The sequence below is a fragment of the Arthrobacter senegalensis genome (genome assembly GCF_059091765.1).
This window is the reverse complement of the sequence record NZ_JBNHGZ010000006.1, coordinates 110239-166396: the sequence shown is the minus strand read 5'-3', so window position 1 is coordinate 166396 and position 56158 is coordinate 110239. Positions and strand designations below refer to the sequence as shown.

53 protein-coding genes, 1 tRNA gene and 3 riboswitches (2 of these 57 running past the window's edge) are annotated in these 56158 nt (G+C 68.6%); of the genes, 31 read left to right on the top strand and 23 right to left on the bottom strand.

Features of this window, described 5'->3' with window-relative positions; all coding sequences use genetic code 11:
• Nucleotides 1-209 carry the start of a MarR family winged helix-turn-helix transcriptional regulator gene (locus tag AC5RVG_RS16510; protein WP_494014706.1) on the bottom strand. It extends 328 nt beyond the left edge of the window, so only the first 209 of its 537 coding nucleotides appear in the window; its start codon is at nt 207-209; its stop codon lies beyond the left edge, outside the window.
• Nucleotides 210-305: 96 nt separating this feature from the next.
• Here AC5RVG_RS16510 and AC5RVG_RS16505 point away from each other — a divergent pair, with 96 nt between their 5' ends.
• On the top strand, nt 306-791 hold the full coding sequence (locus AC5RVG_RS16505; RefSeq protein ID WP_494014705.1) for a general stress protein: 486 nt from the start codon (nt 306-308) through the stop codon (nt 789-791).
• Between the two features lie 124 nt (nt 792-915).
• Here AC5RVG_RS16505 and AC5RVG_RS16500 read toward each other — a convergent pair whose 3' ends face one another.
• Nucleotides 916-1518 carry an NADPH-dependent FMN reductase gene (locus AC5RVG_RS16500; protein ID WP_494014704.1) on the bottom strand — a complete coding sequence of 201 codons (603 nt, stop codon included), beginning with the start codon at nt 1516-1518 and terminating at the stop codon, nt 916-918.
• Nucleotides 1519-1827: 309 nt separating this feature from the next.
• Between AC5RVG_RS16500 and AC5RVG_RS16495 the strand changes: the two genes are divergently transcribed.
• Both AC5RVG_RS16495 and AC5RVG_RS16490 read left to right on the top strand, forming a co-directional pair.
• Nucleotides 1828-2346, top strand: a complete 519-nt coding sequence (locus AC5RVG_RS16495) for a hemerythrin domain-containing protein (RefSeq protein WP_494014703.1) — start codon at nt 1828-1830, stop codon at nt 2344-2346.
• 56 nt (nt 2347-2402) lie between these two features.
• Nucleotides 2403-2567: a hypothetical protein gene (locus tag AC5RVG_RS16490; protein ID WP_494014702.1), complete on the top strand. Its 165-nt coding sequence runs from the start codon at nt 2403-2405 to the stop codon at nt 2565-2567.
• Nucleotides 2568-2673: 106 nt separating this feature from the next.
• Here the strand turns inward: AC5RVG_RS16490 and AC5RVG_RS16485 are convergent, their stop codons facing one another.
• From AC5RVG_RS16485 to AC5RVG_RS16465, 5 genes are all read right to left on the bottom strand, one after another.
• Nucleotides 2674-3939, bottom strand: coding sequence for a CAP domain-containing protein (locus AC5RVG_RS16485; protein WP_494014701.1), 1266 nt, complete (start codon nt 3937-3939; stop codon nt 2674-2676).
• A 203-nt stretch (nt 3940-4142) separates the two neighbouring features.
• A complete protein-coding gene (locus AC5RVG_RS16480) occupies nt 4143-5180 on the bottom strand; it encodes an LLM class flavin-dependent oxidoreductase (RefSeq protein WP_494014700.1) in 1038 nt (345 codons plus the stop codon).
• A gap of 78 nt (nt 5181-5258) precedes the next feature.
• A complete protein-coding gene (locus AC5RVG_RS16475; RefSeq protein ID WP_494014699.1) occupies nt 5259-6677 on the bottom strand; it encodes a lipase maturation factor family protein in 1419 nt (472 codons plus the stop codon).
• A gap of 150 nt (nt 6678-6827) precedes the next feature.
• On the bottom strand, nt 6828-6929 hold the full coding sequence (locus tag AC5RVG_RS16470; protein ID WP_493968694.1) for an MFS transporter small subunit: 102 nt from the start codon (nt 6927-6929) through the stop codon (nt 6828-6830).
• 1 nt (nt 6930) lies between these two features.
• Nucleotides 6931-8331 carry an OFA family MFS transporter gene (locus tag AC5RVG_RS16465; RefSeq protein ID WP_494014698.1) on the bottom strand — a complete coding sequence of 467 codons (1401 nt, stop codon included), beginning with the start codon at nt 8329-8331 and terminating at the stop codon, nt 6931-6933.
• Between the two features lie 151 nt (nt 8332-8482).
• Between AC5RVG_RS16465 and AC5RVG_RS16460 the strand changes: the two genes are divergently transcribed.
• Together AC5RVG_RS16460 and AC5RVG_RS16455 are read left to right on the top strand one after the other, a co-directional pair.
• The gene (locus AC5RVG_RS16460) at nt 8483-10012 is read left to right on the top strand and encodes a sialidase family protein (protein ID WP_494014697.1); all 1530 of its coding nucleotides are present in this window, start codon (nt 8483-8485) and stop codon (nt 10010-10012) included.
• Nucleotides 10013-10150: 138 nt separating this feature from the next.
• The gene (locus AC5RVG_RS16455; RefSeq protein WP_494014696.1) at nt 10151-11779 is read left to right on the top strand and encodes a threonine/serine exporter family protein; all 1629 of its coding nucleotides are present in this window, start codon (nt 10151-10153) and stop codon (nt 11777-11779) included.
• Nucleotides 11780-11902: 123 nt separating this feature from the next.
• Here the strand turns inward: AC5RVG_RS16455 and AC5RVG_RS16450 are convergent, their stop codons facing one another.
• Both AC5RVG_RS16450 and AC5RVG_RS16445 read right to left on the bottom strand, forming a co-directional pair.
• On the bottom strand, nt 11903-12790 hold the full coding sequence (locus AC5RVG_RS16450; RefSeq protein ID WP_494014695.1) for a siderophore-interacting protein: 888 nt from the start codon (nt 12788-12790) through the stop codon (nt 11903-11905).
• Between the two features lie 332 nt (nt 12791-13122).
• The gene (locus tag AC5RVG_RS16445) at nt 13123-13878 is read right to left on the bottom strand and encodes a uracil-DNA glycosylase (RefSeq protein WP_494014694.1); all 756 of its coding nucleotides are present in this window, start codon (nt 13876-13878) and stop codon (nt 13123-13125) included.
• A gap of 166 nt (nt 13879-14044) precedes the next feature.
• On the opposite strand from AC5RVG_RS16445, the gene AC5RVG_RS16440 reads away from it, so the two are divergent.
• The 3 genes from AC5RVG_RS16440 to AC5RVG_RS16430 all read left to right on the top strand — a co-directional run bounded on the left by AC5RVG_RS16440 (nt 14045) and on the right by AC5RVG_RS16430 (nt 15679).
• On the top strand, nt 14045-14353 hold the full coding sequence (locus tag AC5RVG_RS16440; protein ID WP_127515197.1) for a DUF3263 domain-containing protein: 309 nt from the start codon (nt 14045-14047) through the stop codon (nt 14351-14353).
• A gap of 60 nt (nt 14354-14413) precedes the next feature.
• A complete protein-coding gene (locus tag AC5RVG_RS16435) occupies nt 14414-15073 on the top strand; it encodes a LytR C-terminal domain-containing protein (RefSeq protein WP_494014693.1) in 660 nt (219 codons plus the stop codon).
• 399 nt (nt 15074-15472) lie between these two features.
• Nucleotides 15473-15679 carry a cold-shock protein gene (locus AC5RVG_RS16430; RefSeq protein ID WP_127515201.1) on the top strand — a complete coding sequence of 69 codons (207 nt, stop codon included), beginning with the start codon at nt 15473-15475 and terminating at the stop codon, nt 15677-15679.
• A gap of 82 nt (nt 15680-15761) precedes the next feature.
• On the opposite strand, the gene AC5RVG_RS16425 is transcribed toward AC5RVG_RS16430, so the two are convergent.
• Nucleotides 15762-16292 (bottom strand): TM2 domain-containing protein, encoded by a 531-nt coding sequence (locus AC5RVG_RS16425; protein WP_494014692.1) that lies wholly within the window; start codon nt 16290-16292, stop codon nt 15762-15764.
• Nucleotides 16293-16686: 394 nt separating this feature from the next.
• Here AC5RVG_RS16425 and groL point away from each other — a divergent pair, with 394 nt between their 5' ends.
• Nucleotides 16687-18315 (top strand): chaperonin GroEL, encoded by a 1629-nt coding sequence (gene groL, locus AC5RVG_RS16420; protein ID WP_494014691.1) that lies wholly within the window; start codon nt 16687-16689, stop codon nt 18313-18315.
• 85 nt (nt 18316-18400) lie between these two features.
• Here groL and AC5RVG_RS16415 read toward each other — a convergent pair whose 3' ends face one another.
• Entirely contained in the window at nt 18401-19321 is a 921-nt protein-coding gene (locus AC5RVG_RS16415; RefSeq protein WP_494014690.1) for a DUF4031 domain-containing protein, read from the bottom strand.
• An 83-nt stretch (nt 19322-19404) separates the two neighbouring features.
• Between AC5RVG_RS16415 and AC5RVG_RS16410 the strand changes: the two genes are divergently transcribed.
• Entirely contained in the window at nt 19405-20400 is a 996-nt protein-coding gene (locus AC5RVG_RS16410; RefSeq protein WP_494014689.1) for an RNase H family protein, read from the top strand.
• A 73-nt stretch (nt 20401-20473) separates the two neighbouring features.
• Here AC5RVG_RS16410 and AC5RVG_RS16405 read toward each other — a convergent pair whose 3' ends face one another.
• The 3 genes from AC5RVG_RS16405 to AC5RVG_RS16395 form a co-directional block, all read right to left on the bottom strand.
• A complete protein-coding gene (locus tag AC5RVG_RS16405) occupies nt 20474-20764 on the bottom strand; it encodes a WXG100 family type VII secretion target (RefSeq protein ID WP_494001778.1) in 291 nt (96 codons plus the stop codon).
• Between the two features lie 119 nt (nt 20765-20883).
• The gene (locus tag AC5RVG_RS16400; protein ID WP_494014688.1) at nt 20884-22341 is read right to left on the bottom strand and encodes a sensor histidine kinase; all 1458 of its coding nucleotides are present in this window, start codon (nt 22339-22341) and stop codon (nt 20884-20886) included.
• A 3-nt stretch (nt 22342-22344) separates the two neighbouring features.
• Nucleotides 22345-23055: a response regulator transcription factor gene (locus AC5RVG_RS16395; protein WP_494001776.1), complete on the bottom strand. Its 711-nt coding sequence runs from the start codon at nt 23053-23055 to the stop codon at nt 22345-22347.
• 178 nt (nt 23056-23233) lie between these two features.
• Between AC5RVG_RS16395 and AC5RVG_RS16390 the strand changes: the two genes are divergently transcribed.
• On the top strand, nt 23234-23497 hold the full coding sequence (locus AC5RVG_RS16390) for a hypothetical protein (RefSeq protein WP_494001775.1): 264 nt from the start codon (nt 23234-23236) through the stop codon (nt 23495-23497).
• 30 nt (nt 23498-23527) lie between these two features.
• Here the strand turns inward: AC5RVG_RS16390 and AC5RVG_RS16385 are convergent, their stop codons facing one another.
• The 3 genes from AC5RVG_RS16385 to AC5RVG_RS16375 all read right to left on the bottom strand — a co-directional run bounded on the left by AC5RVG_RS16385 (nt 23528) and on the right by AC5RVG_RS16375 (nt 28146).
• Nucleotides 23528-25183, bottom strand: coding sequence for a DNA repair helicase XPB (locus tag AC5RVG_RS16385; RefSeq protein ID WP_494014687.1), 1656 nt, complete (start codon nt 25181-25183; stop codon nt 23528-23530).
• Nucleotides 25184-27805: a helicase-associated domain-containing protein gene (locus AC5RVG_RS16380; RefSeq protein ID WP_494014686.1), complete on the bottom strand. Its 2622-nt coding sequence runs from the start codon at nt 27803-27805 to the stop codon at nt 25184-25186.
• Between the two features lie 86 nt (nt 27806-27891).
• Nucleotides 27892-28146 carry a hypothetical protein gene (locus tag AC5RVG_RS16375; protein WP_494014685.1) on the bottom strand — a complete coding sequence of 85 codons (255 nt, stop codon included), beginning with the start codon at nt 28144-28146 and terminating at the stop codon, nt 27892-27894.
• 230 nt (nt 28147-28376) lie between these two features.
• Here AC5RVG_RS16375 and AC5RVG_RS16370 point away from each other — a divergent pair, with 230 nt between their 5' ends.
• From AC5RVG_RS16370 to AC5RVG_RS16360, 3 genes are read left to right on the top strand one after another with little or no spacing between them, the layout of a single operon-like run.
• Nucleotides 28377-28760 carry a cold-shock protein gene (locus tag AC5RVG_RS16370; protein WP_494014722.1) on the top strand — a complete coding sequence of 128 codons (384 nt, stop codon included), beginning with the start codon at nt 28377-28379 and terminating at the stop codon, nt 28758-28760.
• 10 nt (nt 28761-28770) lie between these two features.
• Nucleotides 28771-29478 carry a DUF3027 domain-containing protein gene (locus AC5RVG_RS16365; RefSeq protein ID WP_494014684.1) on the top strand — a complete coding sequence of 236 codons (708 nt, stop codon included), beginning with the start codon at nt 28771-28773 and terminating at the stop codon, nt 29476-29478.
• Between the two features lie 47 nt (nt 29479-29525).
• Nucleotides 29526-30791 carry an MFS transporter gene (locus tag AC5RVG_RS16360; protein WP_494014683.1) on the top strand — a complete coding sequence of 422 codons (1266 nt, stop codon included), beginning with the start codon at nt 29526-29528 and terminating at the stop codon, nt 30789-30791.
• A gap of 104 nt (nt 30792-30895) precedes the next feature.
• Here AC5RVG_RS16360 and AC5RVG_RS16355 read toward each other — a convergent pair whose 3' ends face one another.
• The 4 genes from AC5RVG_RS16355 to serC form a co-directional block, all read right to left on the bottom strand.
• Entirely contained in the window at nt 30896-31366 is a 471-nt protein-coding gene (locus tag AC5RVG_RS16355; protein ID WP_494014721.1) for an HNH endonuclease signature motif containing protein, read from the bottom strand.
• Nucleotides 31366-32106 carry a hypothetical protein gene (locus AC5RVG_RS16350; RefSeq protein ID WP_494014682.1) on the bottom strand — a complete coding sequence of 247 codons (741 nt, stop codon included), beginning with the start codon at nt 32104-32106 and terminating at the stop codon, nt 31366-31368. Before AC5RVG_RS16350 ends, AC5RVG_RS16355 begins: the two co-directional genes overlap by 1 nt.
• A gap of 64 nt (nt 32107-32170) precedes the next feature.
• Nucleotides 32171-32977, bottom strand: coding sequence for a hypothetical protein (locus AC5RVG_RS16345; protein ID WP_494014681.1), 807 nt, complete (start codon nt 32975-32977; stop codon nt 32171-32173).
• A gap of 367 nt (nt 32978-33344) precedes the next feature.
• Nucleotides 33345-34478, bottom strand: a complete 1134-nt coding sequence (serC, locus tag AC5RVG_RS16340; RefSeq protein WP_494014680.1) for a phosphoserine transaminase — start codon at nt 34476-34478, stop codon at nt 33345-33347.
• Between the two features lie 248 nt (nt 34479-34726).
• On the opposite strand from serC, the gene AC5RVG_RS16335 reads away from it, so the two are divergent.
• The 12 genes from AC5RVG_RS16335 to AC5RVG_RS16280 all read left to right on the top strand — a co-directional run bounded on the left by AC5RVG_RS16335 (nt 34727) and on the right by AC5RVG_RS16280 (nt 48765).
• Nucleotides 34727-35422 carry an iron-dependent transcriptional repressor DtxR gene (locus AC5RVG_RS16335; RefSeq protein WP_494001767.1) on the top strand — a complete coding sequence of 232 codons (696 nt, stop codon included), beginning with the start codon at nt 34727-34729 and terminating at the stop codon, nt 35420-35422.
• A 99-nt stretch (nt 35423-35521) separates the two neighbouring features.
• Nucleotides 35522-35735: riboswitch (cyclic di-AMP (ydaO/yuaA leader) on the top strand.
• Nucleotides 35736-35912: 177 nt separating this feature from the next.
• Entirely contained in the window at nt 35913-36509 is a 597-nt protein-coding gene (locus tag AC5RVG_RS16330) for a M23 family metallopeptidase (protein WP_494014679.1), read from the top strand.
• 117 nt (nt 36510-36626) lie between these two features.
• Nucleotides 36627-36799, top strand: a riboswitch (cyclic di-AMP (ydaO/yuaA leader).
• 103 nt (nt 36800-36902) lie between these two features.
• Nucleotides 36903-37526: an NlpC/P60 family protein gene (locus tag AC5RVG_RS16325; protein WP_494014678.1), complete on the top strand. Its 624-nt coding sequence runs from the start codon at nt 36903-36905 to the stop codon at nt 37524-37526.
• A 442-nt stretch (nt 37527-37968) separates the two neighbouring features.
• Nucleotides 37969-38137, top strand: a riboswitch (cyclic di-AMP (ydaO/yuaA leader).
• A gap of 4 nt (nt 38138-38141) precedes the next feature.
• The gene (locus tag AC5RVG_RS16320; RefSeq protein ID WP_494014677.1) at nt 38142-38936 is read left to right on the top strand and encodes an NlpC/P60 family protein; all 795 of its coding nucleotides are present in this window, start codon (nt 38142-38144) and stop codon (nt 38934-38936) included.
• Between the two features lie 361 nt (nt 38937-39297).
• Nucleotides 39298-39798, top strand: a complete 501-nt coding sequence (locus tag AC5RVG_RS16315) for an HNH endonuclease (RefSeq protein WP_494014676.1) — start codon at nt 39298-39300, stop codon at nt 39796-39798.
• Entirely contained in the window at nt 39795-40529 is a 735-nt protein-coding gene (gene mobA, locus AC5RVG_RS16310; RefSeq protein WP_494014675.1) for a molybdenum cofactor guanylyltransferase, read from the top strand. Before AC5RVG_RS16315 ends, mobA begins: the two co-directional genes overlap by 4 nt.
• A 49-nt stretch (nt 40530-40578) precedes the next feature.
• Nucleotides 40579-40857, top strand: a complete 279-nt coding sequence (locus AC5RVG_RS16305) for a DUF6457 domain-containing protein (RefSeq protein WP_494014674.1) — start codon at nt 40579-40581, stop codon at nt 40855-40857.
• The gene (locus tag AC5RVG_RS16300; RefSeq protein ID WP_494014673.1) at nt 40854-42023 is read left to right on the top strand and encodes a molybdopterin molybdotransferase MoeA; all 1170 of its coding nucleotides are present in this window, start codon (nt 40854-40856) and stop codon (nt 42021-42023) included. The genes AC5RVG_RS16305 and AC5RVG_RS16300 overlap by 4 nt, the downstream gene beginning before the upstream one ends.
• 94 nt (nt 42024-42117) lie before the next feature.
• Entirely contained in the window at nt 42118-43002 is an 885-nt protein-coding gene (gene fdhD, locus AC5RVG_RS16295; protein ID WP_494014672.1) for a formate dehydrogenase accessory sulfurtransferase FdhD, read from the top strand.
• Between the two features lie 51 nt (nt 43003-43053).
• Nucleotides 43054-45363 (top strand): FdhF/YdeP family oxidoreductase, encoded by a 2310-nt coding sequence (locus tag AC5RVG_RS16290; protein ID WP_494014671.1) that lies wholly within the window; start codon nt 43054-43056, stop codon nt 45361-45363.
• Nucleotides 45364-45540: 177 nt separating this feature from the next.
• Complete coding sequence (locus tag AC5RVG_RS16285; RefSeq protein ID WP_494014670.1) at nt 45541-47421, top strand: ABC transporter ATP-binding protein; 1881 nt, start codon at nt 45541-45543, stop codon at nt 47419-47421.
• A gap of 114 nt (nt 47422-47535) precedes the next feature.
• Nucleotides 47536-48765 (top strand): ROK family transcriptional regulator, encoded by a 1230-nt coding sequence (locus AC5RVG_RS16280; RefSeq protein WP_494014669.1) that lies wholly within the window; start codon nt 47536-47538, stop codon nt 48763-48765.
• 420 nt (nt 48766-49185) lie between these two features.
• On the opposite strand, the gene AC5RVG_RS16275 is transcribed toward AC5RVG_RS16280, so the two are convergent.
• Both AC5RVG_RS16275 and AC5RVG_RS16270 read right to left on the bottom strand, forming a co-directional pair.
• Nucleotides 49186-49258, bottom strand: a tRNA-Arg gene (locus tag AC5RVG_RS16275).
• Nucleotides 49259-49275: 17 nt separating this feature from the next.
• Complete coding sequence (locus tag AC5RVG_RS16270) at nt 49276-49932, bottom strand: hypothetical protein (RefSeq protein ID WP_494014668.1); 657 nt, start codon at nt 49930-49932, stop codon at nt 49276-49278.
• A gap of 95 nt (nt 49933-50027) precedes the next feature.
• On the opposite strand from AC5RVG_RS16270, the gene pcrA reads away from it, so the two are divergent.
• From pcrA to AC5RVG_RS16245, 5 genes are all read left to right on the top strand, one after another.
• On the top strand, nt 50028-52424 hold the full coding sequence (gene pcrA / locus AC5RVG_RS16265) for a DNA helicase PcrA (protein ID WP_494014667.1): 2397 nt from the start codon (nt 50028-50030) through the stop codon (nt 52422-52424).
• 75 nt (nt 52425-52499) lie between these two features.
• A complete protein-coding gene (locus tag AC5RVG_RS16260) occupies nt 52500-53546 on the top strand; it encodes a mechanosensitive ion channel family protein (protein ID WP_494014666.1) in 1047 nt (348 codons plus the stop codon).
• Between the two features lie 221 nt (nt 53547-53767).
• Entirely contained in the window at nt 53768-54931 is a 1164-nt protein-coding gene (sucC, locus tag AC5RVG_RS16255) for an ADP-forming succinate--CoA ligase subunit beta (RefSeq protein WP_494001753.1), read from the top strand.
• Between the two features lie 18 nt (nt 54932-54949).
• Nucleotides 54950-55870 (top strand): succinate--CoA ligase subunit alpha, encoded by a 921-nt coding sequence (gene sucD, locus AC5RVG_RS16250; RefSeq protein WP_494014665.1) that lies wholly within the window; start codon nt 54950-54952, stop codon nt 55868-55870.
• 117 nt (nt 55871-55987) lie between these two features.
• Nucleotides 55988-56158: the 5' end (the start) of a zinc-dependent alcohol dehydrogenase family protein gene (locus AC5RVG_RS16245; RefSeq protein ID WP_494014664.1), read on the top strand. Its footprint extends 885 nt past the window's final position; the window shows 171 of its 1056 coding nt (coding positions 1-171); it begins with the start codon at nt 55988-55990; the stop codon falls past the right edge of the window.

Genomic DNA, 56158 nt, shown 5'->3' with positions numbered 1-56158 from the left:
AGGTCCGAAAGGCGCATCGGGCCGTTCCCGGTGAGGTATTCCAGCAGCGCCGTATCGGTTGGTGAGAGGTCAGCGGCTGCCGGGCCGAAGACGAAGTCTCGGATTTTTTTCCTGCTGGCCCACTGGAGCATCAGGGCGAAGCCGTGACGGACCTGCACTCCTGATGTCGGCCTGTCGCCGTCGCCCGCTTGTGTCGCTGTATCGGTCATGGGAGAAGCCTATCCAGAAAGATTCGGTTCGGCTAACCTAACTAAATTTGCTAAACTTGATGCGTCCACAAAGACAACACCATTGGAGGTAGGAACATGACCACCACATCATTCCAGCATCAGTCGACTGTTTCCGGTCCGGCGGCTCAGGGAACCTCAGCCGTGCTCGCCGAGTTCAAGGACTACCTGCAGGCGCAGCGCCTGGTGGACCGCCTCTCGGATGAGAAGTTCCCGGTGGAGCACGTGCGCATTGTCGGCCTCGGCATCAGCAGCGTGGAGCAGGTTACGGGCCGGATGACCAAGGGCAAGGCTGCGCTGGCCGGAGCTGCGGGCGGCGCCTGGTTCGGCCTGCTCATCGGACTTCTGTTCGGGCTCTTCGTCCCCGGCATTGTCTGGCTGAGCGTACTGCTGGGAAGCGTCGTCATCGCAGCCGTATGGGGGGCCGTTTTCGGTTTTATCGGGCATTGGAGCACCGGCGGACGCCGGGACTTCAAGTCGGTCAAGTCCCTCGAAGCCGAGCGCTACGCCGTCATGGTCGACGCCGACTACTTCGCCACGGCGGCTGCCATCGCCAACCGGTAGCCTGCCCGAGGGGCGGGCGTCCCCTCCGGTAAACCGCGGGAGAGCCCCGGGAGCGGTTCACCCTCGTCGGGCCCACCTCTGACCCGTGGCTAGCGGAACGACCGCATCCACCACCGTTGTGGCGTCACTTGCGGGATTCGGGGTCCTCGTCTCCAATGTGTCCGGCGGCGTTCGCGTCAAGGACACGCTGGACGAAGGCGGAGTACTCCTCCATGTAGTGGCGCAGGAAGGCCTGCGTGGACTCGTCCCTGACCTCGCCGTCGTCGCCGTAAATGTCCGGGTTGAAGCTGATGTAGGCCTCGGGGGCGTTGAGCTGCGGGGCGTCCAGGAAGCTGAGAACGCTGCGCATGCTCGACTGCATGACGGCGGTGCCGATGCCTCCCGGGGAAGCGCCGATGATGCCGGTGGGCTTGCGGGCGAAGGAGTTGGTCCCCCACGGGCGGGACCCCCAGTCGATGGCGTTCTTCAAAGCTCCGGGGATGGACCGGTTGTATTCGGGTGAGATGAAAAGGATGCCGTCGGAGGCCTCCACCGCTTCCTTCAGTGCCCGGCCCTCGGCGGGGTAGTCGGCGTCGTAATCCGAGTTGTAGAGGGGGAGGTCCCGGATGGGGATCTCGTTGAACTCAATACCCTCCGGGGCAAGCTTAATCAGCGCCTTCGAAAGAGTCCGGTTGATGGAGCCGCTGGCCAGGCTCCCGACAAAATATCCGATCCGATAGTTGGGCATGACGGTTTTCCTTCCAGTCAGCCGGCCGGAGCCGGCATACATCCTGAGGCCCGGACTTGACCCGGCCCGGCGATTGTCAGGCCACTCCCGTACTAGCACGACGTGCCGCACGCCGCCAGAGCAGCGGACGGAGCGGCACTACGATCGGCAGGATCCTCCGCACGTTTCCCGGCGGAGCCCGCATGATCGCAGCCCTCGGGCGCTGGGTGGCTGGGGCGGCCTGACCCTCGACAGCCCGCCTGCCCGCGTCGACAATGGACAGACCCGGTCCGCCTGCAGGCGGCCCCACCTCGACCAGAGGAGCATGCGGTGACCGACAGCAGCGTCGAGGCAGAGAACGCGGCCGCGGCCGCCGTCGTTCGCCACCACAGGGAGATGCTGGCCCGGCTGCAGGCGACGACGGCGGAACTCACCCGGGCCCTCGACACCGGAGACGAAGACACCGTCTACAACGCACACGGCATACTGCTGGAGTGGGGCGAACGGGAGATGTTGCCGCACGCCGAGTTGGAAGAAGCCCAACTGTACGGGCCGGCCGGGGCAACCGGGGAAGCCCGGCTCCTGGTGGAGTCGCTGCTGGCCGACCATACTGCGCTGGCCTCGCTGCTGGACGAACTCCGGGGCGCCGAAGGAATGGAGACGGCCACGGTGGCCGCCTCGATGTGCAGCGTGTTCGCACTGCACATCGAGAAGGAAAACAGGCTGCTGGTGCCTTTCATCGCCCGGACTCCGGATCTGTCCTTGTCCTCGGCGGTGGAGGGCCTGGTGGAACTCGTCGGCGGCACGCACGTGCACGCGCCGGACGAGAACAAGCGCGCCCACGGGTGAGGGCATGCCGGCGGCTGAGGAGCCAACACGTAAGCGACGGTGAAGGGAGCAATGCTGTGAGCGAAGACCGCCCGGAACTGGATCCGGACATCCCGCAGAACGAAGACGGCATCGTCATCGAACCCGGATCGGAGATCGACCGGGACCTCGAAGAAAACCTGCCGGCGGACAAGGACGGCCCCGGGGCGGAAGGGGAGCAGCCCCTGGGCGGGGAAGAGTAGCCCGGCAGGACCAGCTCCGCAGGGCTAACTCCGCAGGACCACCCGGCGCGCGCAGGTCAGGAGCGCGGCCGAGCGCCGCCGGCCCTCGGTCCCCGGGCGCTCGCCGTCAGCTGCCGATGATCAGGGTTTGCCAGCCGCCGACGCCGATGACGGCCCGTGAGCCAAGCCTGTTGATCAGCACCGGGTAGTGGTACAGATTACCGCGGGAGTCGCGGGCCAGCACACCTTGCTTTCCGTCGCCCAAATGGTCCCGGATCAGGGACAGATGCGTCATCGCGTTCCAGCCCGAGGAGCCGATGATCCGCCTGGTCTCGGAAATGAACTTACCGGCGCCGTTGGACCGGTACAGCTTGAGCTGGCCCTGGGGTGTCTTGGCGACGACGTCCATTTTGGCGTCGCCGTCGATGTCGGCCGTGAAGATCGGCAGGGACTTCCAGCCGGTGCCCAGCAGCGTGCGGCTGCCGTGCTTGAGCCCTGCCGGGTTCGGATAGTAGTAGAGCCGGCCGGTGTCGGTGTTGCGGGCCAGCAGCGCAGGGTAGGGGTCGGCCTGTTTCCACGCGGTAACGGTGACGTCGTAGTTTCCCCACCCGCTGGATCCGATGGTGGCGGCACTTTCCAGTCCGCCGTCCGGCTTGCCGAAGTGAGCCGTCAGTTTGCCGGACTTCCAGCGCACCACCACATCGAGCACGCCGTCGGCGTTCCAGTCGGCCACCTGCACCTGTGACACTCCCTTGAACCCGCTCGCCACAAGCCGGCGCTTGTAAAGGTCGTGGCCCTTGGCCGAGTCGTAGGCGTAGAGGTTCCCCGCGGAGTCGATGGCCGCGACGTCGCCGTGCTGGAAGCTGGCGCGGACCATGCCCGGATGCGGGGGCAGCGTTGCCCGGGTGGTTGCGTAGCCGGCCATGTTCGCCACCGCCACGTACATCCCGTACCAGTCCTTGTGCGTGGTCTTCATATACCCCACGCCGATGTCCGTGGCGTTGGGGCTGAGCAGGCCGGCGCGGTGCGCGGGGGAGTTCATCCACCAGTCCACCACCTCGCGGGCGGAGTTGTTGATGGCGATGTTCTCGGTGTACCAGTCGAAACCGGGCGGGATTTCCTTGCTGCCGTAGCCCGGGCGATGGATCTTGTTCATGTCCAGCGTGTTCTTGTTGATCCGCGTGTTCAGCTCCTCGGACCACTGCTGGGCAACATTGCCAACGTTCTGGTTCCAGACCACGGGCGAGAGGCCGTTCTGCGCGCGGTAAAGGTTGGTCAGCCGCAAAACCTCGGCCACGAACGGATCCTGCGCGTTCCTGGTGACGGCCGAAGCCGGGGCCACACCCGCGAAAACGAGGGCGAGCAGCAGGATGATGGCAATAAAAGGTTTCACAAGAACGCGCACACCATTCAGGGTACGGGTTGAACGTTAAAACCACGACGGTGAGACCTCGGCAGACGTCCCCGCGCGCAAAGAAATGACGCCCGCCCGAAAAATCGGCACCAAGGCGAGCACGACGACGGCGGGAGGCTTCCCCGCGAAGCCTCCCGCCGCCCTCGAGCGCTGACGCGCGCCAGCCCCGCCCGCCCGGTTGACTACTCCGCCAGCCGCTCCCGCACCAGCGGCGCCACCTTGGTGCCGTAGAGCTCGATGGAGTTCATCAGCTTCCCGTGCGGGAGGGTGCCCAGGCTGTACTTCATGTCCCAGCGGGACAGGCCCAGGCCCTTGACGACCTTCACGATCTTGGTGGCCACGGTCTCCGGGGAGCCGACGAACAGGGCGCCGTCCGGGCCCGCCTCGGCCTCGAACTGGCCGCGGGTCATCCGGCTCCAGCCGCGCTCGCGGCCGATCCGCTCCTGCATGTCCGCATACGGCAGCCACATCTCCTCGCGGGCCTGCTCGTCCGTGTCCGCGATGTAGCCGGGGGAGTGCGCTCCAACGGGCAGCGCCGGCTTTTCGAACTGGTCCAGCGCACGCTGGTAGAGCTCGGTGAAGGGGGCGAAGTTCATCGGCGCCCCGCCGATGATGGCCAGCATCAGCGGCAGGCCGTAGTGGGCCGCGCGGACCACCGACTGCGGGGTGCCGCCGACGGCGATCCAGGTTTTCAGGCTGCCGGACGCCGTGGGCGGGTAGATCCGCTTGTTGTCCAGCCGCGGCCGGGTGCGGCCGGCCCAGGTGACGGGCTCTTCCTTGAGCAGTTCGGTGAAGAGGTGGAGCTTCTCGTCGAAGAGGACGTCGTAGTCGGCCAGGTCCAGGCCGAACAGCGGGAAGGACTCCGTGAACGAGCCGCGGCCCAGGATGACCTCGGCGCGGCCGTTCGAGGCGGCGTCCAGGGTGGAGAAGCGCTGGAACACCCGGACCGGGTCGTCGGAGCTGAGCACGGTCACGGCCGAGCCCAGCCGGATGCGGCTGGTCTGGCCGGCGATCGCGGCCAGCACCACATCGGGGGCCGACACGGCGAAGTCCTCACGGTGGTGCTCGCCGATGCCGATGAAGTCCAGGCCGACCTCGTCGGCCAACTTCGCTTCGGCGATCACGTTCCGAATGACCTCATCGTGCGGCAGGAGCTTGCCGTCGGCTCCGGTGGTGACGTCCCCGAAGGTGTCCAGCCCGAGTTCGATTGTCTGTGCCACGCGGTGGCCGCCTTTCATGGGTGGGGCATATATGCATATGCATGGTGTCTACTGGCGGCAACCGCGGGCCGGCCCGGGTTATTCCGCGGCGCGCGGGCGGGAGAGCGGGGGGACCAGCTGGCCGGACTCCCGGCGGATCCACCATTGGCCGGTGCTTCGTTTTTCTGCCCAGGTGGAAAACCGGTAGTGGTAGAGCGTCGCGCGCACGTAGAGCGGCCGCACGCCGTCGAACGGATCGTGCCTGAGCAGCTTCAGCGTGGCCTTGTCGGCTTCCAGCAGCCGCACCAGCAGCGGGATGAACCAGTTCTCACCGCGGGAGCCCAGCGCCAGGAACCACATCAGCCAGTCGAGCCTCAAGTGATAGGGCGCGTACTGCCGCGGCATCCGCTGCGGGTCTCCGGGCTTGCCCTTGAACCCGTACTCGCGCCAGTGGACGCCGTCGGCGGAGCCTTCCACGGCCACTTCGTAACGCTCCCGCGTGATGGAGCCGAAGGCGCCGTAGGCATTGGCCAGGTGCCAGCTGTTGAAACTGGCGTTCATCAGCTGGTGCCGGCTGAACAGGTTCTTCAACGGCCAATAGCTCAGGTACACCAGCAGGGCGCACACCGCGAGCACCACAACGGTGAACCACACCGGTTCCTGCTGATACTCCGGCGTGAAGTCACCCACCGGCAGGATGGCCTGCACCGCGTCGTCGGACACTGCCGCGAAGGCGAGCAGGATGGTCAGGGTGTTCAGCCACGCGAAGTTGCCCGACGCCACCAGCCAGAGCTGCGTGACGATCACGACCGCGGCGGCAATGCTGCCCACCGGCTGCGGGAAAAACAGGAAGAACGGCACCACCAGCTGGGCAAAGTGGTTGCCGGCCACCTCCACCTTGTGCAGCGGTTTGGGCAGGTGGTGGAAAAACCAGCTGGCCGGATTGGGCATCGGCTGGGTCTCGTGGTGGTAGTACAGGGCGGTCAAGTCCCGCCAGACCGGGTCGCCGCGCATCTTGATCATGCCGGCACCGAACTCCAGCCGGAACACCAGCCAGATGAACAGCCACAGCACCGGGGCCGGCGGCGCCACCCGGTCCGAGCCCAGGAAGGCGGCAAGGAAGCCGGCCTCGAGCAGCAGCGTCTCCCAGCCGAAGCCGTAGAACGTCTGGCCCACATTCACGATGGACATGTACAGGAACCACAGGGCCAGGAACGCGATCATCGGCAGCCACGGCGGTCCCAGCTGCGGCAGGCCGGCCACCAACAGGGCTGCGATGACGACGCCGGCCCACGCCACCGCGCGCAGCCGGCGGTCCGTGTATCCCCAACGGAAGAGGGTGAAGCCGCGCGGGGTTCTTCGCTCCAGCAACCGGGGCACGGGCAGCAGCCCGTGTTCGCCCAGCAGGGCCGGGAACTGGGCCAGCGCCGAGGCGAAGGCGATCAGGAACACCGCGGCGATGCCCCGCTGCAGCACCTGCCGCGCCAGCTCGAATCCCTCGGCACTGAACCATTCCATGGCATGTCCAACGCTACGACCGGCCGGTCCGCTGTCAAGCAGCAGGCCCGGCTCGAAGGAGCCGGGCCTGCCGGGGGTTGAGCTTCACCAGGTGGGCCGGCGAAGCGGTGACGCGGAGTAGGTGCGCAGTGGGGTAGGTGCCCAGTTGGGTCAGCCGAAGAGCGCGGAGACCTTCAGCAGCGTCTGGCTGACGCCGTAGAGCAGCGGCACGCCGACCAGCACCCAGCCGAGGGCTACTTGTGCTTTCTTCATCTCAGGCCTCCTTTCCGGCCATCGCGGCTTCGCCGGCATCCCTGGCCGGTGTCTCGTGGTACTTGCTGTCCACCGGCTTGACCATCAGGTTGGCAATGAAACCGATGACCAGCAGGCCCACCATGGTGAGCAGGGCCGGCTGGTAGGCCTGCGCCGTCAACTCGCCCGGCTTGCCTTGGGCATCCAAAAAGGCGTTGACGATCAACGGCCCGGCGATGCCGGCGGCGGACCAGGCCGTGAGCAGGCGGCCGTGGATGGCGCCCACCTGGAAGGTGCCGAACAGGTCGCGCAGGTAGGCCGGCACGGTGGCGAAGCCGCCGCCGTAGAAGCTGATGATGACGGCCGCCAGCAGCACGTACAGCCCGGTGGAGGTGTAGCCGAACAGGGCGAGCACCACGTACAGGGCGGCGCCGACGCCCAGGTACAGCATGTAGTTGTTCTTGCGGCCCAGGTAGTCGGAGGTGGTGGACCAGACAAACCGGCCGCCCATGTTCGCGATCGAGAGCAGCCCCACGAATCCGGCCGCAACGCCCGCGGACACCAGCGAAACGCCGTCGGGCTGGCGGAAGAAGTCCTGGATCATCGGGGAGGCCTGCTCCAGGATGCCGATGCCTGCCGTGACGTTGCAGAACAGGGCGACCCAGACCAGCCAGAACTGGCGGGTCTTGATGGCATTCTTCGCCGATACGTTCGCCGTGGTGACCAGGGCCTTGGCCTTGACCTTCGAGGCGTCGAAGCCTTCGGGCTTCCAGCCGTCCGCCGGAACCTTGATCGTGAAGGCACCGAACAGCATGTAGGCCAGGTACACCACGGCCAGGGTCAGGAACAGCTTGCCGACGGCGTCGCCGCTGGCCACCCAGCCCGGGGTCCCGTCGAAACTGGGGTCGTAGAATTGCAGCAGTGCGGTGGAGACCGGGCTGGCGATCAGCGCGCCGCCGCCAAAGCCCATGATCGCCATGCCGGTGGCCAGGCCGGGGCGGTCCGGGAACCACTTGATCAGGGTGGATACGGGGGAGATGTAGCCGATGCCCAGGCCGATGCCGCCTATCACGCCGTAGCCCAGGTAGACCAGCCAGAGTTGTTCGGTGAAGATACCCATCGAGCCGACCAGGAAGCCGGAGCTCCAGAACACCGCGGAGGTGAACATCGCCATGCGCGGACCGTTGCGGTCCACCCAGGTGCCCATGACGGCGGCGGAGAGCCCGAGCATGACCATGGCGATGGAGAAGATGATGCCGATCTCGGTCAGGCTGACGTCGAAGTGGGCGACCAGGGCGTTCTTGTACACACTGGTCGCGTAGGCCTGGCCGATACACAAATGCACGGCCAGCGCAGCCGGCGGAATCAGCCAGCGGTTAAAGCCCGGAGGGGCGATCGTATGCGATCGGTCCAACCAACTCATCGTCGGGCGTCCTTTCAGGAGAGGGGTGCGAGCAGAACTGCAACGTGTGCTTCAGTTCACATAGTGGCCGATGGTTGGGCCAGGCAACCGGATTGATCCGGCGTGTCGTCCGGCACTGCCCTCGGGGCGCCGCGGCCGGTACGGTGGAGGAATGGAACAGGTCCTCGCCGTTCGGGGCGTGGAGGGCTACCGGCAGTACCGGGCTCCGGTGCTCGCCGTGACTCCGGCGGGCAGCGCCGTCGTCGCCTATGCAGGTCTGGGCAGGCAGGGCCGGCCGCCTTCGACCGGCGACCTGCTGCTGCGCCGCAGTTTCGACGGCGGCGCGACCTGGGAACCGCAGCAGGTGGCGTGGGCGGACACGTCCGGACACGCGGCTGGCCGGCCGGGCCTGTTCTCCGACCCCGCAACCGGGCGGATTTTCCTGGCCTTCGTCGCAGCGGCCGGAGGCGGCGAAGCGGGGCCGGACCCCGCGGCCGCCGCACGGCGCTTCGAACTGCTGTCTTCCGACGACGACGGCGCCACCTGGCAGCACCGGTCGGTCGCCCCGCGGCCCGCCTCGGACGCGATCACGCGGCTCGCCGCTGCCGGGCCGGGCACCGGCGTGCACGCCGGCCGATACGCCGGGCGGTTGCTGGTGCTGTTCGCGGTGATGGCCGAGGGCGCGGGCGCGGGGGCCGCCTCCTGCTACAGCGACGACCACGGGGACACCTGGACCTTGGGAAAGCCGCTGCCGGCGCAGGACTCCGGCCCGGCCGCGGAGGACGGCGGGGGTGCCGCCGTCTGCCTGACCGACGGCCGGGTACTGCTGCATACCTGGGCTGCTCCCCGGCGGTTGGCCGCGGTCTCTGACGACGGCGGGCACAGCTACGGGCCGCTGCAGCCGGTCGACGAACTGTCCGATCCCGGGAGCAGCGGCTCCCTGGTCCGCTTCGACGGGCTGCCGGCCGTGGGCGGGCTGGCCGCACCGGCCAGCGACCGCTGGCTGCTGGCCGCCAACTGCCAGGACCCGCTGCTGCCCCGCAACGTGGTACTCAGCCTCTCTCGGGACAACGGGCACTCGTGGCCGCACAAGCTCACCGTTTACGGGAGCGGTGCCAGCGGGCCGGCCGCGGTGCGGCTGCCGGACGGCCGCATCGGGGTGCTGTACCAGCGGCAGGGCGGACGCGAGATCGTCTACGCCACCGCAGATCCGGGGCGGCTGCTGGCGGCCTGGCCGCGCGGGGCCGTCACGGCCCGGGACGACGACGACGCGGCGGGGCCGGGCCCCGTGACCGGGCCGCTGCCGGTGCCCAAGGACTACCCGCTGCGCTTCGACATGGTGCTGGAGGAGGTCCGCAGCCCGGCCGGGGGCGGACCGGAGCCCGGCCACCGCGCCGGGGATGTGCTGGTCTTTGCCGGGCGGGCAAAGATGCTGGGACCGCAGCACCTGAGGGTGCGGCTGGCCGGCGGGTTCGACAACGCCGCCGACTTCCCGCCCCAGGACCTGGGCCCCGGCGGAGAAGCCAGCTACCTCCATCCTGTCCGCACGGTGACGCGCGCGGACGTCGCGGCCGGAGGCCTGACCGTTTCCTTCTCCTGCACCGCGGTCCCGGCGGACGAACCTTCCGGCGGTGCCCCGGTGGCGAGCCGCACGCGGGAGTTCAGCATCGACGTCGTCAGCGGTGAAATCCGCGAGACGTGACGCGCGCCTCGGCACCATCCCGGCGCCCTCCCGGCGAGGTGTGCAAGGATTTAACCCGGGATCAACGAGCGCCGCCCGGCGGTGGCAGAGACGCAGAACGGAGAGGGATTGCAGGACAAGGACCCAGACCAGGAATCCATGTCACCCATGACTCCGCAGGCGGGAATGCTGCCGATCATCAAGCCGAAAAACATCCCGGCCAACGACGCCGGCCGCGGCGCCGGCACCGGACGCGCCGGTTCGGCCGCTGGGCCCCAGAGCACCCACCCTCCGGTGCCACGTCCGACGGACCGGCCGGTAGCCAAGCAGGTCAAGCCCGTTCCCAGCGGCACCGCGCCGCTGCCCGCCTCCGCGGCAGCCTCGCGCTCGAACGCGGCGGCCCGACGGATGCTGCGCAAGCTCGTGCAGGGCGAGGCGCCGCCCACCGCGCCGATGAGCATCGTCGAGAGGCTGGCCGGCAGCCCCTACGCGAACCCGATGATCCAGACGGCCGGGGTCGATGCCTCCGCCCGCATCACGCTGGACTTTGCCCTGGACGTGGCGGAAACCATGTTCCGCTACGGGGCCGGCGCGCTGGAGGTGGAAACCAGCATCATCGCCGTGACCGCGGCCTTCGGGCTCAGCGACATCGACGTGGACATCACCAACCAGTCCGTGGTGATCAACTACGCCAAACCGGACACGATTCCCATTACCGTGATGCGGGTGGTGCGGTCCTGGACCAACAACTACGCCGGCCTGTCCCTGGTGCACGAACTGGTCACCGACATCGTCAACGGCGGGGTGGGGCGCAGCGAGGCGAAGGAACGGCTGCAGGAGATTACCTCGCGCCCCAAGCCCTTCGCCCGGTGGATGGCCATCGCGGCCGGCGGCGTGTTCTCCGGCTTCATCATTGCCTTCCTCGGCGGCAGCGTCTTCGCGGCCCTGGTGGGCGGCATCTCCACCGTGCTGATGGGTTTGGTCGGGCGGAAGCTGAGCAAATGGCGGATGCCGGACTTCTTCATCACCGGCATCGGCGCCTGCCTGGCCACCGTCATGGCGCTGCTGTTCTGGACGCTGCACGTGCCGATGAGCCCGTCGCTGGTGATCGCCGGCGGCATCCTGTTCCTCCTGCCGACCGGTCGGCTGGTCTCCGCCACCCAGGATGCGATCAACGGCTTCCCGGTCACCGCGTCGGGACGCTATCTCTCGGCCTTCTTTACCTTCGCTGCGATTGCCGCCGGCGTCGCCGTGGGGCTGGTGGGCGGCTCGATGCTCGGCGTCAGCCTGCCCGAAGTCTTTGTGGAGGGCCAGGGCCAGTACCCCTACGTGGTGCGGGCGCTGCTGCTCGTGGTGTCAACCATTGCCCTCAGCATGACCGAGCAGACCAAGCTGAACATGCTGCTGCCCACGGCCGCCGTCGGGCTGGTCGGGCTGTTGATCTACGATCTCGCGGTGTGGGCGGGGATCGGCGACCGGATCGGCCCGGCCGTCGGGGCCGTGGTGATCGGGTTCCTCGGGCGCATCGTGGGCCTGCGGATGGGCTCGCCGCAGCTGGTGGTGGCGGTGCCGGCCGTGCTGTTCCTGCTGCCCGGGCTGTCCGTGTTCCGGTCGATCTTCGAGTTGACCGTCAACTCGGAGGCGCCGTTCAACGGCATCCTGGGGCTGTTCGGTGCGCTGACGGTGATCCTGGCCATCGCCGGCGGTACCGTGCTCGGCGACAACTTGGCCCGGCCGTTCACCAAGGGGCTGGGCTCGAACGAAAACCGGCGGGCCCGTCGCCGCTAAGGACGCAGGATCCGCCGGTGCGGGATGGGTTGCCCGGCGCCGGGGGCCGGGGTGGGCGCCGGGGGATGGGCGCTCGGAGTGGGCGCCGGGGGATGGGCGCCGGGAGCCCCGGATGATCCCGGCTCAGGCCGGGTAGTTCTCCGGGAAGATCTGGCCCGCCGGCGTGCGCTTCTCCGCCTGGAAGGCGTCTTCGGCCCGGCCGTAGGCCCAGTAACCCGAGATGGAGACCTGATCGCGGGACAACCCGTGGTCCTTGAACAGGACATCGCGCAGGGACTTCACCTCGTCGCGCTCGCCGTGGACGAATGCATCCACGCGGCCGTCGGGCCAGTCCAGGCCGGCTATGGCGTCGCGCAGCAGGGTAGCGGTCCCGGGCGTCTGGCCGCGCCGGAACAGCCAGTGGATTTCCAGGTTGGCCGGAGCGCCCAGCTCCTGCACGTCCGCCTCGGAATCCACTTCCAGGAAGGCATGGCCGCGCGCGTCCGGAGCCAGTGCCTCAATGGCGGCGGCAACTGCCGGCAGCGCCGCGTCGTCGCCGGCCAAAAGGTACCAGTCTGCGTCGGGATCGGGCCGGTACGCGCCACCGGGTCCGTTGAACATCATCCAGTCGCCCGGCTTGGCCCGCGCGGCCCAGGGTCCGGCGAGGCCTTCGTCGCCGTGGACCACAAAGTCGACCACTACCTCGCGGGTGTCGCGGTCCAGCCGGCGCACGGTGTAGGTGCGGGTGACGGGCAGCTTGTCGGCCGGAAGGGTTTCCTTCAGCTCCGCGACGTTGACCGGGAGCTCCACATCGAGCGTGGGGTCCAGGAAGATGATCTTGATGTACTGGTCGGTGGCGTCCTTGGCAGCAAACCGTTCGGCGAACGAATCGAACGCCTCGCCGCCGGCGTAGACCCGGACCATGTGCTGTGAAATCCACTCGGTGCGCGTCACCTGGAGATTCGTCTGCACCCGCGGCGGCCGAGCGCTCCGTCCCGCACGGGCGGGGGCTGCTGCCGGTTGTGTCTGCATCCTGCACTACTCCTGACGAAGGGAAACTGCTACTAAGGAGAACCTAATCCACCGGTCGGGTAATCCCAATTTGCGGATGGTGAAGGTCACACGCGCCCCCAGGAACGCACGGACCCCCACCGCGAACCCCTTGGCCTCAGCGGTTCGGGCAAGGTCCCAGCTGTCCATGTTTGGCCGAAACTGTCCATGTCTTGGAAACCGGTAAGGCCTTGACCTGCGGCGACGCCGGAGCCGCGCGCAAAACATGGACAAAACGTCCCGGCGCCTGCCAGCCGGCAGCCCACGTCGCCCAGCTGCACGACGCGACTCGAGGCCCGGCTGAGCGGCCCAGCTCAGCGCAGCTCCCAGTGCACCGGTTCGGCGCCCTGGGCGGCCAACAATTCGTTAACCCGGCTGAAGGGCCGCGACCCAAAGAATCCGCGGGAGGCCGACAGGGGGCTGGGGTGCACCGTCTCGATCCGCGGCACCTGCTCCAGTACCGGAGCCAACTGCTGGGCTTCGCGTCCCCAGAGCAGTGCCACCAGCGGGCCGCCGCGCTGAGCCAGCGCCCGGACCGCGAGTTCGGTGACCTGCTCCCACCCCTTGTTGCGGTGGGAGCCGGCCTTGCCCGCCTCCACGGTCAGCGCGCGGTTAAGCATCAGCACGCCTTGGTCACTCCAGGCGCTCAGGTCGCCGTGCTGGGGCGGCCGGATGCCCAAATCCATCTGCAGTTCCCGGTAGATGTTGGCCAGGCTGCGCGGCAGCGGACGCACGTGCCGTTCGACGGCGAAGGCCAGTCCGATCGAGTGCCCCGGCGTGGGATAGGGGTCCTGGCCGACGATCAGGACCTTGACCTTGGACAGCGGCCGCTGGAATGCCCGCAACACGTTGGCCGGAGCGGGCAGCAAGGTCTTTCCGGCGGCGCGCTCGCCGTCAAGGTAGGAGGCCAGATCCCAGAGCAGGGGTTCGGCCGGAGCGAGCACCTCGGCCCACTCGGGATGAATCACGGCGGAGAGCTCCCGGGGGGAGGCAAACGGGTACGGGGCGCCAAGGTCCGCGGCGGGCGGGTGGGCTGGCAGCGGAAAGAGGGCACCGTCGTCGTAGTTCACAGTTCCATCTTTGCGGAAACCACCCGCCGGCAGGCAATCCGGTGGCGCACGCCGCCCGCCGGGCCGGGACCGGCCCGGGGGCGGTGAATGACATGCCTGTGATTCGCCTTTATCATGGGGGAGGTATTGATTGCTGTCAGCAAGTACTAGGAAGCGCAGGTGTGTTGTGGCGGGTTCGGCCGAGGCCAGTGCCTTTTCACTCGAGGCCGAGGTTGACGACGCCAGCCCGCTGAGCGAACGCGACCAGCGCATGCTGGCCCTGGAGCGGCAGTGGTGGAAGTACGCCGGAGCCAAGGAACAGGCCATCCGCGAACTGTTCGACATGTCCGCCACGCACTACTACCAGATCCTGAATGCGTTGATCGACACCGAGGATGCGTTGGCGCACGATCCGATGCTGGTGAAGAGATTGCGTAGACTACGTACGTCCCGCCAGCGCGCGCGCACTGCTCGCCGGCTGGGAACCGACGCCTAGAACCGGGACGGCCTGGTAGGCCGGTTTCCGTTTCGCCACCACAAGGATGCACTGAAAGCGATGAGCAAGTACCCCCGGGATGAGTTCGACCAGGTCCCCGAAACTTCAGACCGCCACGGTGTGCACCGCGCACGGATGGCGACGCCGAAGTCCAACGGCCTGGGCCTGATCGTCCTTGCCGCGGTACTGGCGCTGGCGGTTGGCGCCCTGTCGTTCTTCGTGCTTCCGCTGCTGGGAGGCGGGGGATCTTCGACCCCGGCCGCCGGCCAGGCCGCCCCCGCGGCCAGCGTTTCGCCCACGCCAACAGCGCAGGAAACCGAAACCGCCGAGCCGGAAGCGACCGCCACCGCGAAGCCGACCGAGGAGGCAACGGAAGAGCCCACCGAGGAGCCGACCGAGGAGCCGACCGAGGAGCCGACCGAGGAACCCACGGAAGAGGCCGCGGCGGTCAACAAGCAGGACCCGGTGATGATCCTCAACGGCACCGGCGTGACCGGGCTGGCCGGAACCGTGTCGCAGCGGGTGCAGGCGGACGGCTGGTCGATCGCGGTCGTGGACAACTGGGGCGGCGCCCCGCTCGCCGGCTCAGTGATCTTCTACAACCCGGGCCAGGAAGCCAACGCGCGGGCCCTTGGACAATTGCTGGGCATCAGTGCGATGCAGGAAAACGGCAACGTCTCGCAGTACGTCACCGTGGCGCTGGGACCCGGCTACCAGTAAGGCATTCTCCTCGCCGCGCCGCCAAGGTGGCGCTGGGCCCGGCTGCCAGTAAGGCATTCTCCTCGCCGGGCCGCCACGGTGGCGCTGGGCCCGGCTGCCAGTAAGGCATTCTCCTCGCCGGGCCGCCACGGTGGCGCTGGGCCCGGCTGCCAGTAAGGCATTCGCCAGGCCGGGCCCCCAATAGGCCGTGCGCCTGGATTGCGCGCCGGCCGGGCCGCCTGCCCGCGGCGCCGTAGCCCTATTACCCATGCGGAGCGGCCTCAAAGCGGAATTTCGGTTACGCCTCAATAACATTTAAGTGTGCGGTAGCTCACTTCACCCCGCTGCGCGGTTAAGGTGAAACCATCCTGCCGCTGAACCGTACACGGCAGGCTGGAACTACTGAGTATGGAGAACGCTATGGCGCTGGGAACCGTCAAATGGTTCAACGCGGAAAAGGGCTACGGCTTCATCACCGTGGACGAAGAAAATTCCGATGTTTTTGTCCACTGGTCCGCTATTCAAATGGATGGTTACCGTTCCCTTGATGAGGGGCAGCGCGTAGAGTTCCAGATCGGCCAGGGCCAGAAGGGTCCGCAGGCAGAAGAGGTCCGGGTCGCCCCGTAGCAGACCCGCAATGACGACGGCGGCGGAGGCTGGGGTGCCTCCGCCGCTGGTTTCGTCGCGCCGGTTCGTCGCGCCGGTAAGGCTACTCCTTGAGCGGGATCCCGCGGGCGTCGCGCTTGAACGGCTCTGCCCCGACCAGGATCATGATGCCCTCGACGAACCCCCAGACGGCGCCGAAACCAAACGTCAGGAACGTGACGACAATCTGCACCACGCCGATGGCGACGTGGCCCAGATAGAACCGGTGGACGCCCAGGCCGCCCAGCAGGATGCCGAGCAGCCCGCCGATCAGCCGGGACTTCTGTTCCGGATAGTAGTAGCCCGGGGGAGCCCCGTAGTACTGCTGCTGCCCGTAGGGCTGGCCCTGGCCCGGCTGGCCGGGCTGCGCGTATGGCTGTCCCGGGGCGCCGTACGGTTGCTGGCCGAAGGGCTGCTGGCCCGGGGCCGGCTGCTGTTGCCCCGGAGCCCCGTAACCCGGCTGGCCGGGCTGCGGATATTGCTGTCCCGCTGCGCCGTACGGCGACTGTCCGCCGAGCGGCCTCGTCGGGTTGGTGCCCGGCGCCAGCGGCTCGGTGGGGTTGCTAATGTTCTTCTCGTCCGGTGATTCAGACATGGTTCTCCGACCTGTGCCCGCTGCCGGGCCGTTTGTTCGCGTGTGCTGTCTTGCCTGCCAATCTACGCGCGGCGGGCCTGCCGTTTCCATGGGGGTCCACCCTGATTGTTGGCCCGGGGGTGCTCAGGGGGATCTCGGCCGGAGAAGCGCGTCATCTGGCAGGCCCAACAGCTTGCACTCGACACCTGCGAGTGCTAATTATTGAGTTAGCACTCTCGCGGGCTGACTGCTAAGAAAGCCCGTAGGGAGTGAAACCCGCCACCTCGGTGAGGTGAGCGGCGCGGCGTACCGAATTCGCCGTCGTCGTGAGCCGTCCGTCGCGGGCACCGCAGGTGGCCAGCAGCCGTCAAAAGCTGCGTCCAGTGTCTATTGTCCAGAAGGGACGTAAGCCGCTATGGCAAAGATCATTGCATTTGACGAAGAGGCCCGCCGCGGCCTCGAGCGCGGACTCAACACCCTCGCTGACGCCGTTAAAGTAACCCTCGGCCCGCGTGGCCGCAACGTCGTGCTCGAGAAGAAGTGGGGCGCCCCCACGATCACCAACGATGGTGTTTCCATCGCCAAGGAGATCGAGCTGGACGACCCGTACGAGAAGATCGGCGCCGAGCTGGTCAAGGAAGTCGCCAAGAAGACCGACGACGTCGCCGGTGACGGCACCACCACCGCCACCGTCCTGGCCCAGGCCCTGGTCAAGGAAGGCCTGCGCAACGTTGCTGCCGGCGCCGACCCGCTGAGCCTGAAGCGCGGCATCGAGAAGGCTGTTGACGCCGTCACCGCCGAGCTCATCGCTTCCGCCAAGGAAATCGAGACCAAGGAACAGATCGCCGCCACCGCGTCGATCTCCGCCGGAGATCCGCAGATCGGCGAACTGATCGCCGAGGCCCTGGACAAGGTGGGCAAGGAAGGCGTCGTCACGGTCGAGGAGTCCAACACCTTCGGCCTGGAGCTTGAGCTCACCGAAGGCATGCGCTTCGACAAGGGCTACCTGTCCGCCTACTTCGTCACCGACGCAGAGCGCCAGGAGACGGTCCTTGAGGATCCGTACATCCTGATCGTCAACTCCAAGATCTCCAACGTGAAGGACCTGGTTGGCATCCTGGAGAAGGTCATGCAGTCGGGCAAGCCGCTGCTGATCATCGCCGAGGACGTCGAGGCCGAGGCCCTGGCCACCCTGATCGTGAACAAGATGCGCGGCACCTTCAAGTCCGTGGCCGTCAAGGCTCCGGGCTTCGGTGACCGCCGCAAGGCCATGCTGGCCGACATCGCCATCCTGACCGGCGGTCAGGTCATCGCCGAAGAGGTCGGCCTCAAGCTGGAGAACGCCACCCTGGACCTGCTGGGCCAGGCCCGCAAGGTGGTTGTCACCAAGGACGAGACCACCATCGTCGAAGGTGCCGGCGAAGCCGACGCCATCGCCGGGCGCGTCAACCAGATCCGTGCCGAGATCGAGAACTCCGATTCCGACTACGACCGCGAGAAGCTGCAGGAGCGCCTGGCCAAGCTGGCCGGCGGCGTGGCAGTCATCAAGGCCGGTGCCGCAACCGAGGTCGAGCTCAAGGAGCGCAAGCACCGCATCGAGGACGCTGTCCGCAACGCGAAGGCTGCCGTTGAGGAAGGCATCGTCGCCGGTGGCGGCGTGGCCCTGATCCAGGCCGGCGCCAAGGCGTTCGCCAACCTCAACCTCGAAGGCGACGAAGCAACCGGCGCCAACATCGTCAAGGTTGCCATCGACGCTCCGCTGAAGCAGATCGCCCTCAACGCCGGCCTGGAGCCGGGCGTCGTGGCCGACAAGGTCCGCGGCCTGGCCGACGGCCACGGCCTGAACGCCGCCACCGGCGTCTACGAGGACCTGCTGGCTGCGGGCGTGAACGATCCGGTCAAGGTGACCCGCTCTGCCCTGCAGAACGCGGCCTCCATCGCCGGCCTGTTCCTGACCACCGAAGCCGTGGTCGCCGACAAGCCGGAGAAGGCCGCTCCGGCCATGCCGGGCGGCGACGAGATGGGCGGCATGGGCGGCTTCTAAGCTTCCCCGCCACCACCTCGGCCTGACAGCAGGCCACGGTTCAGCGAGGCGCGGTTCCCGTCATGGGAGCCGCGCCTCGCGGCCTTTAATCCCTTTCCGGAGCGAGCCAGTCGGGCCTCTCGTGCCAGGCTTCCAGCTCGGCGGCGAGGTTGTGCCGGGCACGCTCCAGCCACTTCTCCCGGGCGGACGGGGTCCGGTAGAGCGGATCCAGCGCCAACAGACCACGGACGACGGCGGTGCGCCCGGCGGCGAAGTCGGCGTCGGGCACGTGCGCATAGTCTTTGCGGACGTCCCGGACATAGCTGCGGTACTCCGCCGGCGATCCGCCGAGGACGGACAGGTCGGCGTCGCACAGCAGGGCACCGGTTAGATCCTGCGGGCCGGGCGAATGGGTGGCCGTGAGCAGGACCAGCCGAACCACTTCGGCCGTCTCCTCGCCGCTGCAGCCCGCGGCCGGCAGCCAGGCAGCCGCGAGATCAGCCGATTCCTGTTCGTCGACGCCGGGCCGGCCGTTGTAGACGGCGTCGTGGAACCAGGCCGCCAACCATACTGCCCGCGGCCGGGGAACGGACCCGGCCGGGGCAGTGAGCTGTTCCAGCGCCTCCAGGACAGCCAGCAGGTGGCCGGGGCCGTGGTAGTGGCGGTGCGGTTCTCCCCAACGGTCCAGCAGGTCTCGGCCCAGGTCCTCGTGTCCGGGCAGCAGTTCGTTCCAGCGGCGGAGCAGCACCCTGCGTAGCCTCTCCGGGCGCTGGCGGGCCGGTACCCGCAACCCGCTCGCCTGCAGCCGGCGGGTCAGGTCACCGGCGCTGACTTCGACGGCACCCAGCCTGACCAGCTCGGCGTAGCGGCTGGCCGGCACATCGTAATGGTCCCGGTCGAAGGCCCGCTCGCGGATCCCGGCTGCCGCGGCGAAGCGGTGCAGCTCGGCCAGCGACGTGTCGGAGACCAGGTGGGAAAAGTGGGTGCCATGCGCGGGCCAGAGCGGAGGATCGATGAGTATTGCCACTTTCCCAGCCTAGGGCCAGGAATGTAGGCCACGTGCCCCGCGCACGGACAGGAACGGTAGCCGGATCTGAAAAGATGGAGATCATGACTATCACTGCTGCCGCCGATGGCTCCGCGCTCGGCAACCCGGGACCCGCTGGCTGGGCCTGGTACATCGACGACACCGCGTGGGCTGCCGGGGGCTGGCCGCACGGCACCAACAACCAGGGCGAGCTGATGGCCGTGCTGGACCTGTTCCGGGCCACGGCGCACCTGCCGCAGGAACACCTGCGCGTGTTGTGCGACAGCCAGTACGTGATCAACTGTGTGACCAAATGGATGCCGGGCTGGAAGCGGCGGGGCTGGAAGAAGGCCGACGGCAAGCCGGTGCTGAACATCGACCTGCTCAAAGACATCGACGCCGCGATCAAGGGACGCAGCTACGAGTTCGAGTGGGTGAAGGGCCACGCCGGACACAGGCTGAACGAAGCCGCCGACGAACGCGCCCGAGCGGTGGCCCTCGCCTTCCAGAACGGCACCGGCGCACCGGCCGGCCCGGGCTTTCCCGGTGGACCGGGAACCTCCGGCAGTGCCGTCATCGGATCTGCGCGGGCTGCCGCCGCCCGCCCGGGAACCACCCCGGCTGCCGCCGCCCGTCCGGCTAACACCCCGGCTGCCCGGCCGGCGGCCGCAGTCGTGCCGGAACCCGATCTTTTTTCCGAGTTGGAAGACTTCGCCGACCCGGCCGCTGTCGGGGACGCCGCGGAAGAGCTGGTGGTGCGGCTCGAGAAGGAGCTGCTCAACCCCGTCGTCCGGGCAGACTACGGGCGCTTGGCCGTGCTGCTGCACCCCGACTTCGCCGAGATTGGCGAAGCAGGCCGGATGTGGACGCGGGACGCGATGATCAGCGAACTTCAGGAAAGCCCGGAGCTCGACGCGTCCATGGAGGTCTTCGCCATCGAACGGCTGGGAGAAGACAGCATCCTGCTGACCTACCGGAGCGTCCGCCGCGACGGTTCGGCCCTGCGCAGTTCGCTCTGGCTGCGCGAAGGCGGGCGGTGGCGCCTGCGGTTCCACCAGGGCACACCCGAGCAGGACTGAACGCCCGGCCGCACACCCGGCGGCGCCGCGGCCAAACCCTGCGGCCTCGCACCGGCACCCGCCCGGACGAAGGTCAGGCCAGGAACATCCGGGCGTTGGCCTCCTCGGCCTGCGAGTACTGCTGGGAGGCGTGGGACAACGCCGCGTTGATGCTGGCCAAGGATTCCTCCACCTTCAGCTGGGTGGCCCGCCAGTCCGTGATCAGCTGCTGGAAGTTCGTCGCCGCCGAACCGGTCCACAGCGACTCCAACTCGCGCAGCCCGGACTGCATGGTGTTCACCTCCGCCTGCAGCCGTCCGATGGTGCCCTGGACAGCGAGGCTCTTGGCGGCCAGAGCCTCGCTGTCTACCTGGAATACGGCCATGGTGTCCTCCGCTCGTGGATGAATCTGTCCGACACGTTCAGGCTAAGCAGCGGCGGAAGATGCCGCGAGACCCGAATCGACGGATGTGGAAAACCCCCAAGCGCGGGACGGGCCCGCGGTCACCCGAGGTCGAAGGCGCCGTCCTCGTCCGCCGGCGGGTGATACGGGATCCGGATGGACATGGTTGCCCCGCCGCCCGGGGTTTCAGCCAGCCTGACGCTTCCGTCGTGCTGGGCCACCAGGGCCGCGACGATGGCCAGGCCGAGCCCGGTGCCTCCGGTTTCGCGATCGCGGGAGGTGTCCGCCCGGTAGAAACGTTCGAACACCCGCGCGGCCTCGTCTTCGGAGATGCCCGGTCCGTGGTCGCGGATCTCCAGGACGGAATCCAGGCGGTCGTCGCTTCCCGGCTGGACGCCGACGGCGATCTCCAGCGGTGAGCCGTCGGGTGTGTAGCGCAGGGCGTTCGTGACCAGGTTGGCGACCACCTGGCGCAGCCGGGCCTCGTCGCCCACGATCGGGGCGGGCCGCGGCGCCCCGCCGTCGAGCCCCACGACCGTAATGGCGCGGCTGGGGGCACTGGCCCGCGCATCCAACGCCGCATCGTTGCCGAGCATGAGGAGATCCAGCGGCTTGGTTTCGAGCGGACGCTGTTCGTCCACCCGTGCCAGGGTCAGCAGGTCTTCCACGAGCTGGCCCATGCGCTTGGCTTCGCTCTCGATCCGGCCCATGGCGGCACCGACGTCGTCGGGCGTCTGCAGCGCGCCGTGCCGGTACAGCTCGGAGAAGCCGCGGATGGTGACCAGCGGGGTGCGCAGCTCGTGCGAGGCATCCTGGACGAAACGCCGCATTCGCTGTTCGGACGCGGTCCGGGACGCAAAGGCGGTTTCGATGTGCGCGAGCATGGCGTTCAGCGAACTGGACAGCCGGCCCACTTCGGTCGCCGGGTTCACCACGTCGACGCGGCGCGAGAGGTCCCCGGCGGCAATGGCCGCTGCCGTTTTCTCCACCCGCGCCAAGGGCCGGAAGGAACGGGTGACGGCCAGCCACACGATGCCGATGGCGGCCACCGTGGCCGAGACAGCGATCAGAAGCGTGCTGGCCGCGACCTTATCGAAGGTGCTGTTCACCTCGCTGTAGCTCACCGCCACCGCGACGGAACCGGAATCGTTCTGGAGGGGCGTGACCCACACCCGCCAGCCCTGGCTGTCCCGTTCGGTGCCGGCAACGTGGAAACCCCGGCCCTCGAGTGCCTGGGCCCGCTCGGGGGTGATGTCCCGCAGGTCCGGGCGGTCACCCGTGGGGTTGGTGTCAAGCGTGAGCTCGCCGCCGCGGGTGAACAAGGCGCCGTAATACCTCGACGAGTAGGACATCCCGGTGGGGGCGGTCGCCTCACGGACCAGGAACGACGAGATGGACTGGCGGTTCTTGAGCAGGTCCTCGTCGAGCTGCCTCACCAGCGTGTCGTGCAGCTGGGTCAGGATCAGCGCCGAGGTCAGGGACAGGGTGGCGACCATGAGCACGCCCATGATCAGCACCAGCTGCGACCGCAGGGATGCTGACTTCCATCGATCCAGCATGGATCAGCGGCGGTCGGCCGTGCGCAGCAGGTACCCCACGCCGCGCTTGGTCTGGATCAGCGGCGGAGTGTCAGGATTCGTGTCGATCTTCCGGCGCAGGTAGGAGATGTAGGACTCGACGATCGAGGCGTCGCCGTTAAAGTCGTACTCCCAGACGTGGTCCAGGATCTGCGCCTTGGAGAGCACCCGGTTGGGGTTCAGCATCAGGTAGCGGAGTAGCTTGAACTCGGTGGGGGAGAGGTCGATGACGTCGCCGCCCCGACGGACCTCGTGCGCGTCGTCGTCGAGCTCCAGGTCATCCACCTGGATGATCGCGTCGTCTTCCAGCAGCGGCCGGGTGCGACGGAGCACGGCGCGGATCCGGGCCACCACTTCGTCCAGGCTGAACGGCTTGGTCACGTAGTCGTCGCCGCCGACCGTCAGGCCGGTGACCTTGTCTTCGGTTTCGTCGCGGGCGGTGAGGAAGACCACCGGGAAATGCCTGCCGGAGGCCCGCAGTTTGCGGGTGACGGTGAACCCGTCCATGTCCGGCAGCATTACGTCCAGCACGGCCAGATCCGGTAAATGCTCTTCGGCGGCGTCCAGGGCCTCGCGGCCGTTGGCCGCAGCCACTACCTCGAATCCTGCGAACCGCAGCGAGGTGGACAGCAGTTCCCGGATGTTCGGCTCGTCGTCGACGACCAGCAGTTTGGCTTCGGGCTCAGGCTTTTTCACCCTTTCAGTGTGCTCCCGGTTTCTGGGAGTTTGCTGAGTGAATGCTGCGCGTGTAGGGCGGCCCGGATGCCCCATGCCCGGCCGGGGCAAATGGGTCGTTTGCCCGATGCTGCCACACCTGTCGGCGGCGGATTCTTGATTCGTCGGCGAAAGTCCGGCACAAGCCGAAAGGGAAATCATGCAGTCAGCAGTATTGGCCCGCGAATCTGAAGCAACGGATCTTTATGAGGCGGTTGAGGAGTTCGACGGTTCCCAAACCTTGAAACTCCGGCAGTTGCTCCGCGACACGGCGAGGGCGCTGAGCGCGGCGGCGGGCACCGCACGCCGAAGCCTTGCCCGTCGCCGCATGGACCGGCGCCGCTGGGCGGTTGATTACCAGCGGCTGGAGGAAGTCCGCGAAGAGGCCTTCCTCCAGTTGTACCGAAACGGCGGCCTGCGCTGAGGCCGGCGGCAGCGCGCGCGTCGGACCGGCCTACGGCTGCAGCACGTCGTTGGCGTCCTTGATGGTGTAGGCGTAGCCCTGCTCGGCCAGGAAGCGCTGGCGTTTGGCCGCGAAGTCCTGGTCCAGCGTGTCCCGCGCCACCACCGTGTAGAACCGGGCGGCCCGGCCGTCCGACTTCGGGCGCAGGAGCCGGCCCAGGCGCTGGGCTTCTTCCTGACGCGAGCCGAACGAACCGGACACCTGGATGGCCACGGTGGCTTCGGGCAGGTCGATGGAGAAGTTGGCGACCTTGGAGACGACCAGCGTCTGCAGTTCGCCGCGGCGGAACGCGTCGAACAGCCGCTGCCGTTCCTTCACCGACGTCTCGCCCTTGATCACCGGCGCATCCAGGTGCGCGGCAATCTCATCCAGTTGGTCGATGTACTGCCCGATCACCAGCAGCTGCTCGCCCCGGTGAGCCCGCACCAGGGCATCGACCACCGGGGTCTTGGTCGGCGACGTTGCGCACAGCCGGTACTTGTCGCCGTCGTCGGCCATGGCGTAGGCCACCCGCTCGTCCCGCGGCAGGTCCACCCGGACTTCGACGCAGTCGGCGGGGGCGATGTAGCCCTGTGCCTCGATGTCCTTCCACGGCGCGTCGTAGCGCTTCGGGCCGATCAGCGAGAACACCTCGCCCTCGCGGCCGTCCTCGCGCACCAGCGTCGCGGTCAGCCCCAGCCGCCGCCGCGCCTGCAGGTCAGCGGTCATCCGGAACATCGGGGCCGGCAGCAGGTGCACCTCGTCGTAGATGATCAGACCCCAGTCGTTGGCATCCAGGAGCTCCAGGTGCGGGTGCAGCCCGCCGCGGCGCATGGTCAGCACCTGGTAGGTGGCGATGGTGACCGGCCGGACCTCCTTGACCGAACCGGAGTATTCGCCCACCTCCTCCGCGGTCAGGGAGGTCCGGCGGACCAGTTCGTCCTTCCACTGCCGCGCGGAGACGGTGTTGGTCACCAGCACCAGGGTGGTGGTGGAGCTGGTGGCCATCGCGGCCGCGCCGACCAGCGTCTTGCCGGCCCCGCACGGCAGGACGACGACGCCGGAGCCTCCGGCCCAGAAATTCTCCACGGCCAGGCGCTGGTAGGGCCGCAGCTGCCAGCCTCCGGGTTCCGCGGATTCGGCAAGCGCGATCGGGTGCGGCGTGCCGTCGACGTAGCCGGCCAGGTCCTCCGCGGGCCAGCCCAGCTTGAGCAGCAGTTGCTTGAGCTGGCCGCGCTGGGAGGAGTGCACCACGGTGGTCTCGCCATCGATCTGCGGACCCAGCAGCGGCTGGATCTTCTTGGCGTGCATGACCTCTTCGAGCACGGGGTAGTCGGTGGTGCGCAGCACGAGGCCATGCTGCGGGTCCTTCTCCAGCCGTAGCCGCCCGTAGCGGGACATGGTGTCCTCGATGTCCACGAGCAACGCGTGCGGCACCGGGAAGCGGGAGTAATTCAGCAGCGTGTCCAGCACCTGTTCGGCGTCCAGCCCGGCGGCGCGCGCGTTCCACAGCCCCAGCGGAGTGATCCGGTAGGAATGCATGTGCTCCGGTGCGCGCTCCAGTTCGGCGAACGCGGCGATGGCGTGCCGGGCCTCGGTGGCCTGTATGTGGTCCACTTCCAGGAGGATGGTCTTGTCGCTTTGGACGATCAGGGGTCCGTTGGCCATTCAGCTGCCCTCCACTAGTTCGATGTCCATGACGCGGTGGATGGAGACGGTGCGCTCGCTGTCACGGTCGGGGTCGAAGACCCGCACCCGTCCGCCGCTGACGGACAGCGGGAGCATCACCTGGCGCCGGTGGTTGCCGTCCGGGTCCACGATCCCGATCCGCACCTTCTGTTTCAACCGGACCGCGGTGCGCAGCGTTTCCAGTGCCAGCAGCGGCCCGGCCTCGGCGGCCGGGCGGGCGGGAACGCCGCTGCTCCGCAGCATCGCCAACTGCGCAGCGGTGTCTTCAGCGCTGAGTTCCCAGGGGTTCGTCCTCACCGGGAACGACGACGGCGCCCGGCCGGCCTGCCCCGCGCCGGAACCATCGGCCGGGGTGCTGTCAGCGGAAGTGCTACCGCCGGTGCCCGTCCTGCCGCCGGTGCCGACCCCGGCGACGGCGCCCGCCCCGCCGCCGGTGCCTGCCCCGGCGCCCAGGGTCACGCCGTCGTCGGCCTCCGGAGCCGGCGCATAACCGAGCTGGCGCAGGGAGGCGAGCAGGTCGCGGGAACCGGCCCGCGACACCAGCACCGTAGGGGCCAGCCGGCGCAGGCCCAGGCGGGCGGTGCGCGGGTCGGCGAGCAGGTCGGTCAGGGCATCTTCGTCGTCGCTGCGGAGGAAACTCGCGGCCGATCCCACCCGCAGCGAACCGTGCCGGGAAGCGGTGTCCTCCACCAGGTACCCCAACGGCTGCGGCACGCCGGTTGCCGAATGCCGGGTCAGGAAGCCGAGAATTCCGGCCGCATCCCGGCCGGTGTCCAGGGCGCGCCGGATGCTGTTGGCCGAGAACCGGTAGATGGCCGCCGGGCCCTGGCCTTCGGCATCGGACAGCAGGGACAGTTCGGCGGCGATCTTCGGGGCCAGATACCCGGGAGCAACGGCCGTCAGGTCCGCCTGCAGCATGAATTGGTCCAGCGGTTCCGGCAGCTGCTCCGCCAGCAGCGCGGCGGCCTCGGTCAGCCGGTCCTGCGCCGTGGCCCGACCCAGATCGGTCAGGGCGCCGGAGCCTGTGAGACCCAGCCGCGCTGCCTCGATCAGGATGCCCGGGACCAGCCGCTTGTACCGGCGCTGCTGCCGGGGCCGCCGCCAGACCAGGTGGTCGGTAACCGCTTCCGGCGAGGGCGCCGGCGTGCTGCCGCTGGTCGCTCCAGCCTCTTCCGGCGCGCCCTGTCCCACCGGACCTGTGGCGGAATCGGCCGCACCGCAGAGTTCGTCCAGTGCCTCGAGCACGTGGCGCCGGACTGCCGGTGCATCGGGGCGCGACGCTTCGGCTGCCAGCGCATTAATGGCGGTGTCCGACGTCGTCCGCCCGCCCACCAATGACGGCGCCCGGTCGAGCTGGAGCCAGGACGCGACCAGCAGCTGCCATTGGTCCCGGCGCTCCAGGGAGCCGAACGTGGCGCCCGCAGGGACCACCCAGCGGGAGGTGTCTACGTCCAGGACGACCAGGCCGGCGGCGGCGGACAGCTCCAGCAGCCAGCCGGTCATGCCCGGCTCGATCCGCAACGCCTCGGCCAGCCGCCGGACTTCCCGCACCCCCACGCCGCCGGCGCGCAGCGTGGCCACCGGGCTGCGGCGTATCTGTTCCAACAGTTCGGCGACCAGCCGAAGCGTCTCGGCCGCGGCGGAGAAAGCGGCGTTGTCGCGCAGCGAATTCCGGACCTGCCGGGCTGCAACCTCCGGCGGCCGCGTGTGCCAGGGGTCAGCCACGGCCCCGCCGCGCACCGCCAGGCCCACCGGCCGGGGGAGCTCCACATGCGATGCGTCGATGGGCACCAGCAGCGCATGGGCGGCCAGCCAGTCGATGGGCGAGGCGGCGTCTCGCGGGCCTGTATCCGCCAGCTCGTGCGGCAGCGCCCCGAGCGGGGAGCGGCGGAACTTCCCGAGCAGCTCCTCCGTATGCTCCGGCGCCTGGGCCATCAGCACCGGCCAGGTCCGCGGGTCGGCGAGCCAGCTCTCGAGGGCGGCGGCTGCCCGGACACCGGGGGACGGGGCGCCGGAGCCTTCGTCCGGGTCCGGCTCGGCAACGTCGGCGGGGAGGGCATGACCGGCCTCCCGCAGCAGCCGCGCCGTACGGACCAAATGGTCGGCGGCCGCGGGGCTGGCGGCGGCCAGGGCTGCGTAGCTGCGGCCGAGGCCGGACGGGTACGGTCCCAGTGCTTCGGCCAGGGTCGCCACCGGCAGGTAGGCCGGGGAAGGAGGGGCGGCACCGTCGTCGTCGTGGGAGGGCGGTTCGGCGAGCAGCAGCAGGGCGAGCCCGTGCAGCCGCGCCAGGCACGAGTCCAGTTCGTGAAGCCCCGCGGTGCCGTCCGGCGGCACAAGCAACGGCCGCAGGGAACGGGCGTCGGCGGCGCGTCCGGCATCCACATCCGTGCTGAGCACTACCGCTTCGAGCACCTCCAGCTCGGGCCGGGACAGCTGCTCCAGCACCCGCTGCAGGCTGATCCGCGTGCACGCGCGCGCAGCCAGCGCGGAAAAGTCCGGCACGGCCGGCAGGCAGAGATCCGGACGGGCGCCAAACAGTTGCCGCAGCTCGGTGTCGCTGCGGGCGGCCAGTTGACCAGCCAGGGCGCGGATGGAGGACACCGGATTAACGTTACCCCGGGCCTCTGCGGCGCGACGGTGCCGAGGCGGGACTGTCTCGGGAGCGGCTGCTGCGCGCTGGCTGCCCGCTAGCTGCGGCGGCGGCGGCGGACGCCGCCGGCCACCAGCAGCACCATCAGCACGAAGGCGATGGGAAAGCAGAACCAGACCAGTCCCAGAAAGCCGGCCCACACCTCGGTTCCGGCCATGGCACCGGCCAAAATCACGCCCAGGCTGCCCAAACCGGTCAACAGCGCGACGACGGCGGCAAGGACCAGCACTCGGTGCAAAGCACCGGACTCGGCGGGGCGGGACGCATTGTGGGCGGGGACGGTTGCGGGCATAACACCAGATTACAGCCGCCATTCCGGGGGCTAATTCCGGGCGCTCACGCCACGAGCGGAAAGCGGTGGGCAACGGGCTCGGCAGTCAGCGGAACGCGATAACCTAGAGACAGACTTTCCCCGATTCGGCGCGGTCGCATGTGCGACCGCTGTGCTACCGGCGGGGCCCATGGTAAGAACGCAGCAGCGTGCGGTACCGCTGCATCATGAAGCAGAACGAGGTAAGCAAAGTGCCCATCGGCAAAGTCAAGTGGTTTGACACGGATAAAGGGTTTGGATTCCTGGCCAGCGAGGACGGACAGGAAGTGTTCCTGCACGCCTCGGCGCTGCCGGCCGGCGTCAAAGACGTCAAGCCAGGCACCCGGATGGAATTCGGCATAGCGGATGGCCGGCGTGGCCCCTCCGCGCTCTCGGCGCGCATCCTCGACGCCGCTCCCTCGGTGGTCCGGGCGACGCGCAAGCCGGCCGAGGACATGGCCGTGATCACCGAAGACCTGATTAAGCTGCTGGACGAGGTCTCCAACGGCCTGCGCAGGGGCCGTTACCCGGAGCGCTCCCACGCGTCGAAGGTTGCAGCGGTGCTCCGCCGCGTGGCCGACGACCTGGACGCGTAGAGCGGCCTCGATGACTGAAAATATGACCGACGCCGGCGCTGAGACGGTTGACGAGGGGCAGGCCGTCGCCGACGAGCCGCAGGCCGAGGCGGCGCCCCGGCGTCGTCCCGCCAGGCGCGCTCCGAAATTGGACCCCGTGTTGGCCGCCGCGGTGGACCGTGCGCGCGACGGTGTGCTGGAGATCGCCCCGTCGGAGCAGATCGGTGCACACGTCGGCACGTTTGCCGACGGCGACCGCCTGGTCACCCACCGGTTCGAGGCCCAACTGGCGGGCTACGCGGGCTGGCAGTGGTTCGCCACGCTGGCCCGGGTGCCGCGGGGCAAGGAAGCAACTGTTTGCGAAGTGGGCCTGCTTCCCTCCGAGAAGTCGCTGCTGGCGCCCGAGTGGGTGCCGTGGGCCGACCGGGTTCGGCCCGAAGAAGCCGCGGCTGCGGCGGAAGCAGAGGCGGCGGAACGCTCGGAGGCTGCTGCTGCAAACGATGGGGCAGACACGGCGGACGTTACCGAGGCAGCTGCCGCCGATGATGCGGCAGCGACGGCTCAGACCGAGGAAGCCGCGGATGGCGTGGCTGCCGCGGACGGCGTGACTGCAGCCGAGGACGTGCGCCCGGCCACTGAGGACTCAGCCGACGGGAACGGCACCGAGGCCTCCGACATCACCGCGGCCGAGGCATCCGACATCACCGCGACCGAGGACGGCGCCGAAACTACGTCCTGACGCGACCCATCGACGAGGCAGGTATGCAGCCGGAGAGGCGGTAAAGCGTGTTTCGTTCACTGAGGTTGTTCAACTACCGGATCTGGTTCATTGGAGCTTTGGTCTCCAATATCGGCACGTGGATGCAGCGCACGGCGCAGGACTGGCTGGTCTACGACATTTTGACCGAGCAGGACGCCGCTGCCATGGGCATCGTCATGGCTCTGCAGATGGGACCACAACTGGTCATGGCTCCCTGGGCCGGGCTGGTTGCAGACCGCTTTGACCGGCAAAAGCTGCTGATGGCCACCCAGATTTCGATGGCCCTGCTGGGCCTGGCGTTGGGATTGATGGTGATCGCCGACGTCGCCCAGTTGTGGCACGTCTACGCCTTTGCCCTGGCGCTCGGCATGGTGACGGCGGTGGATGCGCCGGCGCGGCAGACGTTCGTCTCGGACGTAGTGCGCGACGATTACCTGCCCAACGCGGTGGCGCTGAACAGCACGTCCTTCAACCTGGCGAGGATGGTCGGGCCGGCCATTGCCGGCGTGCTCACCGTCGCCATCGGTCCCGGGCCGGTGTTCCTGATCAACACCGCCACCTTCGCGGCGATGATCGCGGCGCTGCTCGCCATCCGACGGCAGGAGCTTCACCTGCGGGAGAAGGCGGCCAAGGGACGCGGGCAGATCCTCGAAGGCTTCCGGTATGTGAAGCAGCGGCCCGACCTGGTGGTCGTGCTCGCCGCCATCTTTATCATCGGCACCTTCGGCCTGAACTTTTCCGTCTTTGTCGCCTCCATGGCGCGGACTGAATTCGGCGGACACGCCGGTGATTTCGGCTTGCTCTCCTCGGTCATGGCGGCGGGTTCGGTCACCGGTTCGCTGCTTAGCGCACGGCGTGACCGGCCGCGGCTGCGCTATATCTTTGGCGCCTCGGTGGCTTTCGGCATCGCCTGTACTGCGGCAGGGTTGGCCCCCACGGTTTGGCTGTTCGGGCTGGCGCTCGTGCCGGTCGGCGCTGCCGCCATCACGATCATGACCAGCGCCAATGCGTATGTGCAGACCACGACTGCTCCCATGATGCGCGGGCGCGTCATGTCTTTGTACATGGCCATCCTGATGGGCGGGACCCCGATCGGTGCGCCTCTGGTCGGTTTGGTGGCCAACAGCTTCGGCCCGCGCTGGGGGCTGGGGGTGGCCGCGCTGTCCGGCGTGGCCGCAGCCGCGGTCGGGATCGTATGGGCCTGGCGTGCCCACCACATGCGTCTGCGCTTCGACCGCTCTGCGGCCCGGAAACTCACCATTACCTACGGTGTGCCGGACCGTCGCGGCTAAGAGATTCCGAGACCGCAGGCGCCCCACGCACCCGGCATTTTCTGCTGGCGTTACAGCATTCTCCGCAGGCGCCGCCGACATTTTCTGCTCGTGCCGCGGGAAGCTCAGAATGGGGGTGGTGCGTTGGGGTCGGTGTTGTCCTCGGGCAGTTCGATGCCGCCGAGCGTGCGTTTTGGTGGTTGGTCACCGCGGTCGATGGTGTCGCGGGCGGTGCCGTCTCCAGTGGCGGCAGCGGCGCCGGCTGCATCTGGGGCGCCGTCGGTGTTGTCTTCGTTTTCGCCGTTGGCTGCCGTTTCCGTGTCCTTTGTGCGGGGCAGGAGGGTGTCCCAGCCCTCGTCCGGGTAAGTGGTCTTGCGGTGGCCGGTGCGCGTGGTCCATGTGATCTGACCGTGTGGCCCGGCCTGGGCCTGGACGTGCCCGCCGGTCTTCGCCGCGTGGTGGGCGCCGCACAGGCACTGCAAGTTTTCCGGCACAGTTGGCCCGCCGTCGTCCCAGCCGCGGACATGGTCGATCTCGCAGTATCTGGCCGCGCGGCGGCAGCCTGGGAAGCGGCAGTGCCGGTCCCGGACACGGATCAGGCGTTTGAGCCATCGGGCGGAGTCCGCAGTTTCCGGGCGGCCGCGATCGCCTGGCCGTGGTCGTCGGTGAGCACCGGCAACCAGGACCTGGCCAGCTGCGCCAGCTCCCGTCCCATGTCTGCCGGGATCGGCCCGTGCCCGGCCAGGTCCCCGGGCTCCTCGCCCAGGCCGAGCAGCGTGGCCAGGGGCATGGTGACCAGCATCCCCGGCCCCGCACCGCCGCAGTTACCGCCGCAGCCGGGCCCTGGGTCAGGATCTCGGCGGAGGGCCCCGCGGCCGGGTGCGGCCCGGGTACCTCCGCCGGCCGGTGCCGGCGGAGGGGCCGCAACAGTGCCGGTCCCCGCGGACTCTTCAGCCAAGCCGCCGCAATTGCCGCCGCAATTGCCGCCGCTGCCGGCGGTTGGCGGTGCCGCGGCCGGGGCTGCGGCCGGGGCTGCCGGTCCCATGTCTTCCGCTGCATCCGTGTTCGGGGTGGAGGAGGGGCAGATGCGGTCGGCCAGCATGAGGTCACAGAACACGTCGGCGCGCAGCTGGGGCAGGGTCCTGGCCTCGCCGGGGCCTTGGAGGGAGCGGGCCGTGGCCTGGATCCGGTCGAAGACCAGATGCGCCTTGTCCGCGCTGGTGCGGATCCACAGTTCGGCCATCCCGTCGTCCTGGTCGGTCAGCTGCACGTCTCGGGACTCGTTCGCCCGCCGGTGCCGCTGGGCCAGGGAATCCGGGTGCAGCCGGTTCCTCATGCGCCGGGCCCGGGACCGCACGGTATCCAGTGTGACGTCCCCGGCGCCGGGCAGCACCGCGGCCTCAAAATCCTGCAGGCATTCGGCCGGCAGGTCCGCGCAGCCGCGGGCCAGCGCCTTCGCCCCGCGGCAAGTCCAGGTCCCCGCGGCCCATCGCCTCGAGAGTGCCCGGCAGGTGTGTGCAGATCTGCCGGGCATCGGCCAGCATGGCCCGCGCCGCCGCGTCACCGGTGCACAGGTGCGCCGAGATCTCGTGGTGCGCGAAGCGGGAAAAGCCTTCCGGGTCCCGGTCCCCGCCAACACCGGGACGCAGCCGGGCGAAGCGGTCCAACGCCTTCACCCGGCACGACTGCACCCACGCCTCCACCCGCGCGGCAGCCAAAAGATAATCCATGGTCTGCACGTCATCCAGTTCCGCCGGCTCCACCACCGCCAACAAACCGGCCAGCACGGCAGGCACCCCCACCCCGTCCTCGGGCATGACAGGCTTACCATCGGCGTCCTCCGGCACCACGGGCAGGCCTACCCCTTCCTCGGTGGTCCCGGCCGTCGGTTGTCCGGTGCCAGATTCCTGGGATGCTCCGGGATCCTCGGGCATGGCTGGCTGCCCGCCGCCGTCGGCTTTGGTCGGCGAGGGAATCTCTGCAGTGTCGGCCGCCGCGGCGGCGGCAGACGCACCAAGGTCAGCAGCCGCGGGAAAGAAACCGGCGCGGTCAGGCCCGATGCCATACCGCCGGAGCAACGCTTCTGCCACCACGTGCTGCAGCAGCGCTTCCAGCAGGGAACTGTCCGGACGCGAGGGCACGCCAAGGTCCATCACCAGTCCCTGTCCCGGAACCGGGAACCGAAGCTCTTCGCCCTCGCCCTCCATAGCCACACGCTATCGGCCGCATCGGACAGTTTAGGGGCGAGCATTCAGGCTCGCTGGACGGCGGGACGACGCTGGTGGGACGCAACGCTGCCGGCGCCGTCGTGCACAGGCGAGCTGCTGACACGCGCCGCTGAGGCGCGCCGCTGACGCGCGCCGCTGACGCGCGCCGCTCACACACACTGCTGACGCACGCCGCTGAGGCACGCCGTTGATGCGCGCCAATGAGGCACACTGCTAACGCACACTGCCGACGCAGTCGCCGTCGCTCACCGCTGGCGCAGCTCCCACGCAACTGCTGCCAATGCAAAAGGTCCGGCCGCCGCGAACGGAAGCCGGACCCTTGCGAAACGACGCGAGGTCGGGGGAGTCAGCCCTGGAACCGGTCCACCACGTAGTCGATGCAGGCCAGCAGCGCGCTGACGTCCTCCGGCTCTACGGCGACGAAGGTGGCGATGCGCAGCTGGTTGCGGCCGAGCTTGCGGTACGGCTCCACGTCCACCACTCCGTTGGCGCGCAGCACCTTGGCGACCGCTGAGGCGTCAACCGACTCGTCGAAGTCCACCGTCGCGATAACGTTCGAGCGGTGCTCCGGGTTCGCCACGTACGGGGTCGCCACGGCGGAGGCCTCCGCCCACTGGTACACCCGTCCTGCCGAATCGGCGGTCCGGCCGGACGCAAAGTCTAGGCCGCCGTTGCCGTTCAGCCACTCGATCTGGGCGTTGAGCGTGACCAAGGTTGCCAGCGCGGGCGTGTTGTAGGTCTGGTTCTTCAGCGAATTGTCGATGGCCGTTTCAAGATTGAGGAAGTCCGGAATCCAGCGATCGGTGGCACCGATCCGGGCGGCCCGTTCCAGCGCTGCGGGGGAGAAGACGCCCAGCCACAGGCCGCCGTCGGACGCGAAGTTTTTCTGGGGCGCGAAGTAGTAGACGTCGCTCTGGGCGACGTCGACGTCGAGCCCGCCCGCGGCGGAGGTGGCGTCGATGAGGACTAGGGCGCCGTCGTCGGCACCCTCCACACGCTGCACCGGAGCCGCCACGCCGGTGGAGGTTTCGTTCTGCGCCCATGCATAGACATCCACGCCGGCCTCAGCCCGCGGCTCCGGCCGGGAGCCGGGTTCCGAGGTGATGATGCTGGACTCGGCCAGGAACGGAGCTTTGTTGGTGGCCGCGGCGAACTTGGAGCTGAACTCCCCGAAGGACAGGTGCTGGGCCTTCTGCTCTACCAGTCCGAAGGTTGCAACGTCCCAAAACGCCGTCGAGCCGCCAACGCCCAGGATGACCTCGTAACCCTCCGGCGCCTTGAAGAACTCCTTGAGCCCTTCGCGGACGCTGCCCACCAGATTCTTCACCGGTGCCTGGCGGTGCGACGTGCCCAGGAGGTTCTTGCCGGCGGCGACCAGGGCGTCGACCTGTTCCGGGCGCACCTTGGACGGCCCGGCGCCAAAGCGCCCGTCTTTCGGCAGCAGGTCGGCGGGAATGCTGATGGACTGGGTATCGCTCATGAATACCTTTCCTGGCGTGGTGGCAATGATCTCGATGGCGGTTCGCCGTTGAACGCCCGTTTCATTCTGCCTCAACGCCGAGGGCCGCCGTTAGTCGCAGTGGGCATTGTTGCGTTGGGCGCTCGGCGCGTCAGCCCGCGGCGAAGCTGCCGGTCCGGCAAGGAAAACAGGCTAGGCTGGGGAGGGGAAAACACCCTCATGCATGCTGCTGGAGCAGCCTTTTCACCGCGCCGAGGAGCAAGAAGCCATTGACTGATCTCATCGACACTACCGAGATGTACCTGCGCACTATCCTCGAGCTCGAAGAAGAGAACATCGTCGCGCTGCGCGCCCGGATCGCCGAGCGGCTGCGCCACTCGGGCCCGACCGTGTCGCAGACGATCGGGCGGATGGAGCGGGACGGACTCGTGGTCGTCACCGGCGACAGGCATCTGGAACTGACCGAGCTGGGCCGGCGAAAAGCCACCGAAGTGATGCGCAAGCACCGACTTGCCGAGCGGCTGCTCTCCGACGTCATCGGACTGGACTGGGCCTACGTGCATGACGAGGCCTGCCGCTGGGAGCACGTGATGAGCGAGCGGGTGGAGCAGCGGCTCTACGAACTGTTGGGCAGGCCGACGGTTTCGCCGTACGGCAACCCCATTCCCGGCCTGGAAGCGCTCGGGGGCCAGCCAGCCGAAGAGTTCACCACCGGCGTGCTCAATCTGGCGCAGGCCATGGGCAGCTACACGTCCGACAAAGAGGTGAGCATCGTCAGGCTGGCGGAGCCCATCCAGGTGGAACCGGAACTGTTGCTCCAGCTGGAAGAGGGCGGGCTGAAGCCCGGCGCCAGCCTTCAGTTGGAGACCGCCGGCGAGTACATCTCCGTGCGCGTGCCGGGGATCGAAGGGGCCCTGGAACTGCCTCCGGAAGTCGCCGCGCACATCTTTGTATCAATGCGATGAAACGTTGACCCTTGAAAACACGCACCCCGGATAACGGATTTATTACTTTCGGGGAGTTTTACGTATAGTTGACCCGGGCGTCGAGACATCGATTCCCACACCCTCCGCAAGCCGAGCCCTGTCGGCGGAGGCGTGTATCCGTGAGACAGGGGCGGAGGACCCACCAAGCGGCAGTTTGTTCGCTGCCTTGGGGTGAAGCCGCAGCGGGCAAAGCCTCGGTGAATCGTTCCACCGGCGCTCTGTGCGGTGTGGCCGAGTTTTCTCTTGACTCGAATCCGACAGCTAACTTCGCAGGCGCTTTGGGAGAGGTAACAGAATTTTGGCAGGACACAAAGCCTCGGGACGGCGCCGTTCAACCGCCCCGGCCGAACACTCACGCCCTCGTGCCGCAACGCCCGGCCGACGCCGCGCCCAGCCGGCGCCGTCGCCGGTAGCAGCAGCCGCGCGCGACGTCGGGCATAAGACAGCGATCGTTGCAGCCGCCTCCGGGATGGCCCTGACTGTGATGCTGCCGACGACGGCCGGCGCCACCGCCGACGCCCCGCAGGATGCCCCGGCCGCCAGCAGCATCTCCGCCGCCACCGAGGCCCGGCTGACGTTCGAGCGTGCCGGCCTGACCAGCAAATTCGACCCGGACACGAAGCTGAAGCAGGTCATGGTCGCCTCGGGCAGCAATGCCAAGGTCGTCAGCAGCGAAGGCTCCCTCTCGCAGCCGATGGACGAGCTGACCATGACGTCGCCGTTCGGCTACCGCGTCAGCCCCATCACCGGCTACGCCGGGGAGCTGCACACCGGCCAGGACTACGGAGCAGCCTGCGGCACCCCCGTGCACGCAGCGGCCGGCGGAACCGTCATCGAGGCGGGCTTCCAGGTCGGCGGCGGCGGCAACCGGATCGTGGTGGACCACGGCAACGGCCTGAAGACCACCTACAACCACCTGAGCACCATTGACACGTCCGTCGGTGCCACCGTGCAGCGCGGGGAGATGGTGGGCCAAAGCGGCACCACCGGCGCCTCAACCGGCTGCCACCTCCACTTCGAAGTGATGGTCAACGACAAGCTGGTGGACCCCACCGGCTGGCTGTGATGAACACGCCGTAATCGGAACGTGACACATCCCGCAAACTGTTATAAGGTTTCACCCGTGCCAGTCGTCAACAGGCTGGCACCTTCGGGCGGAATGCCGAACTCTGCCGTCGCCCGAAGTTCGTTCGCACCGAATCGCATGGCAGAGGCGGGGGAACCACTTCCCGGACATCGCACGGTGTCCTTGGGGTAAAGCCGATCAGGCCCGGGCCACCAGCCCGCAGCCGACCGGCCGGATGAACTCCCATCCGAACCCGACAGCTCACTTCGCAGGCATTTGGGAGAGGTACAGACCGTGTCCAAGAGCATTACTGCGGGCCGCCATCGTGCGACCCCCGTCCGCACGAGCCCGCTTGAGACGATTTCCAAGGCTGTGTCCGCGAATGCGGGAACCATGGGACGTCAGGGTGCCGTGATCGCCGCCGCTACCGGCTTGGTTCTGACCGGTACCATCCCGGCCCAGGCTGTCAGCGCTGACCGAGGGGTCGAGGCCCCGGCCCGCGTGCAGGTGGAAGCCGTGCAGGCCTCCGCAGCCGTGAAGCTGACCTTCGAACGCGCGGGGATCACCTCCACCCCCGCACCGGAGCCGGTTGTCCAGGCCGCCTCCAACGAAATCACCCCCACGACCGGCAATGATGCCGGGTCGAACGAAACCAAGACTGTCAAGAAGGCCGGCGAGGCTGCCGCCAGCGGAGTCGCCGGCGCCATCGTCGCGGCCGCCTATGGACAGATCGGTGTCGCCCAGGACTGCACGGCCCTGGTCGAGAACGCCCTGCGTGCGGCAGGCTTCGCGGTGGGCGACCTGGCCCCGGCGCAGTTCTTTGCCTACGGCACGCAGGTGGCCACCCCGCAGCCCGGCGACATCATCTACTACGCCAACGGCGGTGCCGGCGTGGCCCACGTGGCCATCTACGTCGGCAACGGCCAGGCGGTCCACGGCGGATGGGCGGGCTACAGCACTGTGCTGGGCAGCGCCTACATCGGCTCCGGCCCGGTCTTCATCCGTCCGGCAGGCTAAGCCCTTCCTGTCACGGCTTTCTCGCGGCGCGTCCTTCGGGGCGCGCTGCGCGCGTTAAAAACGGCGCGCGGAGGACCTGGGTGGAATCGGTGCGCGGAAACAGCGCGCGGCAGACCTGCCCAGGAGTGGCGCGAAGAAGGGGTCCGGTCGGCGCGCGGAAGACCCGTGCGCGAAGTCGGGTCCGGAGCCGCGCGCGGAAGACTGCGGGAACGGCGCCTGGAGCGTGTGCGCAGCCCCGAAACGCACGGTGCACCCTTCGTACCAGCCCCGTCCCGGAACCCTCCGGAAGCAGGGCTCCGAGGGCTGTCGTAATCAAAACATCACCGCGCCGTGATCAGAATGTGACAATGCGTGATTGATCGTATACGCTCTAACGCGTGCCAGTTGCCAAACGGCTGGGACCTCCGGGTGGATTGCCGAGCTCTGCCACCGTCCGGAGTCCGTTCGCAAAAAACTTCGCGGGCAGAGGCGGGGGAACCAATTTCGGGTTCCGTACAGGAACCCTTGGGGTTAAGTCGCCAGCACTCTCAGGCATTGCCGGGGAGGGCTGCGGCCGGATGCACTCCCATCCGAATCCGACAGCTCACCTCGCAGGCATTGGGAGAGGCCTTTAACGTGTTCAATGACACCGCTACGGGGCGCCACCGCGCCGTTTCCGTCCGCACCAACCCGCTGGAGACGATTTCCAAAGCCGTCTCGTCCAATGCCGGATCCATGGGTCGCTCGGCAGCCGTAATCGCTGCCGCGTCCGGACTGGCCCTGACCGCCGCGGTCCCCGCGCAGTCAACCTCCATCGAACGCACCGCGTCCACCGTGTCCGTACCCAGCCGCGTGCAGGTGGACACCGTCCAGGCTTCGAGTGCCGTCGAGCTGACCTTCTCGCGTCCCGCCATCAAGTCCACTCCGGCCCCGGAGCCCGAGCCTGTCGTTGAAGCCGTGGCCGAGGAAGTGGCCCCGGTCGTCGAGGAGGCCGCAGACACCGCACAGGGCGCCGTCCAGGCCGCCGCTCCCGCGGTCGAGGTCAAGGCAGCCGCCGCGGCTCCCGCAGCCAAGGCAGCGCCGGCGAAGGCCGAAGCTTCCGCCAGCGGCGTGGCCTCCACGCTGGTGTCCTCCGCGTACGGCCAGATCGGCATCTCGCAGGACTGCACCGCCATGGTGGAGAAGGCCCTGCGCGCCGCCGGCTTCTCGGTGGGCGACCTCGCACCCGCACAGTTCTTCAGCTACGGCACCCAGGTTTCCACCCCGCAGCCGGGCGATCTGCTCTACTACTCCGACGGCGGAGCAGGTGTTGCGCACATCGCCATCTACGTGGGCAACGGCCAGGCCATCCACGGCGGCTGGACCGGTTACACCACGGCACTGGCCAGCGCGGACGTCGGATCCGGCTACGTAGCCATCCGCGTCAACTAGGCAACAGCCTTCCCGGTCCACAGCGACCGTCCCGCCGGCCCCGGTGCACGCCCAGCGCGCGCACCGGGGCCGGCGGCGTTGTCGGGAGGCCAGACGCCTGCGCGGTCCGGGCTCGTCAGGGCCCAAGGTGGGCCCCGCGGGTGTCGCCGCCGCGCCACCGGACCGCCCGCCGCCGCGCCGCCGGACCGCTCGCCCGACGCCGCCGGACCGCCCGCGGCGTCATTCCGACGGCCCACGGGCGGCGAAAAAGTTAGCGCGGAACGCACTCGCCGTCATACTCTTTGACTGTCAGTGCAGAAAATCCAGTCCCGGACCGGGATCTGAAGCACCGGTCGGGTTGGCCAGACCTAGAGGAATGTGCATGCGCACACTCGTTCTGAATGCTGGTTATGAACCCCTGGCGGTTGTCACCTTCCGCCGGGCGCTGCTTCTTGTGCTCACCGGCAAAGCCAGCGTGATCGCCGAAGACGGGGACCCCGTCGTCGGCCCCAACGACATACTGGGCCGCCCCTCGGTCATCCTGCTCAACCGCTACATTAAGATGCCGTACAACAAGGACACCGCGGTGACCCGCCGCGGCGTCCTGCGCCGCGACAACCACCTCTGCGCCTACTGCGGGAAGACAGCCACCACGGTGGACCACGTCAAGCCCCGGTCCCGCGGGGGAGAAGACAGTTGGGAGAATCTGGTGGCTTGCTGCCTGCGCTGCAACAACGCCAAGGGCGACCGCACGCTGGCCCAGATGGGCTGGAGCCTGCGCTTCGCGCCCCGGCCGCCCAGCGGCGCCCGCTGGCGGATCCGCGACCTGGACCGTCCCGCTCCGGCCTGGAGCCAGTTCCTCGACACCCATACCGCCGCGTGACCGCTCCGCTTTTCGACGCCGTCGTGCTGGCCGGCGGCCGGTCCTCGCGCCTGGGGGGCAGCCCCAAGGCACTGTTGCGGCTCGAGGGATCCACCCTGTTGCGCCGCACGCTGGAGGCCGTCCGGGGGGCCCGGCGGATCTCCGTCGTCGGCCCCGACGACCTGTCCGAGGAAGTGGAAGCTTTTCGCCGCACGCTGGTTCCGCAGCCGCTGCGGCTGACGCTCACCCGGGAGGACCCGCCGTTCTCCGGCCCGGCAGCGGGCATCGCGGCGGGGATCCAGGCGCTGTTACGGGACGACGACGGCGGTGCCTCCCGACGGGCGCGGGACGATGACGGCGGCGGCTCCCGACGGGCGCGGGACGACGACGGCGGTTCCTCCGGGCGGGCCCCGTTCACGCTGCTCTTCGCCTGCGACATGCCGATGCTGGCCGGGCTGCCGGAATTGCTGCTGCGCCACGCCGTCAGCGGGCCGGAGGCCAGGCTCTGGATCCCGGTGGACGCCGACGGCAAACAGCAGCCGCTGGCTTGCTGCGCGGACAGCGCAGCGCTGGAGGCCGCGGTGCGGAACGCCGGGGGAGCGGCCGGGTTGGCCGGCCAGCCGGTCCGGCGGCTGCTCGGCGGGCTGCCCGCCGCCGAGATCACGCTCGAGGGCCCGTCAGGGGGCCACACCTCCGACGTCGACACGTGGCAGGACGCGGGCCGCTTTGGCATTGTTCGGCCCGCGCCGTAGCCTGAAACAAACGTTGTACTTGCCCGCACCGGGCGGATCGGAGGCCATTGTGTCCGGAGCGGCCGAAAAGCTCTCCCCCTTCGTCAGCGAACTGCTCCAGGCGCTGGAAATCGAAGACACGCCCGTTGACATCGACGCCGTGCTGGGGCTCGCCGGCGTCGCGGCGCACAGCGTGATCCGCCCGGCGGCGCCGCTGACCACCTTCGTGGTGGGCTACGCGGCCGGCCTGGCGGCCGCCACCGGACAGGCAACACCCGAGGTGGCCATGCGCGCCGCATCCAGGGTGGCCGACGAAGTGGCGCGCCGGCACGGCGCAGTGCAGGAGTGAGTGGCTCCGGACTGCGCTGGGACGACGCCCGCGGAGCCGCCTATGCCGCGGGCCGGGAGGCGGGGCGGCCCGATCCCGCGAAGGTGGAGCTGGCCGCCTGTGCCGGCCGCACGCTGGCCCGCGACGTGACGGCGCTGGTGCCGGTCCCGCACTATGCTTCCTCCGCCATGGACGGCTGGGCCGTCGCCGGCCCGGGGCCGTGGCGGTTGGTGCCGGCCGGCAGCGACCTGCGGCGGGGGCTGGCCGCCCCGGTCGTCACCGGCGGCCTGATCCCCGACGGCACGGACAGCGTGCTGCGCAGCGAATGCGGCACCGCGGCGACTGGCCGGCTGCAGCTGTGCGCGGGTACCGACGCGCGGGAACTGGCCCCCGGGCGGCACATCCGCCCGGCCGGCGAGGAGACCGCCGCCGGCGCCGTCGTGGTCTCCGCCGGCACCGTGCTAACCCCGGCGCATCTGGCCGTCGCCGCCGTGTGCGGCCACGACGCGCTCCCTGTTGCCCCCGTGCCGCAGGTAGCCCTGCTGCTCACCGGCGACGAGGTGGTCACCTCCGGCATTCCCGCGCCGGGCCGGGTCCGGGACACGTTCGGGCCCACGCTGCCGGCCATCATCGCCCAGCTCGGCGGCCAGGTGATGGACAGCCGGCGGCTGCCCGACGACTTCGCGGCCACCGCGGAAGCCATCGCCGGCTGCGGCGGCGACGTCGTGGTCACCACCGGCGGAACGGGCCACTCCTCGGCCGATCATCTGCGCCGGGTGCTGGACGCGGACGCGGCCACGATCCTGATTCCGTCCATCCGGATGCGTCCGGGGCATCCGGCGCTGCTGGCCCGGCTGGCCGACGGGCGGCTGCTGGTGGGCCTGCCGGGCAATCCGCTGGCCGCCATGATGGCGCTGCTGACCCTGGCGGCTCCGCTGCTGGCCGGGATGACCGGCCGGCCGCTGGCCCCGCTGCGCACCGTGCCCGCCGGAACAGCCATGCCACCGCTGCACGAACAGGACCGGCTGGTGCCCTACGGCCGGTCGCCGGATGGCGGTGCCGTCCCCGCGGACCGCATCGGTTCGGCGATGATGCGGGGGCTGGCGGCCGCCGACGGGGTGATGGTGGTGCCGGCCGCCGGCGCCGAACCCGGCGAGCAGTTGCCGGCCCTCGACCTGCCCTGGTGAACGCCGCGCCCCGCCGCGCGCATGCGCCCGCCGCGCCGCCGCGCGCAGCCGTGTGGCTGCCTTACCCTTGTTACAGGCAGTAGAGGAGAACTTCATGGGCCGCTTGACGCAGCGCCGCAAGGTGCTCAAACTCAGTCTCGATGCGCCGGCGCGCCGCCGCGAGGACGTGATGGCGGTGGAAGAGCCGCTGGAGATCCGGCTGGCCGGCCGCGCGTTCTCCATCACCATGCGCACCCCGGGCGACGACTTCGACCTGGTGGCCGGCTTCCTGGTCTCCGAGGGCGTCATCTGGTCGCCCGAACATCTCGTCTCGATGCGCTTCTGTGCCGGCGAGGACGAGGACGGGCGGCAGACCTTCAACGTGGTGGAGGCCCAGTTGGCGCCGGGGGTGGCGCTGCCGGATCCGCGGCTTGACCGGCAGGTGGTCACCAGCAGCGCGTGCGGCATCTGCGGCACCGCCTCGATCGACGCCGTGACGAAGCGCTCGCGCTTCCCGCTGCACCATGACGACGGCGGAGCCTCCCCGGGCCCGGACGGCACCGGTGCCGGCGGCGAAGTGCCGCTGGAGGTCCTGCTGCAGTTGCCGGACCGGCTGCGCGAACAGCAGCAGGTGTTCGAGCGCACCGGCGGCGTCCACGCTGCCGGCCTGTTCAGCGTCGCGGGCGAACTGCTCTGCCTGCGCGAAGACGTGGGCCGGCACAACGCGGTGGACAAGGTGGTGGGTTGGGCGCTGCGCGAGGGGCGGCTGCCGCTGCGCAACACGGTGCTGCAGGTCTCCGGGCGCGCCTCGTTCGAATTGGTCCAGAAGGCCTATCTCGCGGGCATCCCCGTCCTGTCGGCCGTGAGCGCGCCGTCCTCGCTCGCCGTCGAGCTGGCGGAAAAGGTGGGGCTGACGCTGGCCGGCTTCAGCCGCGGCCGCAGCATTAACGTGTATGCCCACCCGGGCCGGGTGGGCGCCGCCGTCGGGAATTTCGTGTGAGACGCGCCGGGTGAGTCGGGGAACCGGTGTGAGCCGGGATACATTAGGGGCATGACTCGTCCGGCACCCGTGAATGACATTGATGAAAGCACCCTGAAGGTCAAGGAACCGAAGAAGGTCGCCGCCGGTATTCCGGCGGTGAAGGTTGCGTTGGAGCGCGGCATCGAACAGGCCGGCGTCTCCCGCACCGCCCGGTCGCTGCTGCGGATCAACCAGCGCGGCGGGTTCGACTGCCCGGGGTGCGCCTGGCCCGAATCCATCACCGGTCCGCGCAAGCCGGCCGAGTTCTGCGAAAACGGCGCCAAGGCCGTGGCGGAGGAGAACACGAAGCGCACCGTCACGCCCGAGTTCTGGGCGCGCCACTCCATCGAAGAGCTCTCGACGAAGACCGAATACTGGCTGGGCCAGCAGGGCCGGATCACCGAGCCGGTCATCATCCGCGAGGGGGAGACGCACTATTCGCCGATCTCGTGGGCGGACGCGTTCAGCCTGATTGGCGAACACATCAGGGCTACGACGCCGGACCGCTGCGTGTTCTACACCTCGGGCCGGACCGCCAACGAGACCGCGTTCATGTACCAGCTGTTCGCACGCTCGCTGGGCACCAACAACCTGCCGGACTGCTCCAACATGTGCCACGAGTCCTCCGGCAGCGCCCTGAACCCGACCATCGGCATCGGCAAGGGCACCGTGTCGCTGGAGGACATCCACCACTCCGAGCTGATCTTCGTGGTGGGCCAGAACCCCGGGACCAACCACCCGCGCATGCTCTCCGCGCTCAAGGAGTGCAAGGACAACGGCGGCACCATCGTAGCGGTGAACCCGCTGCCCGAAACCGGCCTGATGGCGTTCAAGGACCCGCAGTCGGTGGACGGGCTGCTGCGCGGCGGCACCGCGCTGGCCGACGAATTCCTGCAGATCAAGGTGGGCGGGGACCTCGCCCTCTTCCAGGCGCTGGGACACCTGCTGCTCGAAGAGGAAGGCCGCGCCCCGGGCACCGTCGTGGACAAGGCGTTCATCGACGCGAACACCGAAGGCTTCGAGGAGTACGTCGAAGCCCGCCGGCACGTCGACTGGACCGAAACCGAGAAGGCCACCGGGCTGTCGCGGCTGGAGATCGCCAAGGTCGCCGGGCTGCTGGCCAAGTCCAAGGCCACCATCATCTGCTGGGCGCTGGGCCTGACCCAGCAGCCGCACTCGGTCGATACCCTGCGCGAAATCGTGAACCTGCTGCTGCTCCAGGGCAACTTCGGCAAGCCCGGCGCCGGTGCCTGCCCGGTCCGCGGCCACTCCAACGTCCAGGGCGACCGCACCATGGGCATCTGGGAGAAGCCCAAGGAGTGGCTGCTGGCGGCGCTGGACAAGGAGTTCGGCATCACCTCGCCGCGCGAGCACGGCGTCGATTCCACCGAGGCGATCGACCGCTTCCACGAGGACAAGGTCGACGTCTTCGTCTCCATGGGCGGCAACTTCGCGCTGGCGAACTCCGAGACCGAGCTGCTCGAGAGCGGGATGAAGAAGGCCGGCCTGACCGTGCATGTCTCCACCAAACCCAACCGCTCCCACGTGGTGCACGGGAAGACGTCGCTGATCCTGCCGACGCTGGGCCGTACCGACCGGGACGACAAGCACCCGAAGGGCGCGCAGTTCCTCTCGGTGGAAGACTCCATGTCCGTCGTCCGGTCCACGCAGGGCCGGCTGGAGCCGGTCAGCGAGCACCTGCTGGCCGAACCGGTGATCATCGCGCGGATGGCCCAGGCCACCTTCGGCGACGACCACCCAGTGGACTGGCGGGCGATGGCCGAGGACTACGACGTGATCCGGGACCACATCTCCCGCGTGCTGCCGGGGTTCGAGGACTTCAACACGCGGATCCGGAACAAGAGCGGCTTTGTGCTGCCGAACCCGCCGCGCGACACGCGCTCCTTCGCCACCGACATCGGCAAGGCGCGGTTCACGGTCAGCCCGCTGGAGTACCTGGAGGCGCCCGAGGGACACCTAATCCTGCAGACCATCCGCAGCCACGACCAGTACAACACCACGTTCTACGGCCTGGACGACCGCTACCGGGGCATCTCCAACGGGCGGCGGGTCATCCTGGTGCACCCCGACGACCTGGCCGAACTGGGCTTCGCCGACCGCGACCTGGTGGACGTGATCAGCACGTTCAAGGGCACCGAGCGCCGCGCGGACGAGTTCCGCCTGGTGTCCTACCCGACGGCGCGGGGTTGTGCGGCCGCCTACTTCCCGGAGGCCAACGCGCTGGTGCACCGGGACCTGGTGGCACGGGAGTCCAACACGCCGGGCTTCAAGGCGATGACGGTGCGCTTCGTCCCGCACGAGGAGAAGCAGCTCAGCTGACGCCGGGCCGCGCCGGGTGGCGCCGGGCGGGCGGGGGCGGCGCCGGTGGGTCCGGCGGCTTTGCCTGCCCGCCCGCAATTCCGGACAGCTTCCGGCCGCATGGCCGCGGGCAGGAACACCAGGGCGTTCGGAATGGTTCTAGGGTGGCAGTAGCACCATCAGCCGTTAGGAGCCATCATGTCCATGGAAGGGGCAGCCTGGAGTTCGCTGTACCGGCTTTCGCACTCGAAGGAGCAGAAGTCCTTCTCGCGGGAGACTGTCCGCCGGACCTTTGCGTTCGCCGCGCCCTACAAGGGCAAGATTGCTGTCTTTGTGCTGCTCTCGGTGGTGACCGCCACGCTGGCCGTCGCCACGCCGGTTCTCGCCGGCCGGGTGGTGGACGCGATCGTGGCCAAAACCGGCGTCGAGGTAGTGATCTGGCTCGCCGTCGTCATCGCCCTGGTGGCCATCGCCGACGCCGGGCTCAGCATGGTGACCCGGTGGATTTCCTCCGGGCTGGGCGAGGACATCATCCTGGACCTGCGCACCGCCGTGTTCGACCACGTCCAGAAGATGCCGATCGCCTTCTTCATGCGCACCCGCACCGGCGCGCTGGTCAGCCGGCTGAACAACGACGTCATCGGGGCGCAGCGGGCCTTTGCGGGAACGCTCTCCGGGGTGGTGAGCAACCTCGTGGCGCTGATCCTCACACTGATCGTCATGCTGAACACCTCCTGGCAGGTCACCCTGCTGGCGCTGCTGCTGCTGCCGGTGTTCCTGCTGCCGGCCCGCCGGATGGGCAGCCGGCTCGCCGAACTGCGCCGGGAAACCGCCAACCACAACGCCGCCATGAGCACACAGATGACCGAACGGTTCTCCGCACCCGGGGCCACGCTGGTCAAGCTGTTCGGCCGGCCCGCCGACGAATCCCGCGAGTTCAAGCTCCGGGCCCAGCGGGTGCGCGACATCGGCATCAAGACGGCGGTCATGCAGTGGGTGTTCGTCACGGCGCTCACCCTGGTGTCCGCGCTGGCGCTGGCCCTGGTCTACGGGCTCGGCGGTTTCTACGCCATCATCGGCCAGCTGGATCCCGGCGAGGTGGTGACGCTGGCGCTCCTGCTCACCCGCCTGTATGCGCCGCTGACGGCCCTGGCGAACGCCCGGGTGGAGATTTCCAGTGCGCTGGTCAGCTTCGAGCGCGTCTTCGAGGTGCTGGACCTGAAGCCCCTGATTACCGAAAAGGACGACGCCGCTGCCGTGCCGCCGGGCCCGGTCTCCGTCGAGTTCAAGGACGTGCGGTTCGCCTACCCCTCCGCCGAGAAGGTGTCGTTGGCCTCGCTGGAGGAGGTCGCGACCCTCGACGCCCGGGGCGGCGAAGAGGTGCTGCACGGGATCAGCTTCCGGGTGGAGCCGGGCCAGACGGTGGCGCTCGTGGGCTCCTCGGGGGCCGGAAAATCCACCATGGCCCAATTGTTGGCCCGCCTGTACGACGTGGACTCCGGTTCCGTCGAGCTTTCCGGCACCGATGTCCGCGACCTGAGCTTCGAGGCGCTGCGCGGAACCATCGGCATGGTGACCCAGGACGGACACCTGTTCCACGAGACCATCCGGTCCAACCTGCTGCTGGCCCGGCCGGAGGCCAGCGACGACGAGATATGGGACGTGCTGCGCCGCGCCCGCCTGCAGGACCTGATCCGTTCCCTGCCGGACGGCCTGGACACCATGGTGGGGGAGCGCGGCTACCGCCTCTCCGGCGGCGAACGGCAACGGATGACCATCGCCCGCCTGCTGCTGGGCCATCCCCGGGTGGTGATCCTGGACGAGGCGACGGCGGCCTTGGACTCCACCAACGAAGCCGCCGTGCAGGCGGCGCTCAGCGAGGCGCTCGAGGGGCGCACCGCCGTCGTCATTGCCCACCGGCTGTCCACCGTGCGCTCCGCCGACCGGATCCTGGTCATTGAAGGCGGCCGGATCGCTGAGCAGGGCACGCACGCTGAGCTGCTGGCCCTGGAGGGCCGCTACGCCGAGCTGTACCGGACCCAGTTCCTCAGCGATACCCGGGTGGCCGGTTTGGCCTGAGTGCGGCGGTCCGGCCCGCGCCAGGGGGCTGGCCGCGTGGCGGGTGTGGTCCGCCCGCTCAATGACTAGAGTTGCTCTGGGTCCCACACGTCGAAGAAGTGGAAAGCGGGTGCAATGCAGCGCGGAACCAACCTGGGCCGCCTGGGCGGCTACAACCAGGCCGTGATCCTCAACGCCATCCGACGTGCCCGCGGGGGAATCGCCCGGGTGGAACTGGTGGAGAGCACCGGGCTGTCCCCGCAGACCATCTCCAACGTAGTGCGCCGGCTGGTGGACGAGGGCCTGGTGCGCGAGGACCGCAAGACGGTCAGCGGGCCCGGCAAACCGCGCACGGTCCTGCAGCTGGAACTTTCCAGCCGGCTCGCGATCGGCATCCACCTCGACCCCGTGGTCATGACCCTGGTGATGCTGAACCTCGACGGCGAGGTGGTGGCGCGTGCCCGGCACGACGTCCCCGCCGCAGGCCAGCCGGACGGGATGGCCGCCGCCATGGCCGCCGCGACGGAGGCGCTCATCACCGCTTCCGGGATCGAGCGCCACCGCATCCTGGGCATCGGGCTGGCCGCGCCCGGGCCGATCGACGCGGCCGAAGGGATGGTGGTGGATCCGCCGATGATGCGCGAGTGGACCTCGGTGCCGCTGCGCGAACCCCTGCGCGACCTGACGGGCCTGCCGGTGCTGATGGACAAGGACACGACGGCCGCGGCGGTGGCGGAACTGTGGGCCAGCGGACGGCGGGAGCCCGAGAACTTCGTGTTCGTTTACCTGGGCACGGGCTTGGGCGCCGGCATCGTGCTCGACGGACAGGTGCTGCGCGGCGCCTCCAGCAATATCGGGGAGATCGGCCATTTTCCGGTGGAGGCAGAGGTCCCGCTGTGCGACTGCGGGAAACGCACCTGCGTGGGCATGGCGCTGAACTTCGGCACGCTGTTCCGGCAGGCCGTGGAGGCCGGCGTCTTCCCGGCCGACGCCGAGCTGGGGGACCGGCATCGGGCCACGGAACGGATCGTTACGCTCTGCCGCATGGCCAGCGAGGGGGAGCCGGCGGCCGCGGCGATCATCGGCCGGGCCGCCGGGTTGCTGGGCGGAACCGTGGGGCAGGTGGCCAACATCCTGGACGTGGACCGGGTCATCTTTGGCGGCCCGCTGTGGGACGGCTTGGACGAGCTTGCGCTGCCCATCCTGCGGGAGGAAATTAACAAACGGTTTGTGTCGCGGGCGATCCACGAGGTTGACGTGGTGTCGTCCCCGCTGGGCTTCGAGGTGGGGGCCATCGGCGGCGCCTGCCTGGTGCTGGATGACGCGCTGTCGCCCAAGGCCAGCGGGTTGATCCTAGGGGGCTAGCCGGACGCGGGCAGGGGTGCGCTTCACCACGACCGTTTGCGTCAATTACCCTGGCCCGCCGCCACGAAGCGTCCCGGAGTTGCTTTATTAAATCCAATCGATTTAGATATATGGTGACGGCAGTGCCTGGAGTGCTCACGCTGCGGGAAAATGAACGGTCCCTTCAGCGGCTCACGTGCTTCAGGGGAACGGCTCGGCCGTCGGCCAACAGGCGGCGGGAAGATACTGCTGGCTCCGGCGAACGGGAAGAACCGGAACCAGCGGTCCCAGCTGACGGGAATTCCTGGCCGCTTTGGTGGAAGGCACTACAGCCGGCTACCGTCTGTGCTTCCGTGGGGGGTTGCACAGGCGGCGGTCGGCTGCCCTGGTTGACGGGCCGGGCGCGGCCGCCGCATTTCGCCGACAAGGCCGGCGGTGAAGTGCCCCCGGGCAGATTCGAACTGCCGACACCCGCTTTAGGAGAGCGGTGCTCTATCCCCTGAGCTACGGGGGCAACGCCAAAAGCTTAGCTTAAACGGCGCCGCCCGCCGGTGCGGCGGCCGGGCCTCCGGCAGGCCGGGGTTTACGCGTGAAGACCGCGACGACGGCGGCGACCAGGCTCAGCCCGAACAGGACGGACTTGGCGACAGTGAGGAAGCTCGCCAGTGACGCGTCGCCGACCGGGTCCGAGGCCAGCATGGCGTCGACGGCGAGGTTTTCCCCCAGATCCGCTGCCACGTAAAGCACGACGACGGACCAGGCGAGCCAGCGCCAGCCGGGGCGGCGGATTTGCTGCCCCAGCAGGATCAGCCACGTGAAGCCGAACATCAGCGGGAAGATGGTGTCGGCTGTCTTGTGCCAGTAGTTGTATTGCCCGGCACCGTCTTCGCCGAACGCGGTGCGCACCTGCTGGACGTACTCGGTGGAGTATCCGCCGATGAGCGTGTCCGGCATGGCCAGCCCCCCGGTCAGCTGGGAGAACTGCGGCATCACCAGCAGGAACGAGTAGCCGAACAGGAAGGCCGAGGCCGCGGCCCCGGCGATGACGATCAGGTTCGCGTTGCCGGCAGCGCGCTGGGGCGACCGGGTGCTGCCGGGAACGGCAGGCCTCGCGGCGGCGCTGCTGCCGGGGGCCGGGGCCGCCGCCGCACCGTGTTTCTTCGCGCGCTGTGCTGGGGTTTTGGACATACAACCATTATGCCGGGGCGCTCTGCGTCGGCCGTTGGCGGAAGTCGCCGCCGGCGTCCCGCAGTGTCGGTGGTGGCTAATAGACTTAGGGGACCATGGATTTCCTCACCGACCCGGCGTTCGACCCGCATGTTGCCTCTCCGCCCGCTCCGCATCTGCCCGGCGCCGAAGAGCTGCTCTCGGGGCTGAACCCGCAGCAGGAAGAGGCGGTCAAGCATGCCGGCTCCCCGCTGCTGATCGTCGCCGGTGCCGGATCCGGCAAGACCCGGGTGCTCAGCCACCGCATCGCGTATCTGCTCGCCACCCGCCGCGCACGGCCGGGAGAGATCCTCGCCATCACCTTCACGAACAAGGCCGCCGCGGAGATGCGGGAGCGGATCGAGTCGCTGGTGGGGGACTCGGCCAAGCGGATGTGGATTTCCACGTTCCACTCATCCTGCGTGAAGATCCTGCGCCGCGAAGCCAAGCACGTGGGGTTGAACTCCAACTTCTCCATCTACGACTCGGCGGACACGCTGCGGATGGTCAGCCAGGTGGCCAAGGGGCTGGACCTGGACCCGAAGCGCTTCCCGCCCAAGTCCATCCAGCACAAGATCTCGGCGCTGAAGAATGAACTGATCGACGACGAGTCCTTCGCCTCCACCGCCAACTATTCGGATCCGTTCGAGCAGGCGGTGGCCTCGGTCTACACCGGGTACACCCAGCGGATGCGCCAGGCCAACGCCATGGACTTCGACGACCTGATCGCGCAGGTTGTCTTCATCTTCCAGGCGTTCCCGGCGATTGCGGACTCGTACCGCCGGCGGTTCCGCCACGTGCTGGTGGACGAATACCAGGACACCAACCATGCCCAGTACCGGCTGGTGCGCGAGCTGACCCGGGAGTCCGAGGACGGGTCGGTGCCGGCCGGCGAACTGACGGTGGTGGGCGACTCGGACCAGTCCATCTACGCCTTCCGCGGGGCCGACGTGCGCAACATCGTCGATTTCGAGAAGGACTACGCCAGCGCGCGCACCATCCTGCTGGAACAGAACTACCGGTCGACCCAGACCATCCTCACCGCGGCCAACTCGGTGATCTCCCGGAACCCGGACCGCCCGGCCAAGCGGCTCTGGACCGCCGAGGGCGACGGCGAGAAGATCATCGGCTACGTGGGCGAGAACGAGCACGACGAGGCCCGCTTCATCACCGGGGAGATCGACCGACTGCAGGACTCCGAGGGCATCCGCCCGGGCGACATCGCCATTTTCTACCGGACCAACGCCCAGTCCCGTTCCATCGAGGACTTGCTCGTCCGGGTGGGGCTGCCCTACAAGGTAGTCGGCGGCACCCGCTTCTACGAGCGCAAGGAAATCAAGGACGCGCTGGCCTACCTGCGGGTCCTGGCCAACCCGGACGACGTCGTCAACCTGCGCCGCATCCTCAACGAACCGAAGCGCGGGATCGGCGACCGGGCCGAGTACGCCGTCGCGGCGTTGGCGGAACGGGACCGGATCTCGTTCATGGAGGCGCTGCGCCGGGCGGAGGAGGCACGCGGCATGGCCACCCGGTCGGTGAACGCGGTCGCCGGCTTCGTGAAGCTCATCGACGACCTGGCCGAGGTGGCCGCCGGGTCCGGTGCGGCAGCCGCGCTGGAGGCCGTGCTGGAGCAGACCGGCTACCTGGCGATGCTGCGCCAGAGCAACGACCCGCAGGACGAATCCCGCGTGGAAAACCTGGCCGAACTCGTGGCCGTGGTGCGCGAGTACGAACGGGACAACCCGGAAGGGTCGCTGTCCGAGTTCCTGGAACAGGTGGCGCTGGTGGCCGACGCGGACCAGGTGCCCGACGCCCCGGACAGCGAGGCGGCGCGGCTGGCCCAGGACCAGGGCGTGGTGACGCTGATGACGCTGCATACCGCCAAGGGACTGGAGTTTCCGGTGGTCTTCCTCACCGGCATGGAACACGGAATCTTCCCGCACCAGCGCTCCATGACCGACCCGACGGAGCTGGCCGAAGAGCGCCGGTTGGCCTACGTGGGCCTGACCCGTGCCCGCCAGCGGCTGTACCTGACCCGGTCGGAGTCCCGCAGCATGTGGGGCCAGAGCCAGTTCAACCCGGCCAGCCAGTTCATCGAAGAGGTCCCGGCCGAACTCATCGACTGGAAACGCGAAGGCACGGCCCGCCCGACCTTTGCCTCCGCGGGCAGCTTCGGGTCCAGCCGCTACTCGGGATCGCACTGGGGTGCCGGGACCTCGGGCAGCCAGGACATCAGCAACATGCGGGGATCGGCGCCGTCGATCACCAGCGCCAAGACCCGGGCCGGCCGGGTGCAGCCGCAGAAGGAAGTCATCGCGCTGTCCATCGGCGACAAGGTCAACCACGCGAGCTTCGGCAACGGGACCGTCCTGGGCCTCGAAGGAGCCGGCGACAAGACGGTGGCCAAGGTCAAATTCGACGCCGGCGAGAAGCGGCTGCTGCTGCGCTATGCGCCGCTGACCAAGATGGGCTGACCCCGCTGGGAGATGCGCCACGTTTGCGGCGGCGCATTTGGCAGCGGCATGACGGGGCGCTTACCGTTCTTATCCATGGACCACGTGGACATCAGGACTTTGGAACGGCTGGCAACCCCCGATTTTTGGCTTGACAAGCCGCTGCGCGTTTCGCTGATCCTGCTGGGTGGATTCCTGCTGAACATTGTGCTGCGGATGGTGATCAAACGCGTCACGGGAAAGATCGCCGACGGCGAGACCGCCAAGCTGGACAAATTCGACCCTGCAGCGCCCAAGAACACGAAAGACCCGCGCTACTGGCTGATTCAGGACTCGCCGATCGCCGCGGTGCGCCGCGCCCAGCGCTCGAAGACGATCGGATCGGTGCTGCGTTCGATCACCACCATCGTGCTTGCCAGCGTCACCGCGCTGATGGTGCTCACGGAGCTGGAATTCAATCTTGGCCCGGTACTGGCCAGTGCCGGTATTGCCGGCGTCGCCATTGGTTTTGGCGCCCAGACCCTGGTCAAGGACTACCTGTCCGGGCTGTTCATGGTGGCCGAAGACCAGTACGGCATCGGTGACGTGGTCGACTTGGGCGAGGCCTCCGGCACCGTGGAGTCGGTGGGTCTGCGGGTCACGCAGGTGCGCGCCGTGGACGGCACGCTGTGGCACGTGCGCAACGGGGAGATCCTGCGGGTGGGTAACTCCTCACAGGGCTGGGCGCGGGCCGTGCTGGACATCCCGGTGCCGTACGACTCCGATGTGGAGAAGGTCTCCGAGTTGATCCTCAAGACCGCCATGGAACTGCGCATGGACGAGGACAACCGCAGGCTGATTTTGGACGATCCGGAGGTCTGGGGTGTGGAGGCACTGACCGGCGAATCCGTGGTGATCCGTTTGGCCATCCGCACGAAGCCGCTGGAACAGTGGGCAATTGCGCGCAAGATGCGGGCCCGCCTCAAGGAGGCGTTGGCCGAGGAAGGCCTGCGCATTCCGCTGCTGAACCAGACCGTGATCAGGGGCAGTGCACCGGCAGCAGCCGCAGCGCAGGGCGGGGGAACCACCGCGCAGGACGGGGAGGCCGCCCAAGGCGGGAACACCGCCGTCGTGGATCAGACGGGAGCCGGCGGCAAGAATTAGGTTCACGGCGCCGATACCTCAAACCCGGACACTTCTACAAGTCGTAGAAGTGTGCCCTTGGCCACTAAAGCGGTACTCTGGGACCGGCGCCCGAGGCCAAAGGGGCTAGAGTTCCCCATGGAGCACTGCAGGCATCCGCTCACCGTCCGTGGTCACCGCCACGGCCAACCGCGGACGCCGCTCCGAGTCAGAAACGACTTCGACGTAGAAGGACACAACCCGTGGACCTGTATGAATACCAGGCGCGCGATCTCTTCGAGGCACACGGAGTACCCGTGCTGGCTGGAATCGTTGCGTACACCCCAGAAGAAGCCAAGGCAGCTGCTGAGAAAATTGGCGGCGTAGTTGTCGTCAAGGCTCAGGTGAAGGTCGGAGGCCGCGGCAAGGCCGGTGGCGTCAAGGTCGCCAAGACCCCGGACGAGGCATACGAATACGCCTCCAACATCCTCGGCATGGACATCAAGGGCCACACGGTCAAGAAGGTCATGATCGCGCAGGGCGCCGACATCGCCGAGGAGTACTACTTCTCCGTGCTGCTGGACCGCGCCAACCGCAACTACCTGGCCATGTGCTCGGTGGAGGGCGGCATGGAGATCGAGCAGCTGGCCGTGGAGCGCCCGGACGCCCTGGCCAAGGTTGCCATCGACCCGGCCGTGGGCATCGACCAGGCCAAGGCCGACGAAATCGTTGCCGAGGCCGGCTTCGCCGAAGACCTTCGCCCCAAGGTCGCCGAGGTCATCGTCAAGCTCTGGGACGTGTTCATCAAGGAAGACGCCACCCTGGTGGAGGTCAACCCGCTGGTCAAGACCGGCGCCGGCGACATCGTCGCCCTGGACGGCAAGGTCTCGCTGGACGAGAACGCCTCCTTCCGCCAGCCGGGCCACGAGGAGCTCGAGGACAAGGACGCCGCGGATCCGCTCGAGGCCAAGGCCAAGGAACTGGACCTGAACTACGTCAAGCTCGACGGACAGGTCGGCATCATCGGCAACGGCGCGGGCCTGGTCATGTCCACCCTGGATGTCGTCGCCTACGCCGGCGAGAAGCACGGCAACGTCAAGCCCGCCAACTTCCTGGACATCGGCGGCGGCGCCTCGGCCGAGGTCATGGCCGCCGGCCTGGACGTCATCCTCAACGACGAGCAGGTCAAGAGCGTGTTCGTGAACGTCTTCGGCGGCATCACCGCCTGCGACGCCGTGGCAAACGGCATCGTCAAGGCCCTGGAAATCCTGGGCGAGAAGGCCAGCAAGCCGCTGGTTGTCCGCCTCGACGGCAACAATGTCGACGAAGGCCGGCAGATCCTGCTCAACGCCAACCACCCGCTGGTCACCCTGGCCCTGACCATGGACCAGGGCGCCGACAAGGCCGCCGAGCTGGCCAACGCCTAAGGACCGAGGAACTAAAACATGTCTATCTTCATCAACAAGGACTCGAAGGTCATCGTCCAGGGCATCACCGGTGGCGAAGGCTCCAAGCACACGGCGCGCATGCTGCACGCCGGCACCAACATCGTTGGCGGCGTGAACGCTCGCAAGGCCGGCACCACCGTCACCCACGGCGAGAAGACCCTGCCGGTCTTCGGCACCGTCAAGGAAGCCGTCACCGAGACCGGCGCCGACGTCTCCATCGTCTTCGTCCCGCCGGCCTTCACCAAGGACGCCGTGGTCGAGGCCATCGAGGCCGAAATCGGCCTCGTCGTGGTGATCACCGAGGGCGTGCCGGTGCAGGACTCCGCCGAGTTCTGGGCGCTGGCACAGTCCAAGAAGGACTCCGACGGCAACCAGATCACCCGCATCATCGGCCCGAACTGCCCGGGCATCATCACGCCCGGCGAGTCGCTGGTGGGCATCACCCCGGCGAACATCACCGGCAAGGGCGGCGTGGGCCTGGTCTCCAAGTCCGGCACGCTGACCTACCAGATGATGTACGAACTGCGCGACCTCGGCTTCTCCACCGCCATCGGCATCGGCGGCGACCCGGTCATCGGTACCACCCACATCGACGCCCTGGCCGCGTTCGAGGCCGATCCGGAAACCAAGGCGATCGTGATGATCGGCGAAATCGGCGGCGACGCCGAGGAGCGTGCCGCCGAGTACATCAAGGCCAACGTCACCAAGCCGGTCGTCGGCTACGTGGCCGGCTTCACCGCGCCCGAGGGCAAGACCATGGGCCACGCCGGCGCCATCGTCTCCGGCTCCTCCGGCACGGCCCAGGCCAAGAAGGAGGCCCTCGAGGCCGCGGGCGTGAAGGTCGGCAAGACCCCGTCCGAGACCGCGCACCTGCTGCGCGAGGTCTACCCGGACCACGAGGAACCGTCCAGCCTCTAGGCCCTTCGCCTACGGCACCGAAGCCCGCCACCTGCACAAGGTGGCGGGCTTCGCCCGTTCCCGGCCGCCGCGGCGACGCGGTTAGGCTGGAAAGATCACCACTGCACAGGAGGCTTCATGCGCGCTGCCATCATCCACGGACCGGGCGACATCCGGGTCGAGGAACGACCCGACCCGGAAATCCTTGCCCCCACCGACGCGATCGTGCGCGTGAGCGCCACCTGCGTCTGCGGCTCCGATCTGTGGCCCTACCGCGGCATCCGCGAGCCGGGCAGGCCGCATCCCATC

Excerpts from the sequence above, each read along its gene's own strand:
- AC5RVG_RS16505 (WP_494014705.1), top strand. The coding sequence starts at position 306 with ATGACCACCACATCATTCCAGCATCAGTCGACTGTTTCCGGTCCGGCG.
- AC5RVG_RS16500 (WP_494014704.1), bottom strand. The coding sequence starts at position 1,518 with ATGCCCAACTATCGGATCGGATATTTTGTCGGGAGCCTGGCCAGCGGC.
- AC5RVG_RS16475 (WP_494014699.1), bottom strand. The coding sequence starts at position 6,677 with ATGGAATGGTTCAGTGCCGAGGGATTCGAGCTGGCGCGGCAGGTGCTG.
- AC5RVG_RS16470 (WP_493968694.1), bottom strand. The coding sequence starts at position 6,929 with ATGAAGAAAGCACAAGTAGCCCTCGGCTGGGTGCTGGTCGGCGTGCCG.
- AC5RVG_RS16465 (WP_494014698.1), bottom strand. The coding sequence starts at position 8,331 with ATGAGTTGGTTGGACCGATCGCATACGATCGCCCCTCCGGGCTTTAAC.
- AC5RVG_RS16460 (WP_494014697.1), top strand. The coding sequence starts at position 8,483 with ATGGAACAGGTCCTCGCCGTTCGGGGCGTGGAGGGCTACCGGCAGTAC.
- AC5RVG_RS16455 (WP_494014696.1), top strand. The coding sequence starts at position 10,151 with ATGTCACCCATGACTCCGCAGGCGGGAATGCTGCCGATCATCAAGCCG.
- AC5RVG_RS16450 (WP_494014695.1), bottom strand. The coding sequence starts at position 12,790 with ATGCAGACACAACCGGCAGCAGCCCCCGCCCGTGCGGGACGGAGCGCT.
- AC5RVG_RS16435 (WP_494014693.1), top strand. The coding sequence starts at position 14,414 with ATGAGCAAGTACCCCCGGGATGAGTTCGACCAGGTCCCCGAAACTTCA.
- AC5RVG_RS16430 (WP_127515201.1), top strand. The coding sequence starts at position 15,473 with ATGGCGCTGGGAACCGTCAAATGGTTCAACGCGGAAAAGGGCTACGGC.
- AC5RVG_RS16425 (WP_494014692.1), bottom strand. The coding sequence starts at position 16,292 with ATGTCTGAATCACCGGACGAGAAGAACATTAGCAACCCCACCGAGCCG.
- groL (WP_494014691.1), top strand. The coding sequence starts at position 16,687 with ATGGCAAAGATCATTGCATTTGACGAAGAGGCCCGCCGCGGCCTCGAG.
- AC5RVG_RS16410 (WP_494014689.1), top strand. The coding sequence starts at position 19,405 with ATGACTATCACTGCTGCCGCCGATGGCTCCGCGCTCGGCAACCCGGGA.
- AC5RVG_RS16405 (WP_494001778.1), bottom strand. The coding sequence starts at position 20,764 with ATGGCCGTATTCCAGGTAGACAGCGAGGCTCTGGCCGCCAAGAGCCTC.
- AC5RVG_RS16400 (WP_494014688.1), bottom strand. The coding sequence starts at position 22,341 with ATGCTGGATCGATGGAAGTCAGCATCCCTGCGGTCGCAGCTGGTGCTG.
- AC5RVG_RS16390 (WP_494001775.1), top strand. The coding sequence starts at position 23,234 with ATGCAGTCAGCAGTATTGGCCCGCGAATCTGAAGCAACGGATCTTTAT.
- AC5RVG_RS16385 (WP_494014687.1), bottom strand. The coding sequence starts at position 25,183 with ATGGCCAACGGACCCCTGATCGTCCAAAGCGACAAGACCATCCTCCTG.
- AC5RVG_RS16375 (WP_494014685.1), bottom strand. The coding sequence starts at position 28,146 with ATGCCCGCAACCGTCCCCGCCCACAATGCGTCCCGCCCCGCCGAGTCC.
- AC5RVG_RS16365 (WP_494014684.1), top strand. The coding sequence starts at position 28,771 with ATGACTGAAAATATGACCGACGCCGGCGCTGAGACGGTTGACGAGGGG.
- AC5RVG_RS16350 (WP_494014682.1), bottom strand. The coding sequence starts at position 32,106 with ATGAGGAACCGGCTGCACCCGGATTCCCTGGCCCAGCGGCACCGGCGG.
- AC5RVG_RS16345 (WP_494014681.1), bottom strand. The coding sequence starts at position 32,977 with ATGGAGGGCGAGGGCGAAGAGCTTCGGTTCCCGGTTCCGGGACAGGGA.
- serC (WP_494014680.1), bottom strand. The coding sequence starts at position 34,478 with ATGAGCGATACCCAGTCCATCAGCATTCCCGCCGACCTGCTGCCGAAA.
- AC5RVG_RS16330 (WP_494014679.1), top strand. The coding sequence starts at position 35,913 with ATGGCCCTGACTGTGATGCTGCCGACGACGGCCGGCGCCACCGCCGAC.
- AC5RVG_RS16325 (WP_494014678.1), top strand. The coding sequence starts at position 36,903 with ATGGGACGTCAGGGTGCCGTGATCGCCGCCGCTACCGGCTTGGTTCTG.
- AC5RVG_RS16315 (WP_494014676.1), top strand. The coding sequence starts at position 39,298 with ATGCGCACACTCGTTCTGAATGCTGGTTATGAACCCCTGGCGGTTGTC.
- fdhD (WP_494014672.1), top strand. The coding sequence starts at position 42,118 with ATGGGCCGCTTGACGCAGCGCCGCAAGGTGCTCAAACTCAGTCTCGAT.
- AC5RVG_RS16290 (WP_494014671.1), top strand. The coding sequence starts at position 43,054 with ATGACTCGTCCGGCACCCGTGAATGACATTGATGAAAGCACCCTGAAG.
- AC5RVG_RS16285 (WP_494014670.1), top strand. The coding sequence starts at position 45,541 with ATGTCCATGGAAGGGGCAGCCTGGAGTTCGCTGTACCGGCTTTCGCAC.
- AC5RVG_RS16280 (WP_494014669.1), top strand. The coding sequence starts at position 47,536 with ATGCAGCGCGGAACCAACCTGGGCCGCCTGGGCGGCTACAACCAGGCC.
- AC5RVG_RS16270 (WP_494014668.1), bottom strand. The coding sequence starts at position 49,932 with ATGTCCAAAACCCCAGCACAGCGCGCGAAGAAACACGGTGCGGCGGCG.
- pcrA (WP_494014667.1), top strand. The coding sequence starts at position 50,028 with ATGGATTTCCTCACCGACCCGGCGTTCGACCCGCATGTTGCCTCTCCG.
- AC5RVG_RS16260 (WP_494014666.1), top strand. The coding sequence starts at position 52,500 with ATGGACCACGTGGACATCAGGACTTTGGAACGGCTGGCAACCCCCGAT.
- sucD (WP_494014665.1), top strand. The coding sequence starts at position 54,950 with ATGTCTATCTTCATCAACAAGGACTCGAAGGTCATCGTCCAGGGCATC.